We start from the raw sequence: 57,671 nt of genomic DNA, 5'->3' as shown, positions 1-57,671 counted from the left end.
CTTGGCCGACCGGCCCGGCGTGCTGACGGCCGCGCGCGGTCTGTCGCATTTCGGCGAGCACAGCATCGGCTGGCTGGCCATGGCGGCGGTGGGTGCGCTGCTGATGCCGAAGCGGAGCGTGGAGTGGCTGCTGGCCGGGGCCGGCGCATTCGCCGCGCACGCCGCCGCCGTGTTGGTCAAGCGGGTGGTGCGGCGTAAGCGGCCCAACGATCCGGCCGTCGTGGTGAACGTCGGCACGCCCAGCCAGCTGAGTTTCCCGTCAGCGCATGCCACCTCGACGACGGCCGCGGCCATCCTGATGGGCCGGATCACCGGTCTGCCGCTGCCCGCCGTCTTGGTTCCCCCGATGGCGTTGTCGCGGATGCTGCTGGGGGTGCACTATCCCAGCGACGTGGCGTGCGGCATCGCCCTGGGAGCCATCGTCGCCCGAATCACCGTCCGGCTCGAGGGCCGGGCGCGGAAGGTCTGGCCGAATGAGTGAGGACGTGGTGACCGGGCCCCCGGGCAACGTGGTGATCGGGGTGGTCAAGGCGATTCGCCCGCGCCAGTGGGTGAAGAACGTCCTGGTGCTGGCCGCGCCGCTGGCCGCATTGGGCGGTCCGGTCCGCTACCACTTGCACGACGTGCTGGACAAGGCCTACCCGGCCCTGGGCGCGTTCGCGGCGTTCTGCCTGGCCGCGTCGTCGATCTACCTGATCAACGACGCGCGCGACGTCGAGGCCGACCGCGAGCACCCCACCAAGAGGTTCCGCCCGATCGCCGCGGGCGTCGTGCCGGAGTGGCTGGCCTACGCCCTGGCGGTGGTGCTGGGAATCGCCGCACTGGTTATCGGCTGGTGGATCACACCCAATCTGGCGCTGGTGCTGGCCGTCTACCTCGCAATGCAACTGGGCTACTGCTATGGCCTGAAACATCAAGCGGTGATGGACATCTGCATCGTGTCGTCGGCCTATCTGCTGCGGGCCATCGCCGGGGGTGCGGCCACCGACATCCGTCTGACCCAGTGGTTCTTGCTGGTGATGGCGTTCGGGTCGCTGTTCATGGTGGCCGGCAAGCGGTACGCCGAGCTACAACTGGCCGAGCGCACCGGGGCCAAGATCCGCAAGGCGCTGGAGAACTACACCAGCACCTATCTGCGGTTCGTCTGGACGTTGTCGGCCACGGCGCTGGTGGTCTGCTACGGGCTGTGGGCGTTCGACCGGGAGCACGGCGCGGCGGGCTGGTTCGTGGTGTCCATGGTCCCGTTCACCATCGCCATCCTGCGGTACGCGGTGGACGTGGACGGCGGGCTGGCGGGCGAGCCCGAGGACATCGCGCTGCGGGACCGGGTGCTGCAGCTGCTGGCGGTGACGTGGATCGCGACAGTTGGAGCCGCCGTTGCCTTCGGCTAGCTCCGAACTGCAGGCCCTCAAGGCGCGCATGATGCGCGGCCGGCCGGTCATCAGACGGTTGGGCTGGCCGGTATTCCCCTACACCGCCATGGTCAGGGTCAGCCTGTGGATCAGCGTGGTGGTGGTCGCCGTCCTGTTCGCCTGGGGTGCCTGGCAGCGGCGCTGGATCGCCGACGACGGGCTGATCGTGCTGCGCACGGTCCGCAACCTGCTGGCCGGCAACGGCCCGGTCTTCAATCAGGGCGAGCGCGTGGAGGCCAACACCTCCACGGCCTGGACCTACCTGATGTACGTCGGCAGCTGGGTGGGCGGGCCGATGCGCATGGAATACGTGGCGCTGGCGCTGGCCCTGACGCTCTCGGTGCTGGGCGTGGTGCTCCTGATGCTGGGGGCCGCCCGGTTGTATGCGCCCAGCCTGCGGGGCCGCAGGGCGGTCATGCTGCCCGCCGGGGCGTTGGTCTACGTCGCGCTGCCGCCCGCGCGTGACTTCGCCACCTCGGGGCTGGAGAGCGGGCTGACGCTGGCCTACCTCGGTCTGCTCTGGTGGATGATGGTGTGCTGGGCCCAGCCGGTGCGCAACCGCCCGGATCGCAGGCTCTTCATCGGGGTGTTGGCGTTCGTGGCCGGTTTCAGCGTCTTGGTTCGGCCCGACCTGGCGCTGATGGGCGGGCTGGCGCTGATCATGATGCTGATCGCGGCGCGGACGTGGCGGCGCCGGGTGCTGGTCGTGGTCGCCGGTGGCCTGCTGCCGGTGGGCTACGAGATCTTCCGGATGGGCTACTACGGCCTGCTGGTGCCCGGCACCGCCCTGGCCAAGGATGCGGCCGGCGACAAGTGGTCCCAGGGCATGATCTACCTCTCGAATTTCGACGCGCCCTACGTGGTCTGGGTGCCGGTGGTGCTCCTCGTGCCGCTGGGGGTGCTGCTGCTCGCGGCCCGCCGACGGCCGTCGTTCCTGCGCCCCGCGCTCTCGCCCGACTACGGTCGGCTGGCCCGGGCGGTCCAAAGCCCCCCGGCCGTCGTGGCCTTCGTTCTGGTGAGCGGCCTGCTGCAGGCGCTCTACTGGATCCGGCAGGGCGGCGACTTCATGCATGGGCGGGTGCTGCTGGCGCCGCTGTTCTGCCTGCTGGCCCCGGTGGCCGTGATCCCGGTGGCGATACCGGACGGCCAGGACTACTCGCGGGAGACGGGCTATTGGGTGGCCGGTGCGGCGGGCGCGCTCTGGCTGGGTGTGGCGGGTTGGTCACTGTGGGCGGCCAATTCGCCGGGGATGGGTGACGACGCCACCCACGTGACCTACTCCGGCATCGTCGACGAGCGGCGCTTCTACGCGCAGGCCACCGGGCACGCGCATCCACTGACCGCCGCCGACTACCTGGGTTATCCGCGGATGGCGGCCATCCTGACGGCCCTCGAGAACACCCCCGACGGCGCGTTACTGCTGCCGTCGGGCAATTACATCCAGTGGGACCTGGTGCCGCAGGCGCAGCCTGGCCCCGGCAAGCCCCCCGAAAAGCCGCAGCACACAGTGTTTTTCACCAACCTCGGCATGGTGGGAATGAACGTCGGGCTGGACGTCAGGGTGATCGACCAGATCGGATTGGCCAATCCGCTTGCGCAACACACGGAACGGTTGAAGCACGGCCGCATCGGCCACGACAAGAACCTCTTCCCGGATTGGGTGATCGCCGACGGACCATGGGTGAAGGTGTATCCCGGTATCCCGGGTTATCTGGACATGCAATGGGTCGCGGAGGCGGTAACCGCCTTGCAATGCCCCGAGACCAAGGCGGTGCTGAGTTCGGTGCGCGCACCGATGACCCCGCACCGATTCCTCTCCAACCTGGTGCATTCCTATGAATTCACCAAGTACCGGATCGACCGGGTTCCGCGCTACGAGCTCGCCAGATGCGGACTGCCGGTGCCCGAAGAGGTCCCGCCGCCGTCTCGCGAGTAAGCCGCGCGCAGAAGAATTTTCGGCCAATCTCAAAACGATCACGATCCACGCCCGCGAAAGATTGCCAGCAACTTCACATTTGGGCCTTCACCAGCTGGCACAAGTGCCCAAGCACATGCGAAAACGCCGCCAACGGCGCCGGCGTTTGGCCTGGAAAACATCGGGTAACGATCGCCGACTGACGCTTTGCGGTGCGGTCTCGATGCGACTCGACGGCTACAGGTGTGGTTGACTACACGAGCACTGCTGCGCCTGATCGCATGCAGTACGACCCAAATCAAGGACGCGTCCGGATGCTGGGCGCGCCGAGAAGGATGAGGAAGCAAGGATGACGCTTGTCGACAGGTTTCGCGGCGCCGTGGCAGGTATGCCGCGCCGGCTCGTGGTGGCGGCCGCTGGTGCGGCCCTGCTCTCGGGCCTGATTGGCGCCGTGGGGGGCTCGGCGACCGCCGGCGCGTTCTCGCGCCCCGGTCTGCCGGTGGAGTACCTGCAGGTTCCTTCCGCAGGGATGGGCCGCGATATCAAGGTTCAGTTCCAAAGCGGTGGGGCCAACGCGCCCGCGCTCTACCTGCTCGACGGTATGCGCGCCCAGGACGACTTCAACGGCTGGGACATCAACACCCCGGCGTTCGAGTGGTACAACCAGTCGGGCATCGCCGTGGTCATGCCGGTCGGCGGCCAGTCCAGCTTCTACTCCGACTGGTACAAGCCCGCCTGCGGTAAGGCCGGCTGCACCACCTACAAGTGGGAGACCTTCCTGACCAGCGAGCTGCCCGCGTACCTCGCGGCGCAAAAGCAGGTCAAGTCGACCAACAACGCCGCCGTGGGTCTGTCGATGGCCGGTTCGTCGGCCCTGATCCTCGCCGCATACCACCCGAACCAGTTCGTTTACGCCGGCTCGCTGTCGGCCCTGCTGGACCCGTCGCAGGGCATGGGTCCGTCGCTGATCGGCCTCGCCATGGGTGACGCCGGTGGCTACAAGAAGGACGACATGTGGGGGCCGTCGAGCGACCCGGCGTGGGCGCGCAACGACCCGTCGCTGCAGGTCAGCAAGCTGGTCGCGAACAACACCCGCATCTGGGTGTACTGCGGTAACGGCAAGCCGTCCGACCTCGGTGGCGACAACCTGCCCGCGAAGTTCCTGGAGGGCTTCGTGCGTACCAGCAACCTGAAGTTCCAGGACGCGTACAAGGCCGCCGGCGGCAACAACGCGGTGTGGAACTTCGACGCCAACGGCACGCACGACTGGCCGTACTGGGGCGCGCAGCTGCAGGCGATGAAGCCTGACCTGCAGGCGACCCTGGGTGCAACCCCGGGCGCCGGTCCGGCCACGGCCGCGACTCCTGCCGGGAACGGTCAGACCGGCCAGGGCACCTAAGTCCAAGAACGACGCGACTGGCGGCGGAAACCCCCAGGGGTTTCCGCCGCTGGTTGTTTTGGTGTGTGATTTGTTTCACTACCCCGCGGGCGGGGGAACTACGGCGCTGGCTAATGTGCTCCACAGCGACTAGACGATGGAGGGTGGACATGAGGGTCGTGCGGGGTATGCCAGCGCTTCTTCGGATGATCTCGGTGGCCGCGCTGGCGGTCGGCTTGATCGGCGTGACGGTGACGGGCGGGCCCGCCGGCCGGGCTCGGGCGGCCGGTTACGAGAGCCTGATGGTGCCGTCGGCGGCGATGGGCCGCGACATCCCGGTCGCCTTCCTGGCCGGCGGTCCGCACGCGGTCTATCTGCTGGACGCCTTCAATGCGGCGCCGGACGTCAGCAATTGGGTCACCGCGGGCAACGCGATGAACACGCTGGGCGGTAAGGGCATCTCGGTGGTGGCGCCCGCCGGCGGTGCGTGGAGCATGTACACCAACTGGGAGCAGGACGGCAGCAAGCAGTGGGACACCTTCCTGTCCAGCGAGCTGCCCAACTGGCTGTCCGCCAACAAGGGCCTGGCGCCCGGTGGCCACGCCGCCGTCGGCGCCTCGCAGGGCGGCTACGGCGCGATGGCGCTGGCCGCGTTCCACCCCGACCGCTTCGGCTTCGCCGGTTCGCTGTCCGGATTCCTGTACCCATCGAGCACCAACTACAACGGGGCGATCCTGGCCGGCCTGCAACAATTCGGCGGTGTGGACGGCAACGGGATGTGGGGCGCCCCGCAGCTCGGTCGGTGGAAGTGGCACGACCCCTACGTGCACGCGTCGTTGCTGGCGCAGAACAACACTCGCGTCTGGGTCTACAGCCCGACGAATATGGGCGGCGACGACGCCGCCATGATTGGCCAGGCGGGCGCGGCGATGGGCAGCTCGCGGGAGTTCTATCAGCAGTACCGCAGCAACGGCGGGCACAACGGTCACTTCGACTTCCCGGGCGGCGGCGACAACGGCTGGGGCTCGTGGTCGGGGCAACTGGGGGCCATGTCGGGCGACATCGTCGGCGCCATTCGGTAGCGGGGCGCTGCGGGTCGCTGCCCGGCGGATCCAGTCGGGGGAGCCGGTACCGTGTAGTGGTGTGCGGCAGGGGTCGGGAGGACCGCGTCGCGATCCACCCACTCTGCTAGCAGGAGAACATGGCTACCAACGCCCGGCGTAAGCGCCACCGAGTCCTCGCCTGGGCCGCCGCGTGTGCGATGGCGGTCGTGGTGTTGTTGGTGATCGTGGCCGTGGTGGTCTTGCTGCGCAACCGCGAGTCGCCGCCCAGCGCGGTGCCGCCCGGCGTCCTGCCTTCGCCGTCGACGACCACCCACCCGCACAAGCCCCGCCCCGCTTCGCAGGACGCGTCGTGCCCCGACGTCCAGCTGGTCAACATCCCCGGCACCTGGGAGTCCGCCCCGCAGGACGATCCGATCAACCCGATGCAATTCCCCAACGCGTTGCTGCACAAGGTGACCACGGCGGTCAGCCAGCAGTTCCCCGCGTCCCGGGTGCAGGAGTACACCACCCCCTACACCGCGCAGTTCCATAACCCCCTCGGCGGTGACACGCAGATGTCGTACAACGAAAGCCGCGCCGAGGGCACCCGCGCGACGGTCCAGGCAATGACGGACATGAACGCCAAGTGCCCGCTCACCAGTTACGTGCTGACGGGTTTCTCCCAGGGCGCGGTGATCGCCGGTGACATCGCCAGCGACATCGGCAACGGTCGGGGACCCGTCGACGACGACCTGGTGCTCGGTGTGACGTTGATCGCCGACGGTCGCCGTCAGCCCGGGGTGGGCAACGACATCGGGCCCAATCCGCCGGGGCAGGGCGCCGAGGTCACGCTGCACGAGGTGCCGGTGCTGTCCGGGCTGGGGTTGACCATGACCGGAGCCCGGCCCGGTGGTTTCGGCGCGCTCAACGACAAGACCAACGAGATCTGCGCGCCCGGCGACCTCATCTGCGCCGCGCCGCAAGAGGCGTTCAGCGTGGCCAACCTGCCCAACACGCTCAACACCCTGGCGGGGAATGGCGGGCAGCCCATCCACGCCTTGTACGCGACGACGCAGTTCTGGAACGCCGACGGGCAGGCTGCGACGGATTGGACCTTGAATTGGGTTCAAGGACTGATCAACAATGCGCCGCACCCCAAACATGGATGACCGGCCGCGGGACACAGCAGCCAGGAGCCCGTTGCGGGTGCAGATCAGCGGTACCTTGTGATTTGGTGTGCTGCGGGCAGCCCCTTAACATTAAGAGGAATTTAAGAGCTATAAGACTTTGTTGCGGACCCGGTCCTGGTAGACGCCGGCCTGTGATCAGCAGGAGGCTGGCGCCCGAGGCGCCTCGCGAGGGCTGGCCCGCGTAGAGATGGAAACCGTCGGCGTGGCCGACCAGAGGACAACAACGTCGGCGTCGCCGACCTAAAACAGGTGTGACAGGAGCGCGGCATGGTTTACCACAACCCGTTCATCGTGAATGGAAAGATCAGGTTCCCGGACAACACCAACCTGGTCAAGCACGTTGAGAAGTGGGCGAGGGTTCGTGGCGACAAGCTGGCCTACCGTTTCATCGACTATTCCACCGAGCGCGACGGGGTGTACCGCGACATCGTCTGGCGCGACTTCAGCGCCCGCAACAGGGCGGTGGGCGCCCGGCTGCAGCAGGTCACCCAGCCCGGTGACCGCATCGCCATCCTGTGCCCGCAGAACCTGGACTACCTGATCGCCTTCTTCGGCGCGCTGTACGCCGGCCGGATCGCGGTGCCGCTGTTCGACCCGGGCGAACCGGGCCACGTGGGCCGGCTGCACGCCGTGCTCGACGACTGCACGCCGTCGACCATCCTGACCACCACCGAGGCCGCCGAAGGCGTCCGCAAGTTCATCCGCGCCCGTTCGGCCAAGGAACGGCCCCGGGTGATCGCCGTCGACGCGGTGCCCACCGAGGTGGCCTCTACCTGGGTGGAGCCCGAGGCCGACGAGAACACCATCGCCTACCTGCAGTACACGTCCGGTTCCACCCGGACCCCGACCGGCGTGATGATCAGCCATCTGAACCTGCCCACCAACGTGTTGCAGGTGCTCAACGGGCTGGAAGGCAAGGAGGGTGACCGCGGCCTGTCCTGGCTGCCTTTCTTCCACGACATGGGCCTGATCACGGCACTGCTGTCCCCGGTTCTGGGCCACAACTTCACCTTCATGACGCCGGCCGCGTTCGTGCGCCGCCCCGGCCGCTGGATCCGCGAGATGGCGCGCAAGCCCGACGACGAGCCGGGCTCCGAACTGTTCACCGTCGCCCCCAACTTCGCGTTCGAGCACGCCGCGGTGCGCGGCGTGCCCAAGGAGGGCGAGCCGCCGCTGGACCTGAGCAACGTCAAGGGGATCCTCAACGGCAGTGAGCCGGTGTCCCCCGCGTCGATGCGCAAGTTCTTCGAGGCGTTCGCGCCGTACGGCCTGCGGGAGACGGCGATCAAGCCGTCCTACGGCCTGGCCGAGGCGACGTTGTTCGTGTCCACCACGCCGATGGACGAAGCGCCCACCGTCATCCATGTCGACCGCGACGAGCTCAACAGGCAACGCTTCGTCGAGGTGGCCCCCGACGCGCCGAAAGCCGTCGCGCAGGTCTCGGCGGGCGTCATCGGTGTCGACGAGTGGGCCGTCATCGTCGACCCCGATACGGCCAGCGAGCTGCCCGACGACCAGATCGGCGAGATCTGGCTGCACGGCAAGAACCTCGGCCTCGGCTACTGGGGCAGGGAGGCGGAGACCCAGGAGACTTTCCGCAATATCCTCAAGTCGCGCATCAGCAAGTCGCACGCCGAGGGAGCCGAGGACGATGGGCTGTGGGTTCGCACCGGCGACTACGGCACCTACCACAACGGACACCTCTACATAGCGGGCCGGATCAAGGACCTGGTCATCATCGACGGCCGCAACCACTACCCGCAGGACCTGGAGTACTCGGCGCAGGAAGCCAGCCGGGCCCTGCGCACCGGATATGTGGCCGCGTTCTCCGTCCCGGCCAACGAGCTGCCGCAGGTGGTGTTCGACAACCCGCACACGGGCCTGAAGCACGACCGCGATGACAGCTCCGAGCAGCTGGTGATCGTGGCCGAGCGTGCCCCCGGCACGCACAAGCTCGACTACCAGCCGATCGCGGACGAGATCCGGGCGGCCATCGCCGTCCGTCACGGGGTGACCGTCCGCGACCTGCTGCTGGTGCAGGCCGGAACGATTCCGCGCACCTCCAGCGGCAAGATCGGGCGCCGCGCGTGCCGCGCCGCCTACCTCGACGGCAGCCTGCGTAGCGGCGTCGGTTCCCCGACCGCCTTCGCCGGCGCTAACGACTGAACCCAGGAACCATGGCTGAACTAGACGACCCCCAAGACCAGCAGGAGAATCTGCCCAACACGAAGACCGACTTGGGCGCCGGCGATGATGCAGTGGGGGCACCTCCCGCTTGCGGGGGACGAAGCGATGCTGAGAAGCGGCGCACAATGACGGTCCCCGAGTTGCGCGAGTGGCTGCGCAACTGGGTGGGCCGGGCCGTCGGGAAGTCACCGGACGACATCGACGAGTCGGTACCGATGGTCGAGCTGGGCCTGTCGTCGCGCGACGCCGTGGCGATGGCCGCCGACATCGAGGACATGACCGGTGTCACGCTGTCGGTCGCGGTGGCGTTCCAGCATCCGACCATCGAGTCGCTCGCCACGCGGATCATCGAGGGCGAGCCCGAGATCGACACCTCGGGCGACGACGTTTCGGACTGGACGCGCAACGGCCCGGCCGACCGTGTCGACATCGCGATCGTGGGCTTGTCGACCCGGTTGCCCGGCGACATGAACACCCCCGACGAGACGTGGCGGGCGCTGATGGAGGGCCGCGACGCCATCACCGACTTGCCGGAGGGGCGCTGGGAAGAGTTCCTGGAGGAGCCGCGGCTGGCCGAGCGGCTGGCGAAGGCCCGCACCCGCGGCGGCTACCTGACGGACATCAAGGGTTTCGACTCCGAGTTCTTCGCGGTGGCCAAGACCGAAGCCGACAACATCGACCCGCAGCAGCGGATGGCGCTGGAGCTGACCTGGGAGGCGCTCGAGCAGGCGCACATCCCGGCGTCGAGCTTGCGCGGACAGTCCGTCGGCGTTTACGTCGGAGTCTCCAACAACGACTACAGCTTCCTGGCGGTGTCCGACCCGACCGTCGCGCACCCCTACGCCATCACCGGCACCGCGACGTCGATCATCGCCAACCGGGTCTCCTACTTCTACGACTTCCGCGGTCCGTCGGTCGCCGTCGACACCGCGTGCTCGAGCTCGCTGGTGGCCATCCACCAGGCCGTGCAGGGCCTGCGCAACGGCGAGGCCGACGTCGCGGTCGCCGGTGGCGTCAACGCGCTGATCACGCCCGTGGTGACGCTCGGTTTCGACGAGATCGGCCAAGTCTTGTCCCCCGACGGCCGGATCAAGTCGTTCTCCTCGGACGCCGACGGCTACACCCGCTCCGAGGGTGGCGGGATGCTGGTGCTCAAGCGGGTCGACGACGCCCGCCGCGACGGCGACCAGATTCTGGCCGTGATCGCGGGCAGCGCGGTCAACCACGACGGCCGGTCCAACGGCCTGATCGCGCCGAACCAGGATGCGCAGGCCGACGTGCTGCGCCGGGCTTACAAGGACGCCGGCATCGACCCGCGCACCGTCGACTACATCGAGGCGCACGGCACCGGGACCGTCCTGGGCGACCCGATCGAGGCCGAGGCCCTGGGCCGCGTCGTCGGCCGGGGACGTCCGGCCGATCGCCCGGCTCTGCTGGGTGCGGTGAAAACCAATGTGGGTCACCTGGAGTCGGCGGCCGGCGCGGCCAGCATGGCCAAGGTGGTGCTGGCCCTGCAGCACGACAAGCTGCCGCCGTCGATCAACTTCGCCGGGCCCAGCCCCTACATCGACTTCGACGCGATGCGCCTGAAGGTGATCGACCAGCCCACCGATTGGCCGCGGTACGGCGGCTACGCGCTGGCCGGGGTGTCGAGCTTCGGCTTCGGCGGTGCCAACGCGCACCTGGTGGTGCGCGAGGTGCTGCCGCGCGACGTGATCGAACGCGAACCCGAGCCCGCGCCCGAACCGCAGGCCGCGGCCGAAACCGCCGATGCCCCCACCATGGAGAGTCACGCGCTGCGCTTCGACGACTTCGGCAACATCATCCCGGACGCCGAGGCGGCCGAGGAGGACGAAGACTACGAGCTGCCCGGCGTCACCGACGAGGCGCTGCGGCTGAAAGAGATCGCACTGGAGGAGCTCGCCGCGCAGGAGGCGGAGGAGCCGACCAAACCCCTGATCCCGCTGGCCGTTTCGGCCTTCTTGACCTCGCGCAAGAAGGCGGCGGCCGCCGAGCTGGCCGACTGGATGGAAAGCCCGGAGGGTCAGGCGTCGTCGCTGGAATCGATCGGGCGGGCGCTGTCGCGGCGCAACCACGGCCGCTCCCGGGCGGTGGTGCTGGCGCACGACCACGAAGAGGCCATCAAGGGCCTGCGCGCGGTGGCCGAGGGCAAGCAGCGGCCGGGCGTGTTCAGCGTCGACGGGCCGGTGACCAACGGCCCGGTGTGGGTGCTGGCCGGGTTCGGCGCGCAGCACCGCAAGATGGGCAAGAGCCTGTACCTGCGCAACGAGGTCTTCGCCGAGTGGATCGAGAAGGTCGACGCGCTGGTCCAGGACGAGCTGGGTTACTCGGTGCTCGAGCTGATCCTCGACGACTCGCAGGATTACGGCATCGAGACCACCCAGGTCACCATCTTCGCGATCCAGATCGCGCTGGGCGAGCTGCTCAAACATCACGGCGCCAAGCCCGCCGCGGTGGTCGGTCAGTCGCTGGGTGAGGCGGCGTCGGCGTACTTCGCCGGCGGTTTGTCGCTGCGCGACGCCACCCGGACCATCTGCTCGCGCTCGCACCTGATGGGTGAGGGCGAGGCGATGCTGTTCGGCGAATACATCCGGCTGATGGCGCTGGTGGAGTACTCCGCCGACGAGATCAAGACGGTGTTCTCCGACTTCCCGGACCTGGAGGTGTGCGTCTACGCCGCCCCCACGCAGACCGTCATCGGCGGTCCGCCCGAGCAGGTGGACGCGATCATCGCCCGCGCGGAGTCCGAGGGCAAGTTCGCCCGCAAGTTCCAGACCAAGGGCGCCAGCCACACCCAGCAGATGGACCCGCTGCTCGGGGAGCTCGCCGCGGAGCTGCAAGGCATCAAGCCGACGAGCCCGACCGTCGGGATTTACTCGACCGTGCACGAGGGCACCTACATCAAGCCCGGCGGCGAGCCGATCCACGACGTCGACTACTGGAAGAAGGGGCTGCGCCACAGCGTCTACTTCACCCACGGCGTCCGTAACGCCGTCGACAGCGGGCACACCACCTTCTTGGAGCTTGCGCCCAATCCGGTCGCGCTCATGCAGGTCGGACTGACCACGGCCGCGGCCGGGCTGCACGACGCCCAGCTGATCCCGACGCTGGCCCGCAAGCAGGACGAGGTCGAGTCGATGGTCTCGACCATGGCGCAGCTCTACGTCTACGGCCACGACCTCAACATCTGGACGCTGTTCACCCGTGCCGCCGGACCGGCAGACTACGCGAACATCCCGCCGACCCGGTTCAAGCGCAAGGAGCACTGGCTGGACGTGCACTTCGCGCACGGCGGCAGCTCGGCGCTCATGCCGGGCAACCATGTCGCGCTGCCCGACGGCCGCCACGTCTGGGAGTTCCACCCCCGCGGTGCGACGGACCTCGCCGCCCTGGTGAAAACCGCTGCGGCCGAGGTGCTTCCGGACGCGCAACTCGCGGCGGCCGAACAGCGTGCGGTTCCCGGCGAGGGCGCCCGGCTGGTGACGACGCTGACCCGGCACCCCGGCGGCGCGTCGGTGCAGGTGCATGCCCGCATCGACGAGTCCTTCACGCTGGTCTACGACGCGCTGGTGGCCCGGGCCGGGGAAGCCGGCGTCGCCCTGCCGGCCGCGGTCGGTGCCGCAGCGGCGATCACCGCCCCGTCCAACGGGGCGGCGGCCGCGCCGGAGACGCCCGTCGAGGAGGCCGACGCCGAAACCCTGACGGACAGCCTGACCAACCGGTACTTCTCGGCCAGCATGGGCAAATGGTCGCCGGAGTCGGGCGAGACCGTCGCGGAGCGCCTGGGCCTGATCGTCGGCTCGGCCATGGGTTATGAACCAGAGGACCTGCCGTGGGAGGTGCCGCTGATCGAGCTCGGCCTGGACTCGCTGATGGCGGTGCGGATCAAGAACCGCGTCGAGTACGACTTCGACCTGCCGCCGATCCAATTGACGGCGGTCCGCGACGCCAACCTCTACAACATCGAGGAGCTGATCAAGTACGCGGTCGAGCACCGCGACGAGGTCGAGCAGCTGCACGAATACCAGAAGACGCAGTCACCCGAAGAGATCGCCCGGATGCAGGCGGAGATGGTGAGCGGCGCGACGCCGGCCACGGTGACGGCGCCGGCACCCGATCCGCAGGCCGAGCCGCAGACGCAAGAGGCGCCGCCGCCGGCCTCCGACGCGCCCCTCCCGCCACCGCCCACGGACCCGTCGGGACCCAAGGGAAATGGCGCCGGGCAGGCAAAGCCCAACCTCGCGGGCGCCGCACAAGCGCTCAACCAGGAGGCGGTCACCAAGGCGCTCAACTCCGACGTGCCGCCGCGCGACGCCTCCGAACGGGTCACGTTCGCGACGTGGGCGATCGTCACCGGCAAGTCCCCGGGCGGCATCTTCAACCCGCTGCCCAAGCTGGATGACGAGCAGGCCGCGAAGATGGCGCAGCGCCTCTCCGAGCGGGCCGAGGGCCCGATCACCGTCGAGGACGTGCTGACGTCGCAGAACATCGAGGCGCTGGCCGAGAAGGTGCGCAGCTACCTCGAGGCCGGCGAGCTCGACGGATTCGTGCGCACCATCCGGGCGCCGCAAGACGATTCGCAGATACCGGTTTTCGTCTTCCACCCGGCCGGCGGTTCGACGGTGGTCTACGAGCCACTGCTCAAGCGGTTGCCGCCGGACACCCCGATGTACGGGCTCGAGCGCGTCGAGGGCACCGTGCAGGAACGGGCCGCCCAATACGTGCCCAAACTGCTCGAGATCAACGGCGACAAGCCGTTCATCCTGGTGGGCTGGTCACTGGGTGGCGCCCTGGCCTATGCCTGCGCGATCGGGCTCAAGCGGATGGGCGCCAACGTCGCGTTCGTCGGCATGATCGACACGGTCCGGGCCGGCGAGGAGATCCCGCAGACCAGGGAGGAGACCCGCAAGCGGTGGGACCGGTACGCGAGGTTCGCCGAGCGCACCTTCAACGTGGAGATTCCCGCGATCCCCTACGAGCAGCTCGAGGAGCTCGACGACGAGGGCCAGGTCAAGTTCGTGTTGGAGATCGTCCAGCAGAGCGGCGTGCAGGTCCCGGGCGGGATCATCGAGCACCAGCGCACGTCATACCTGGACAACCGCGCCTTGGAAACGGTCCAGATCGAGCCGTACGACGGTCACGTCACGCTCTACATGGCGGATCGCTACCATGACGACGTCATCGAGTTCGAGCCGCGGTATGCGGTTCGTCAGCCGGACGGCGGCTGGGGTGAGTACGTGGCCGACCTCGAGGTCGTGCCGATCGGTGGGGAACACATCCAGGCCATCGACGAGCCGATCATCGCGAAGGTGGGGGCGCACATGACCGAGGCGCTGGACAACATCGAGGCGGGGCGCCGCCGGACGAGTGAGGTGGGCAAGTAGTGACCGGTGCGGAGCCTTCTCGCGCTCACACGACAGCTGAAAAGCTGGCCGAGCTGCACGTTCGCCTGGAATTGGCCAAGGAGCCGGGAGGTGAGAAGGCGGTCGCCAAGCGCGACCAGAAGGGCATTCCCAGTGCCCGCGCCCGCATCCACGCACTGGTCGATCCGGGCACCTTCCTCGAGGTCGGGGCGCTGGCCAAAACGCCGAACGACCCGAACGCGCTCTACGGTGACGGCTGCGTCACCGGGCACGCCATGATCGACGGCCGGCCGGTCGGGGTGTTCTCCCACGACCAGACGGTGTTCCAGGGCACGGTCGGCGAGATGTTCGGCCGCAAGGTCGCGCGGCTGATGGAGTGGTGCGCGATGGTTGGGTGCCCGATCATCGGCATCCAGGACTCGGGTGGTGCCCGGATTCAGGACGCGGTCACCTCGCTGGCGTGGTACGCCGAGCTGGGCCGTCGCCACGAGGCGCTGTCCGGTCTGGTCCCGCAGATCTCCCTCATCTTCGGCAAATGCGCTGGGGGAGCGGTGTATTCGCCGATCCAAGACGATCTGCTCGTGTCGGTGCGCGATCAGGGTTACTTCTTCGTCACCGGTCCCGACGTCATCAGGGAGGTCACCGGCGAGGACGTCACCCTCGACGAGCTCGGCGGCTCCGACGCGCAGGCCCGCTACGGCAACATCCACCAGGTGGTGGATTCCGAGGCCGAAGCGTTCCAGTACGTGCGTGACTTCCTGTCATTCCTGCCGTCCAATTGCTTCGACAATCCGCCGATCGTCAACCCCGGGCTGGAGCTAGAGGTCACGCCGACCGACCTGGAGCTCGACACGATCGTGCCGGACTCCGACAACGCGGCCTACGACATGCACGAAATCCTGCTGCGCATCTTCGACGACGGCGACTTCCTCGAGGTCGCCGCGCAGCACGGGCCGGCCATCATCACCGGGTACGCCCGCGTCGACGGGCGCCCGGTCGGCGTCATCGCCAACCAGCCCATGCACCTGGCCGGGTCGATCGACAACGAGGCCTCCGACAAGGCCGCGCGGTTCATCCGGTTCTGTGACGCGTTCAACGTCCCGCTGGTGTTCGTGGTGGACACCCCGGGCTTCCTGCCGGGCGCCGAGGAGGAGAAGAGGGGCATCATCAAGCGCGGCGGCCGGTTCCTCTACTCGGTGGTCGAGGCCGACGTGCCGAAGGTGACGATCACCGTGCGCAAGTCCTACGGTGGCGCCTACGCCGTGATGGGATCCCGGCAGCTGACCTCCGACTTCAACTTCGCCTGGCCCACCGCGCGTATCGCGGTGATCGGCGCGGAGGGCGCCGCGCAGCTGCTGATGAAGCGGTTCCCCGACCCGACGACGCCCGAGGCGCAGCAGATCAAGAAGGACTTCATCGAGGGCTACAACCTCAACATGGCGATCCCGTGGACCGCCGCCGAACGCGGCTTCATCGACGCGGTCATCGACCCGCACCAGACCCGGTTGTTGCTGCGCAAGTCGTTGAAGCTGTTGCGGGACAAGCAGTTGTGGTTCCGCACGGCCCGTAAGCACGGGCTGATCCCGGTCTAAGGGGCAGCTAGGCGGCCGGACCCGCCGGCGGCGTGGCCGGCTCTGTGCGCTGCCCGGTCTCAGTGCCCCGGCGCGGGACCCAATCCGGCCCCTCCAGCGCGTCGGGGATGAGCCAGTACAGGACAGCAAAATTTGCCACCGCCAGCACGCCGTGCAACACGATGTCGCGCGGTTCGAAGCCGAGCGGTCCAGGCGTGTGATGCGTCGCGAAGATCGCGCCGATGATCACCAGAGCCACGAAAACCAACGAGCTGAGCGCAGTTACGGCGACCGCCGCGCGGCGCTGGACCGCGCCGAAGACGGCCAACACCCCAAACCCGAACAGTAGTGCGCTGTGCCAGGGTGTCAACGCGAGTCCCAGCAGCGGGGCGCCGACGGGCGGGGCGTGGGGATGGACGCCGGCGGAGACGAACCCGGCTGTGCCCAGAGCAATCAGCAGCAAGCCATCGGCCAGTAGGTACCACCGGCCACTTCGGAAGTGGCTCGGGTTGCGGCTGATCAGGCGTAGCTCGGATGTCAAACGCCCCATGGGGCCTTGGGTGACAGGCGACATTGCTCAACCTTCCCGCCGCGGCGGAGGCGTGCTCGCAGTCGGCGTAACGGGCCTTCGGGTCTCGTCGACTACCACGCCCGGCGTGGTCGTCGGCACATGCAAGACGGTGTCAGACAGATGGATCATCTCCGTTCGGCAGTGGCGCTGAGATCGCCGATGGGTAGCCATCGGCGACCACATGGTGCTCGTTTTGCGTCTCCGCACCCGGTCTTACCCACTCCGTACCCGGACACGCGCTGCCCGCGAAACTCTCAGCGATGTCCCAGGTGGCAGGCAGCCGTTCGAGTGGCGTGGCGGCAGTGTGGGCAGTGACCGAGCGCGAGTTGAGTTCCACACGAGTTGCGCGCGCAAGCCCCATGGCAGCATTGGCAATGTGTGTTTCTCGATGACGGCTGACCTGGTGGCAGGGACCGCGTTGCTGCCCGTGGCCGCGGTGTCACTGCGAGAGGTGAAACACCCGCGGGAGCTGCCGTTCGCGCTGCTGCCGACTATCTTCTCCCTGCACCAGTTCATCGAAGCTGTCGTATGGGCGGCCAAGGACGGTGACCGGTCCGTCGGCGTCGCACATCTGGCGGTTCTGGCGTATGTACTGATCGCCTTCGCGTTGTTGCCGACGTACGTTCCGCTGGCGGTGCTACTTCTCGAACCGAAGGGGGCCCGGTTACGAGTGGCGCCGTTCGTGTTGCTCGGTGTCGTCGTGTCGTCGTACCTCGCCTTCGCCGTCCTGGCCAATCCGGTCAGCGTGCGCAGGCTTCCACATGCGTTGAGTTACCACACCGGCGTCGAGAACGGCGCTGTGTGGGCGGTGCTCTACATCGTGGCTGTCATCGGGGGGGCGGTGATGTCGGGCTATCGATCGATCGTCGCTTTCGGATTGCTCAACCTGGTCGGGCTGATCGTGGTCGCCGTCCTCTACACCCGGGGGTTCGCATCACTGTGGTGCGTCTACGCTGCGGCGGCGTCGGTTCTGGTTCTGCTACACATGGTGCGCCGCAGGCGCTTACCCGACCCGCATCGCTACCACGGTGTGCCGACGCGTCCGCTGATACCCCACTGAGGCCCGACGAATCACTGTCAGGGGTCGACCGTCAGCGCGCCGTCGATCAGTTCGTCGAACCGCTCCAACGCCTCGTCGCAGTCGGCGTCGATGCCGCGCAGCGCGCCGCGGTCGGCGAGATACCGCTGCGCGTAGAGCCGGGCGACCAGCGCCTTGCGCTCCCCGCCGCGGATGGCACGCTCCCAGGCGGCCTGCTCGGTGAGCAGCGCCGCGGCGTACACGTCACCCATGAATTGGGCCAGCGGGAACAGCCGCGCCTCGGCGACGTCGCGGTCCAGTTTGGACCATGCCGTAATCGCCGCATCCAAGTCCTCGATGCGCCCCGCGACCAGCCTGGTGGTGTCGTCGTCATCGGAAACCGACACCGCGTCACGCAGCCGCGCCAACAACGGCTCATGGGCGCGGGTCTGCTCGATGCCGCGCCGCACATCCAGGCAGAGGATGTTGTCGGGCCCCTCCCAGATGGTGTTCACCTGCGCGTCGCGCAGCAGCCGGGCCACCGGCCAGGTCTCGATATAGCCGTTGCCGCCGTGGATTTCGATCGCATCGGACGCGGCGGTGATCCCGAGCCGGCAGACCTTGAGCTTGGTGACCGGCACGGCGATGCGCTGCCGCATGCTGCGGGGCTGGCGATGGTTGGTGGCACCGGTGCCGTCGAAAACCATCGCCTGCGCGGCTTCGACGTCGACGACCAGCTCGGCGAGCTTGCGCCGCATCAGCGGCTTGTCGATGAGCGCGCCGCCGAACGCCTGCCGCCGCCGGGCGTAACACAGCGACTCGACCAGGGCGCGGCGCGCGTTGCCGAGCCCGAACAGGGCGATGCCGAGGCGCGCGGCGTTGGTCAGCTCCATCATGCGGCCCAGCCCCTTGCCGTCCGACGGTCCCGCTTGCCCTGCTGAGCCGCTCGCCTTCTCGGACAGCAGAAACGCCTCGGCGTCAACGAATTCCACCTCGCCGGAGGCCACCGATCGGGTGCCGAGCTTGTCCTTGAGACGGCGCACCCGCACCCCGTTGCGCGACCCGTCGCGGCGGGTGCGCAGCACCAGGAAGTTGGCGATGCCCCGCGACGAGTCGGGTGCGCCCTCCGGCTTGGCCATCACAACGAACGCCTCGCCGCCGCAGTTGGACGCAAACCACTTGAAGCCGTTGAGAATCCACGCGTCCCCAGCGCGTGTCGCCGTCGTCTCGAGCGCACCCAGGTCCGAGCCGCCGGTGCGTTCGGTCAGCAGTTGCGCCGTCTCGCCCGCCCACTCGCCCGAGGCGAACTTGGCCAGCACGTGCTCTCGCACGTCGGCCGGCGCGTACCCGGCCACCAGCGACTGGACCATGCCGCCGCCGGTGCCCAGCGCGCAGCCCATCCCGATATCGGCCTGGTTGAGCAGATAGTTGGACGCGAACAGGCCCAGGCCCGAGCTCACCTTGGCGGCGCGCGCGTCGTCGCGCAGGGCCTGCTGGGCATCCAGGACCGCGCGCTTGGACTGGGTGAAGGAGACCGGCATGACGACCTGGCTGACGTCGTGTCCCCAGCGGTCGTAACGCTCCAGCCGGGGTGGGTTGCGGTCGGTCTCCTCCGCCCATCGCGCGACCGGACCGCCCATCAGCTCGCCCATGCGCACCAGATGCGGCTCTAGGACCGCCAGTTCATCCGGCTGCAGGTAGTACGCCATGGTGAACTGCAGGGTGGGATCGGTGCGATACCAGTTGAGACTGACGGCCCCGCGGTAGTTTTCGGTTTGGTAGCGCTGCGATTTCTCCTCCGTGGAGAAGGGCAGCCTGTCCACCGCCTCGACGGCGTAGTCGCTCATGGGAGTGACGCTACGCGCCCGTGAGGAAAACCAGACGTACCCTGCCGATCTGGATTTCATCACCGTTGGCCAGCACCGCCGAGTCGACGGGCTCCCGGTTCAGATAGGTGCGGTTCATGCTGCCCACGTCGACGACGCGGAATTGGCCACCCTCGCTACGTATTTCGGCGTGCCGACGGCTGACGGTGATGTCGTCGAGGTAGATGTCGCTTTCGGGATGCCGGCCCGCCGCCATGACGGGTTGGGTCAAGGTGAACCGTGCGCCGGCGTTGGGCCCGCGCGTGACGACGAGCAGCGCCGAGCCCGGGCTCAGCGTCGGTGTGTCCTCGAGCGCCGCGGCGGCGGCGGTTGCCGGCGCGTCGAACTCGGGCGGCACCGCGGTGCCGATGTCGCCGGTGAGTTCCTCCGAACCTTCGCGCTGCGTCGGCCGGTTCGGCGTAGACCCGGTGTCGCTCACGCGGCTCGCGGCAGATCCGGGCTGGCCGCGGCGCCCTGCGACGTCGGCCGCGTCGGTGCCGGTGCCCAGCCGACGTAGGTCAGGTACACACCGACAACGGCGAAGACGACGCACGCCGCTATCCACCAGGCTTGCGCGCCGATCATGTCGTTGGCCAGCGAGGCGAAGAACTTGGGGAAGGCCACCAGCAGCAGGCCCCGCAACACGATCAGCCAGCCGAGCAGGGAAACGATGGCCGCCGCGGCGCCGCGCCAGTTCTGGTGAGCGGCGACAATGGTCAGGCCGAGCAACAAGATGAAGGCGCCGGTGACGAAGGTCCACATCGAGTTCGCCTCGAACTGCGACAGCAGCGATTGCATGTCGGACGCGCGCGCCACCGCCGTCACATCGACAATCACGAGGAAGGGACCGAGCACGCGGGAGAAGAAGCGTGTCGTCTGCGACTGTTGTGGAACGTTCATTGCCGTACCTCTCATGCGGCGCCGGTCATTCGGCGATCTCCTTTATCGGAGCACTTGACCGCGGCGTCGAGATAGGGACTTATGGCACTCCCTGGCAGGGAGGGGGGCTTATACCGGTGCCACGAACTCGGACGTGTAAAACTCCGCCGGATTCTGCGAGTTCGGGTTGGACCGCTCGATAATCACCCACACGCCAGTGGTGCCGGGCCGAATGGTGTCTTGGACGGTCGCCGTTCCGTTGCCCGCCGGGTCGATGTCCATGCCGGAGAAGGCGGTGCCCGGATCACCCGGCCCGCAGGGACTCGACGACGGCCGCGGCATCTGGATGAGCCCGACGTCGAAGTGGGTGCCCGGCTCGGGCTCGTCGTACAGGTGCACCTCGGCGACCGCTTTTGACCCGGAGGTATGGATCTGGGCCGAACCGGTGCCCAGCCCGGGCCGGGGCACTTTGGGGGCTACGCCGACGCGGCTGAAATCGCAGCGCCGATAGTAGTTGTCCAGGGCTACCGTGGTGCCGCCCTCGGCGGCCGCCTTGGTGTTTTCGAGCGCCGCCGCCGGGGTGATCACCACGGTGATCACCGCCGCACATGTTCCGAGTCGTGTCAGCGCGTGCATGGGGGGCCACCTATTGGGTCCGTGTGAAGTGGATCACAGCGGACTGAGTATTAACCCGAAATCGGCGGAATTAAACCCAATGCGGACAATTACTCGACCGTTAATTTAGGCAGCTATTTGGCGGCTGACTAATTAAAGGCGATGCATTTATAAAGCAGCTAAGGCTTAATGCGGATCGGCCCGGGGGACCACCACCCGCTGCGGGTCGCGGTGCCGAGGTCGAGCCGCGCGGGTTGCGCATCGGCGATGGTGTCGAACTTGCGCAGCGATCCCCAGTCGCGGCCCCAGTCGTGGGACAGGTAGGTCGACATCACATGGGCGCGCAGGAGCAGATCGGTGATCCCAAGCAGACCGCCGTTGACCCCGTCCTGCCAGGTGTCCGTGTCCTGCTTTTTGGCGTTGTAGTCCGGAGTGATCCGGAACTTGGGGATCTCGGTGACGCCGTTGACGTGCAGCATCGGCTGCTGGCAAGGGAAGGCCAGTCCGACCGCCCAGTCCATCAGCACCGGCTGCGTCGAGCCGACGTACTCCTGCAACGAGCGCAGCTCCGGAACGCGCGGCGGGGTCAGGGCGATCCAGTCGTCCGGCGTGAGGGACAGGTCCTCGGCGACCACCCGCACCGCGACGGCGTCGGTCGGCATCTGGGAGCGCGCGAAGCGCAGATTCCGCCATACCTTGGGTTGCTCGCCGTACAGGTCATAAGGCACCAGGCGCCCGGCCGGAAGCACGGCGCCGCCGGGGCCGGGCTTGCCGAATTCCAATTCCACGGTCTGCCCGTTGGTGTGGTGGTGCAGGATGCTGTTGCCGGCGATCGTGCCGGCGGCGGTCACCACCACCAACGGGTGTCCGGCGTCGGCCTTCGGCAGTTGGTACCACGCCGAGGTCAGCTTGCTCTGTTGTTGCGCGCCGCTGGTGTAGCTGCCCGCCAGCGGCACCTGATCGGGGTTGAGGCCGTACGGCAGCGGCACCGTCGACCCGTTGACACCCGGCGTGCTCAGCTTGGTCGGCGCATCCCAGTCGTAGTCGGTTCCGGGCTGCGGCACCGACGTCTCCTTGACCGACTCCGCGAGCGTGCGATCCGGTACCCCGTTGGGGGTGAACCCGGTCGGGTTGACACCCCCCAGCGGGCCCAGCGGGCCGTAATTGTCGGGCAGGGCCGCCATGAAGCCGGCGTTGCTGTCCGGCTCGACGAGCACGTCGTCGGCCAGCCCGCAACCGCCGCTGAATTCCCGCAGGTTGTCCCAGGCGTTGGAGTAGGTGGGGTACTGGCGCACGATGCCGGCCGTCATCGACGCGATGAACACCACCGCCATCAATCCCGCTGCGACGGGGATGGGCGCCGCCGTCACCAGCCGCGCCAACCGTCCCTCGCCGCGGCTCCTGGACGCGAAGTGCAGGTACATCGCCCACAGGGCGGCGATCGCGAATAATGCGAAAAAGATTGTGCTGATCGTGATTCCACCGATTTTCGGCATGCTGCTGTTAAACGGCACGCCATAGCTGGAGACGTACCACCAGCCGTTGGTGGTGGCGAAGCACAGCGCCAAGATGAAAAGCACCGCCGCCAAAAACGCCATCCGGTTGCGCGACCAGCGCAGCACCTCATGTGACACCAGCACCGTCGTCAGCGCGGCCATCGCGGCCCCCACCGCCGCGAACAGCCCGAAGTGGTGCACCCACTTGGTGGGCGTGAACATCAGGAAGAACATGGTGCCGAAGATGACGCCCATCAGTCGCCACGCCGGTCCACGGGCCACACCGGGAACTCGCTTGCGCCGCAACATGATGAACACGGCCGTGAACAGGCACAGCGCGGTGATCAGGAAGCCGAAGCGGCGCGAAAGCGATCCGTCGACGGTGGGCAGAATCAGGTAGTAGTAGCGCAGGTTCTCGGTGTACCAGGCCTGGCTGGGCCCGATGTCGGTGCGAATCCTGGTGGCTTCCAACACCGTTGACAGCGTCTGGTCGGCGAACACCACGGTCAGGATGACCGTTCCGGCGGCCAGCATGGGTGCCACCAGCGGCCAGGTGCCGACCAGGCGATGGCGGCGGACCAGAATGCGCAGGATCGGACGGCCACCCGCGATCAGCGCGGCCACCGCGATCAGTCCGGTGGGCTGGACGCCGAGCGTGAAGGCCGCGGTGATGACCGCCAGCGCCGCGGGCGTCAGCCGGCTGTAGCGCATCGAGCGCTCGATCAGCACATAGGTGATCAGCGATCCGACGGCGATGATGGGTTCGGGCCGCAGGCCGTTGTCGAACGGCATCCAGGCGGTCAACAGGACCATGCCCGCCGCCCAGTTCGCCGCCTTGCTGCGGGCGACCGCGGGCCCCAGCCGGGGCAGCACCTCGCGCGAGAGCAGCAGCCAGCACACGATCCCTGCGATCAAGTCCGGCAACCGCATCCACAGGCTGGCGTCGCTGACATGGGTCATTAGCGCCAGCAGGTTGTAGTACCAGCCGAAGGGGTCCTCGGGGCTACCGAACCAACGGAAGTAGTTCGACATGTAGCCGGCGCGGTCGGCGACCCGGGCCATGCCCAGGATGTAGCCGTCGTCCGACGAGTTCGCCCCGATCACGTGCCACAGCACGAATCCGGAGATCACGGTGACGTCGGCCAGGGTGAACGTGCGCCAGTTCGCCGGGATCAGCCGGCGCATCCGGTGACCGTCCAACTGGTCGAGCCGCCACAGCGCGACCAGCGAGACGATGGTGGACACGATCGCCAGCACCATCGCGACAAGTTTCAAAGTCGTTGGGGTGGTGGAGAACCGGGTGTCGATGGTGGCCGACAGCTGCAAATCCGGCGGGGCGGGGCCGGTCAGGTCGGTGAACACCCCCACGATTTGCGGCCGCAGGTTCGGATCGGGGAAACCGCCGCCGAGCGGTCTGCCCGCCGGATCGTTCAGTCCGACAAACGTGGCGTAGGCGCCCGCCTTCGTAGAGGTGATCTCGATGCGCTGACATTGGGGGGATGCCACCTGGTCACGCGCCGCGCTGGCGATCACCACGTTGCGGTCGGTGACGTCCACGCGCTTGCCGTTGACGACCACGAACAACGCGTTCAGCGCGGCGTCCTTGCCCTTCTTGGGCGCGGTGCTGAGCACGACGCCGCCCTCCGGTGGCAGGTCGCGCGCCACCGAGCACGGCACGGTGACGTGCACGTCGACGGGGGTCAGCGAAATCAGCGGCGCGGTAACGCTGTTCAACTGGCCGTTCTGCGGCCAATTCAGCGTCGCGGTGGTCTGCACGACGGGCAGCAGCGGGGTGGCCACCGACAGGATGAAGCCGATCAGCCCGGCGATCGTCGCGACCCACCGCGTCACCCTCACGTTCTTGACGGTCGTGACGGTCATGGGAGCGCCCGAATCGGTCCCTGCCGGCTCCAGCCGTGCACTGTCATCACACCCTGTTCGATTACGGCGTCCGGCGCCTGATCAGCCGGCACCAACCGGAAGTACTGCTCCACGGATCCCCAGTCCCGATACCAGTCGCCACGCAGATACGTCGCGACCGTCGAGGTGCGCAGCATCGTCTGCAGGAACAGGAACGGCCCGCCGGCCTCACCGGACTGCCACCCGTTCGACGACGACGCCGTTTGTTTGTGGTCCGGCAGGATGCGGTACTGCGGAAGTTCGGCAACGCCAAGGTGTTCGGAGAACGGCCGCTGGCACGGGAAGTTCGCGGCGGTCGCGATGTCCATCAGCACCGGCGTCTGCGATCCCATCAATTGCTGCAGGGTCCGCAGCACCGGAACCCGCGGCGGCGTGAACGCGAACCACTGGTCCGAACTCAGGTTCGGGTCGTAGGCGACGATCCGCGCCACGTTCGCCTCGGGCGGCGCCCAGGTCAGCGGGAATCGCAGATTGCGCCACGCCGGCTCGGGCCCGATGTCGATCGGCTGCACCTCCGCGAGCGGCTGGGTGCTGCCGTCGGGGCGGGCCACGCCCCACTGCAACTTCAGCGACTGCCCATAGGTGAAGGTGCCGTCCTCCTTGTACGACCAGATGGCGCCGGACGCCGAAACCACGACGATCGGACGGTCGCCGGTGCGCGGCGGCAGCTGGTACCAGGCCGAGGTAGCGGTGGCGGCCAGCGAGTTCTCGCCGTAGCTGCCCATCACCGGGGTGCGGGCCGGGTCGAGGCCGAACGGCAGCGCCGCGTGCGAGCCGTTGACACCGGCGGGGCCTTTCCCGCCGGCGGTCCCCGCGGAGTCACTCATCGCGGCGTTCGGCTTGTTCGGTGACGCGTCGGAATTCACCACTCCCGGCTTGGTGACCACCGGATAAGACCTCAGGTCGTCGCCGACGCCATCGGGTTTGAAGCCGACCGGATTGGCGCCGCCGAGCGGGCCGTCCGGGCCGAAGGTCTGCCCGGGCGCCGGCTCGAGCATGCCGGCGTTGGGGTCGGGCTCGGTCAGCACGTCGTCGGCCATCGCGCAGCTGGCGGGCGACAGCCCCGAACTGATGGCGGCCAGATTGGCCTTGCCGGTGGTGTAGAGCGGGTAGCGGAACACCGCGCCCTTGGTCAACGAGGCGACTTCGCCGACCACCATGATGGTCGCGACCACCAGCAGCGGGGTCGACGCCAGCACCCGGTTGCGCCGGCTGTCCTTGACCTCGGTGTGCCCGGCGTAGTCCATGCGGAAGTGCTGCCAGGCGGCCAGCAGGCCGGTGAGGATGGACAGCGTCAAGAACATCGACGTCACGGGGTGGCTGGCGACGACCGGCTGGATGTCGTACCACGGCACCCCGTAGTTGCCCACGTAGAACCAGCCGTTGACGCCGGAGGTCGCGACCGCCAGCACGAACAGCAGGGCCGTGACGTACAGCGTCAGGTTGCGGCGGTTGTGCAGTCCGATCCGCGCCAAGGCGAACGCGGTGACCGCGCCCAGCGCCCCGGCCAGTCCGGCGAAGGCGCCGAACTGGACCGCCCACTTCGTCGGGGTGAACGTCAACAGCAACAGGCCGACCGCCGTGGTGCCGATCAACCGCCAGGCCGGACCGCTGGCCACCCCGGGCACCCCGCCCCGGCGCAGCAGGATGACCAGCATCCCGAACAGGCACAGCAATAGCACCAGGACCGCGAATCGCCTCGCCATCGACCCGTCGGGGTTGGACTCCACCGTCAGGAAGTAGTAGCGAAGCCAGTCCTGGTACCACGCGATCGTCGGCCCGACCTTGTATTTGATCCGCGCCGACTCGGCGACGGTCGCCAGCGTCTGACTGCGGAACACCACGACGGTGATCAGCGACAGCGACGCCCCCAGCACCGCCAGCGGAGCGAGCAGCCCGTCGGTCGCCCGGCGCCGCCGGATCGTCTGGGCGACGGCCCGCGAGCCGGTCAGCAGCGCCGCGACGGCGATCAGGCCCTGCGGCGCCAGCGTCGCGGTGAGCATTGCGACGAAGATGGCGACGGCGGCCGGGGCCAGGCGCTGCAGCGCGATCGCGCGTTCGACCAGGATCCAGGTGATCAGCACCCCGAGCGCGATCAGCGGCTCGGGCCGCAGACCGTTGTTGAACGGCAGCCAGGCGGCCAGGAACACCGCGCCCGCGGTGAAGACGGCCACCCGGTTGGCCGCCAGGCCGCCCCTGCCGGGCCCCAGCCTGCGCAGGATCAAGTGGCTGATCACCAGCCAGCAGGCGATGCCGGCCAGCGTGGCCGGCAGCCGCATCCACACGCCGGCGGTGCTCACCGACGCCAGCCTGGACAGCACCCCCAGGTACCAGTCGAACGGTGCGTCCGTCGTGCCGAAGTAGCGGTAGTAGTCGGCGATGTAGCCGCCCTTCGGGGCGACCCGGGCGATGGTCAGGTTGTAGCCGTCATCGGACGAGGTGGCGCCGATGACGTGCCAGACCAGCAGCGTCGCGATCACGCCGGCGTCGGCGATCCAGGTGGCGATGCCGACGCGCCGCCACGAATTCCAGCGCGCACGGGGACGGTACCGGGAAAGCCAGGCGATCGGGGACTGCCAATTGACCAGCGTGCCGCCGCCCCGACTGCGGCGGTCGAGCGCGGCCAGCGCGATGACGGCCGTCAGGACGGCCAGCGCGCCCACGCCCATGGCGAGCTGTTTGAGGGCGGTTGGGGCCGTAATGAACCGGGTGTCGATGTCGACGCGGGCCGACAGCCCGGGCTGGGCGGGCACCTTCAGGTCCGTGAAGATGCCGCCGACCTGGGGCTTCTTTTCCGAGGGCAGTATCCCGGAGGCGCCGGGCATGCCGACGAACTCCGCACCCGCCGCGCCCGCGTCGGCCCAGGCGTGCAGCACGCTGCAGGCCCCGCCGGCGACCGCCGGGCGCGGCGCGGCCGCGGCGACGGTGTCGCGGAAGGCCACGACCACCAGGTCCTTGTCCGCCCGCACGAACAGCCCGTTCTTGCCGGCGTCCATCCCGCCGGCGGGCAGGGTGGAGACCACCAGGCCGCCGCCGGCGGGCAGGGTGGCGATCGCCGCGCACGGGATGGAGATGTCCAGCGCGCGCGGCGCCCCGGACACCAGGGGCGCGGTGATCTGGGTGACGTGCCCGTCCGCGGTGCCCTGCGGCCACAGCACCGTCGCCGTGGTCTGTTTCACCGGGAGCAACGGAACCAGAACGCACAACAGCAGACCCACGAGGCCCGCGACGACTGCCACCAAGCGAGGGATCCGCTGCGAACGCTGATCATCGTCGTGGGGCACGAGGCTCGATCGTAAGCGAAGCTCCTTTGTCCGCTGAGGACGCGGGGCCGCGCGGGGCCGCGCGGCCTCAGCCGGGGAGCCGGGCGGCCAGTGTGTCCAGGCCCGGGCCGGCGAGGTCGGCGAGCGCCGCGGGGCGGCCGGACATCGCCATCAGCAGCGCCTCACCGGGGCCGGTGACTTCCGGCCCGCGGCCGTGTTCCCAGTCGACGTCGGTGGCGCGCAATCGCAGGCCCCTGATCCGGCGGCCGGCACCGAGCCTGGGGTTGCCCGGCACCAGCCCGAGGACCCGCTCGAGCCGATCGGCCGGCACGCTGCGCGGCCGGCCCAGCGCGCGGCGGATGTCTTGGTGATGGATGGTGCCGTCGACGAGCGCGATCATTCCGCCGAAACCCGCTGTCAGCCCGCGTGGTTGGAGATGAGCACGCAGAAAGTCGAGCAGCTGTCGCGCGCTCAGGCCGGCGAACTCGTCGACACCCACCTGGTTGGCCCGGACGACCCAGCCCTTGGCGAAGCGCTTCAGTAGCGCCAGCGGACCCAGCTCTTCGTAGCTGACCACATGCGCGACAACCTCTTTCACGGTCCACTTCGAGCACAGGCTGGGGGCGTTCCACTGCTGCGGCGTCAGGGTGGCCAGGAAATCCGCCAGGTCGGCCCGCTCGTCGTGGGCCATGCTCATCAGGGTGGCCGTCATTGCCGGGCCCCGGCGAGCAGGCGCGCATAGCGGTCCAGGTACAGCGGCCAGCCCGCGTCACCGTCGACGCCCTCGGCGACGGATTCCCATCCGGGTCCGTGGCGGTCCAGGTGGCGATGTTCGAGATCGACCCGGGTGCGGTCGTCGGACTCGGCGGTGAAGCGCACCTCGACTTCACTGGTTTTCGACTGGTCGGGTTCCAGTTGCCACGTGGGGCCGATATCCCAGGTGAACACGAGGCGGCGGGGCGGCTCGTAGGCCAAGATCCGCGCCCAGCGGCAAACGCTGCCGTCGACGCCGCGGTCGTAGATGTGCCCGCCCACCCGGGGCTCGAAGACCGTTTCGGCGATCGGGACCGAGAGCAGGTTGTGCTCCCGGGGTTTGAAGTCACCGAACTGCTCGGTGAAGACGGCGAATGCCCGCTCGATCGGGGCGTTGACCAAAACGTGGTGCATAACGTTCGGGATCCGTTGCGTCACAGGTCTTCTCCTTTACTCTCGTCGATCTTTCGGGCGTAGCCGGCCAGAGCCTGCGCCCAGAACCGGTCGAGGTCGGCGCGCAATGCCTCGAGGCCCGTCGGGTCGAGTTGATATACGCGCCGGGTGCCTGCGGCGCGGTCGCGCACCAGCCCCGCGCATTTGAGCACCTTGAGGTGTTGGGAGACGGCCGGTCTGCTGACGGGCAGATGCCGCGCCAGTTCGCCGACCGCGGCCGGCCCGTGCGCAAGCCGCTCCAAGATGGCCCGCCGCGTCCGGTCCGCCAGGGCGTCCCAGACATCTCCGTCGGTTTGGTAAGCCGCCACGAACCGTAAGCTTACACTTACCAATGGTGGGCGCCAACCCTGCGATCGGCCGCGACCTTGGGATCGGTAGCGGCCCCGACCGCCTGCACTGGCGGCATGAACATCGGTCACAACGCCAAGCGGATGCTCGCTGGTGCATTGCTTTCGGGCGGCTTCGCTGCACCTATCAATGGTGCCCGGGCTCACCAGAGCTCAAGAACATGCCGAACTGGGACAGAAACGTCTGCCACCCTTGGTATTTCGATCAGAACAGCCCGGTGACCAATTCGACCATCATCGAAGGTTTTCCACCACCGCGGCCGCCCTCGCCTCCGTGCATCCCGTTCATCAACTGCCTGCCCGGGTTGTGACGGCTAAGTCTTGCGCAGGGGCGCGGGATTCCACAGGCCGCTGCGCGTTGCCGTACCGAGCTGCAGGCGGGCGGGCTGCGCATCGGGGTAATACGGCGTCAGCCGTTGCAGCGAGCCCCAGTCGCGCGACCAGTCGTCCTTCAGATAGGTGGCCATGGTGGTCGCCTTTGCCAGCAGCTCGGTGACGCCCAGCGGTCCGCCGCCGTTGTTGTCCATCACCGGCGAGTTGGCCTCGGCGCCGAAACGGTCCGGCAGGATGCGCCATTTCGGCGCCTCGTCGACGCCGTTCTGGTGGCCGAACGGCCGCTGGCAGGGAAACGCCAGCCCGACCAACCAGTCCAGAAACACCGGGTCCCGCGACCCAACCACGTCCTGCAGCGTGCGCAGCTGCGGAATCCGGGGCGGTGTGAGTGCGATCCAGTGCTGCGGCGCCAGGTCCTCGTCGTCGGCGACCAACCGGATCTGGGTGGCGCCGCTGGGGATGGCCGACAACGGCAAGCGCAAGTTGCGCCAGGCCGGTGAGGCCCCCACATCCGCGAGCTGGAACGACCCACCGGGATGCCCGTGCGCCGCTTCGTCATCGGTGGCCCACTGGACCTGGACCTCGCGGGGGTCGAAGCGGCCGGCCGCGCTGACCACCAACAGCGGCCGCGCCTGGTCGCGATCGGGCAGTCGGTACCAGCCCGATCGCAGGTGGGCGGGCACCTGGATGCCGGGCCGCCAGCTGCCCAGGACGGGGGTGCGCGACGGATCGAGGTTGTAGGGCAGCTGGGCAACCGAACCGTTGATTCCCGGCGCCGGAGTGGTACCGCCCTCGGTGCCGGCCTCGGCGCCGGTGACCAGCTTGTCGTCGTTGATGAAGCTGCGGTCACCTGGACGCTCCATCACGGGGTCGGCGCGGACGTCGGCGGGAATTCCGTTGGGCGTGAAGGCTTCCGAGAGGCCCGCACCGAGGGCGTCACCCGCGGTGGCGCTCACCGGCGACAGGGTGCCGGCGTTGGGGTCCTGTTCCACCAGCACGTCCTCGGCCAGCCCGCACGATTTGCCGGTCAGCGCCTCGAGGTTGGAGCGACCCACCGTCCATGCGGGGTACTGGTCGGTCATCGCCAGGGTCAGCGATGCCACCTCGAACACCACCAGCAGCCACGTCGCAATTGCCAACGGGGACTGGACGATTCCGGCCACGCGTGACCCGTACCGGGTCTTGGGCGGCCCGTCGTTCAGCGAAACGAAGTGGAACCAGGCCGCCAGCAGCAACACCACGACGGTCAGCCCGAGCAGCGCGGTGGCGAAGGCATAGTGCCACGCCGGGAACGAATTCGACCATGGCACACCGAAATTAGACACATACCACCAGCCGTTGACGCTGGCGAACGACAAGGCCACCAGGAACAGCACGACGGCGGCGAACATGGTGCGGTTGCGCCGGGATCGCATCGCCACGGACGTCACGGCGATCGCGGCCAGCGCGCCCAGCGGCCCGGCCAGCCCGGCGAACACCCCGAAGTGGTGGGTCCACTTGGTGGGAGTGAACATCATCGCGATGAACGAGATGATGGTGATCCCGACGATGCGGCGGCTCGGCCCGGCGGCCGTGCCCGGAATCCGGCCCTTGCGCAACGACATTGCGACCGTGATCCCGAGCGCCAGGACCAGCGCCAGCACGGCGAAGCGGCGGGCGACCGACCCGTCGGGGCTGGCCATGAACAAGCGCTCGTAGCGGATGTGTTCGTCGAACCAACTCAGGCTGGGGCCGACGGCGCGCTTGAGCATGCTGGCCTGAACCTCGCCCGCCAGGGTCTGGTCGCGGAAGATGAGGATGGCGGTGACGGTGACCGCGGCGAACAGAGGCGCCACCAGCGGCAGCGCGCCGAACCGCTTGGACCGCCGATGCAGGATGGTCCGCAGCGGCCCGATCGCGACGAGCAGCGCACCGATCGAGGCGATGCCCGTCGGTCCGGAAAACAGCGTCAGCGCACCGATGATGCAGGCGACCGCCACCGGCAGCAACCGGCTGGTGGCCACCGCGCGTTCCACCGAGCACCAGGTCAGCAGGATGCCCAACGCGATGATCGGCTCGGGCCGCAGGCCGTTGTTGAGCGGCAGCCACACGGCCAGGAACATGCCGGCCGCCGTCCACGCCGCGCCGCGGTTCAGCTTCACGGCGTGACCCAGGCGCGGCATGACTTCCCGGCTGATCACCCACCAGCACGTCAGGGCCATGGCCAGGGTGGGCAACCGCATCCAGATGCTGGCGGTGCTGACGTGGGCCCACAACGCCAGCAGGTCGTAGTACCAGCCGAAGGGTGCCTCCGGCGTGCCGAACCAGCGGTAGTAGTTGGCCATGTAGCCGGCGTGCTCGGAAACCCGGGCCATGGTCAGGATGTAGCCGTCGTCGGACGTGTTGGCCCCGACGAACTGCCACCACACCAGCACGGCGATCACCAGCGCGTCCAGGCCGCCGATCGACCACCAGCGGGACGGCAGGAAGCGGCGATGCCGGCTGCCGTCCGCGGTGTCGAGCAGGTGCAGCGCGACCAGGGCGGCGGCGGTCAGGACCACCCCGAGGATCATTGCCGCCATCTTCAGCTGGGTGGGGCTGCTGCTGTAGCGGGTGTCGACGGTCGCCGAGAAGCTCAGGCCCGGCGGCGCCGGCCCCGCCAGATCGGTGAAGACGCCGACGATTTGCGGCCGGAAGTCATAGCCGCACTTCTCCCCGCGCAGCGGCGAGCCGGGATGCTCGGCGTTGGGTCCCTGGGTCAGCCCGACGAACTCGGCGGTGACGCGATCGGCGTGCGCGGTGAAGGTCAACCGCTGGCAGGCCGGGCTCAGCACCTGGTTCAGCGGGGCGGTCACCACCGCGACGTTGCGCACCACCACCACCAGGTAGTCGTTGGCGCGTTGGATGAGCAGCCCGCGGTCGACGGCCTTGGGGGCCTGCTTGGGCACCGTCGACAACAGCACCGTCTTCGCCGTGTTCGCCGGGCCGGCCAGCCCGGCGGCGGCCTGGCACGGCACGGTGATGTTGAGGTCGGTGGCGACGTACCCGATCAGCGGCGCGTCGACGCTCTCGAAGTTGCCGTTCTGGGGCCAGTTGAGCTGTGCGGTGGTCTGGTTGACCGGCAGCAGCGGGGTGGCGATGGCCAGCAGGGCCCCGAGCAGCCCGGCGACGGTGGCAACCAACCGAGTGATCCGGTGGTTCGCTCCCGTGTCGGTCACGGTGGTAGATGCTAGTTCTTCGACGCCGGGCGGCGAGGTGTCGGTGCTCATGAGCGGCTTGTCGGGGGCTTGCGGATGGCCACCACGAACGGGCCGGCGCTGTGCACGACGAACTGTGGGCTGTCGAAGAGGGCGGCCCGCAGGTCGACGGTGTAGCGACGGACGTTGGGCTGGTTGGGATACACGTCCTCAGCGAGCCGCAGCGTGTAGTTGCCGTTCGCGCCGCGGCGCATGAGAAACACCGTGGGTGGTGGCCATGGACAGGTGTCGAGCGCGTGGATGAGGTCGTCGGCCGACTTGAGCTTGGACCACTTGTTGATCTGGGCGCCCCGCAGGTCGAATTGCGCGAGCGGGTTGGCGTAGTGCGACGTCAACCCCTGGAATCCCCAGTAGGGATAGAAGGACAGGAAGCTGTAGTCGGCGGTCATCACAACGGTCTGGTCGCGGGGCCTGCCGGTCGCGGTCGTGATGGCGTGGTCGATGTCGGGGTAGAACTTCTCCGAACTCGGCGGCCGGCGGTCACCGCGCTGGCCGTTGCCGTCGGTGTCGGTGTAGGCGATGGTGAGATCCGGGCGCAGCACGTCGGGAATGTCCTGGCTGAATGCGATCGCGGCGGCCAGGCCGACGGCGCCGGCGACGGGCAGGACGGCCCGCCCGCGCGCGGACAGCGCCCCGACGGCCTCGACGAAGCCGAAGGCCCCGGCGGCCACCAACAACACGGTCAACGTCGGCTGCAGCCGGAAGGACAGCAGCGTGGTGCGCGCCAGCGTCGTCAGCATCGAAAGCAGCGACCACAAGTAGACCGCCAGCACCCCGATGCCGATGGCCCCCGCCCGCACGGAGGAACCCGCCCGCACCACCAACCACAGGGCGCCCAGCAGGCAGACCGCGCCCAGCAGAGAGAACTGCAGCATGGGGAAGGTCAGCACGGCGCCGTCGGCCGGTAGGTAGTGAAAGGCGCTGCCGGAGTTGCTGACCGGGCTGCGGAGCGCCCGCAACAGGAACGGCAGCCAGGTGGTGCTCGCGATCGCCGCGGCGATGACCGCGATGAGGGCCAGCCGGCGCACCGGGTCGAGCGCGGCCCCGAAGCCGCCGCGCCGCCAGCGCGCACCGGCCAGCAATAGCGCCATGAGCAACACCGTGAATGCGCTGAAGGCCAGCAGCAGCGAGTACCAGGTCGCCGTCCAGCCGAGGAATAGGCCCGCACCAACCACGGCGGCCCACCCGCCGTTGCGTTCGCCGCCGCGCAGACCCGACCAGGTCAGCACCAGCACCGGCGGCAGCAGCACTGTGATCATGGCCGCGTAGGGCTCGGGCGAGCCGTAGGCGAGCGTCGCGGCCGCCGTCGCGGTGGTGACGATCAGCGCGTACTCGAAGCGGACCATCCGCCACCACAGCACCAGGGCGATGGCCACCGCGATCGTGATCGAGGTGACGGCCCACGGCTTGTAGACCTCCCAGGCCGGTGCTCCGCTCAGCGCCGCGGCGCGCCCGCCGATCCAGAACCAGCCGGGTGGGTAGAACGGCGGCAGCCCGATGTAGGTCATGTCGCGCAGGGCGGGGCTGTCGGCGAGCCGGGTCAGGTACTCGGTGCGGAACTGCTGGTCGACGGAGATGCCGAACAGGTACAGCTTGGTCGCGCCCAGCGGCATGCCCAGCGTCACGACGGTGAACGCGGACACGAACACCAGCCCGCCCAGCTGCGCGAGCCACCGGAACCGGCCGGAGCGCCCCCATGCCCAGCCCACGGCGACCAGACCGGCCAGGCAGCCGACCTGCCCCACGGTGGTCAGCGCGTGCAGCTGGTTGGACGACGGGAAGGCCGGCCACTGCACGCGGGCGATGGCGACCAGCGAGACCACCGCGACCACGACGGCCACCGCCACCGCGACCGCCATCTGGCCGAGACTGGCCAGCGCGTTGCGCATGATCAGATTGGCAGCTTGCGGAAGACGCTGCGCGGGATGTGTCGCAACACCATCATCACGTACCGGAATGCTGCTGGCGCCCAAACCAATTCCTTACCTTTTGCGGCGGCGGTCACGGCGAGGTTGGCGACGTACTCCTTGTCCACGGTCAGCGGCGCTTCCTTGACGTGCGCGCTCATCCGGGTACGAACCTGACCCGGGCGGATGACCAGGACGCGAACGCCATACTCGCGCAACGCTTCTCCGAGCCCCAGATAGAAGCCGTCCAGCCCCGCCTTGGTGGAGCCGTAGACGAAGTTGGATCGCCGCACCCGCTCCCCGGCGGCCGAGCTCATCGCGATGATCTGGCCGAAGCCCTGGGCGCGCATCTTCTCGCCGAGCAGTACACCCACCGAAACGGCGGCGGTGTAATTGATTTCGGCGGCCAAGACGGCCTTGCGCTGGTCCTGCCACAACTCCTCGGCGTCGCCGAGGATCCCGAAGGCGACGATCGCCACGTCGACATCACCGTGGGCGAAGGCCGCCTCGATCGTCTTCGGATGACTGTCGGCGTCGGTGGCTTCGAAGTCGATCAGCTCCACCGACCGCGCACCCGCCGCCTTCATCTGGGCGACGGCGGCATCACGGCCCGGGTCATCGGGCATGGCGGCCAGCACGATGCGGGCATGCGCGTTCTGCAGGTAGCGCTTACAGATTGCCAGCCCGATCTCGGAGGTCCCGCCGAGCAGCAGGATGGTCTGCGGATTTCCCACGGCATCTAAAACCATTGGCGCACCATTTACAACAGCTCCAAACGTCGGGCCATGTCCGAGGCGAACACCCCGGCGGGATCCACCTTGCGGCGCACCGCGATCCACTCGTCGATGCGGGGGTACATGGCGTGGAAGGTCTCGGCGCTCGCGCGGGAATCCTTGGCCGTGTACACCCGGCCGCCGAATTCCAGTACGCGCCGGTCGAGTTCGTTGAGGAACTCGTTGATTCCCGGCTTGTTGGGGAAGTCCATCGCGACGTTCCAGCCGGCCATCGGGAAACTCAGCGGTGCGCGGTTGCCCGGCCCGAACAGTTTGAACACGTTCAGTGCCGAGTAGTGGCCGCGGGTCTGGATCCAGCGGATGATGGCCTTGAACTCGTCCATCGCGTCCGGCGGGACGAGGAACTGGTGCTGCGCGAAACCCATTGGGCCGTAAGCGTTGTTCCAACCACTGACCAGGTCGAGCATGTGGTAGAACTGCGACAGGTTCATGATCTTGCCGGTGTAGCTGCCGCCCAGCCGGTAGTACACCTCGCCGATCGCCATGAAGGACAGCTTGTTCATCGCGCTGACCGGAAAAACGTTCGGCACCGTCAACAGTTGTGGCGCATCGAATTTCAGCGGATTCCTGGCAAGCTTCTTGGGCAGTTGGTCCAGCTTCGCCAGACTGCCGCGGCTGACGGCGGCGCGGCCGAGCTTGGGGGGCGGACTGATCAGGTCGAACCAGGCACTGGAGTAGGTGTAGTTGGCCTCGCTGCCGTCGAGGTGCACGGCGACCGTTTCGTCGAGGTCCTTGGTGGCCACCCCGTCGGCGACGAAATAGGCCGTCTCGGTGGGCGTCATCTCGATGGTCGCGCGCAGGACGATCCCGGTCAGGCCGTTGCCACCCACGGTGACCCAGAACAGCTCGGCGTCGTCACCGTCGGGGGTGAGGGTGCGGACGCTGCCGTCGGCCATGAGCAGGTCCATCGAGCGCACGTGGTTGCCGAAGCTGCCCGCGCTGTGATGGTTCTTGCCGTGGATGTCGCAGGCGATCGCGCCGCCTACGGTGACCTGGCGCGTGCCCGGCAGCACCGGAACCCACAGCCCGAACGGGAGCGCCGCCTTCATCAGCTGGTCCAGGCTGACGCCCGCGTCGACGTCGACCAGCCGGGTGTCGGCGCTGATCGAGTGGATCCGGTTGAGGCCCGTCATGTCGATCACCAGGCCGCCGCCGTTTTGGGCGTTGTCGCCGTAGGACCGGCCCAGCCCGCGCGCGATGACGCCGCGGCCGTTGGGGCCGCCCGATTCGGCCACCCGGGCGACGGCCTTGGCGACCACCTCGGGGTCCCGGGTCGAAAGCACCTCGGCCACCGACGGCGCGGTGCGGCCAAAGCCGGTCAGCCGGGTGGCGGTGGTCAAAACATCGGTGCTCAACATCGTCACAGAGGGTACCGCTTGCGAACGTCGGCTCAGCGAATGCGGAAGATTACCGCCCGCTGCACGACGAAGTTGATCACCGTCGCCGTGCCCTGCGCGATCACGAACGCGACGGGTATCGCCCACCCGCGGTAGTGCAAAAGCGCCAGGCACAGATGGTTGAGCCCGACCTGCACGGCGAAGGTGATGCCGTACAGAACCATGACCGCGACGAACCGCGCGGTGCTCGGGGCGGCCCGGAACGTCCACCGGCGGTTGATCAGATAGGCGGTGATGGTGCCGACGACGAAGCTGCTGGCCTTGGCCAGGTCAACCTGGACGCCGACGGCTTTGTACAGCGCCAGGTACAGGCCGAAGTCCACGATCCCCGCCAGGCCGCCGGTGACGACGAACCGCGTCATCTGGGTCGTCAGACTCAACTGCGGGCTCGGCGGCGCGGCGTCGGGCAGCGGGGCAACCATTGGGGGGAGTTTAACGGGAACGCCGCGGCATCCCGGGACCCGGCGGAGAGGCGCTAACGGGGCAGCTTGACCGATATCAGCTCGACCTGATCCTCGCCCTGCGGGGTCGAGTAGGTCACCGTGTCGCCCGCCTTGTGTCCGGCCAGGGCCTGGGCCAACGGGCTGCGCGCCGTCAACGTTTCACCTTCCCGGCCGACCGGCGTCTCTTCGACGATGGAGATCACGTGCATGGTGACCACTTCACCGTCGGAGAACCGCAGGGTCACCTCGGTGCCCCCCGGCAGCGTTTCCGATGCATCGGGCCGCGACGGCCCGGTCCGCATGCGCCGATCCAGCTCGTTGATCCGATCGCTGAGCCCAACCAGCTCCTCGGCGCGCTGAATCGCCTCGGCCGCGTCGCCGTGATCGCCCACCATGCCGCGGTCGTTCCTGACCTCGACCTCCAGGCGGTCCCGCCGCTGCCGTAGCCGCTCCAGCTCGGCGGCCAGGTTCGCCCGCGCCGCATCCGCTGCTGATTGGACCTTTTTGCTCACGTCGGTGGACCTTTCGCCCAGTTGCTCAAGTGGCGTTCCAGTGTCGCACCACGACGAGGCGGCCGCCACCATTATCGGGTATGCGGCGGGTCCCACTCAGCGGCTGGTCGAGCCGGATTCGGAGTTAGTGGCGAGCGGCGGTGCGCCGTCCTCGTCGTCGTAGTAGTCGACGGTGCCGCGCAGGGCGTCGAAGATCGCCCTGCCCTGCGCGACCAGGCCGCTGGCCACCTCGGTCAGCCCTTCGGCGCCGTTGAGCACGGTCACGTTGGCGTTGGCGAGCCCCCGGGCCGCCTTCTCCACGATCTCGGGCAGCTGGTCGATGAGCGCCTTGTCGAGCGCCACCCGGTTGTGCGACGCCGCCGCCTCCGCCTGGATCTTCATCTTCTCCGCGTCGGCGACGGCCAGGATCCGGACGCGTTCGGCCTCGGCCTCGGCGGGCTTGACCACCTCGGCGACCAGCTCCTGCTGGCGCAGCTCGGCGGCGCGCTGGGCCAGCTCGGTGCGCATCTGCAGCACCTCGCGCTGGGCCTCGGCCTCGGCCAACGGGCCCGCCTGGGCCGCCTCCGCCTGCGCCTTGTCGACCTCGGCCTTGTACTGCGCCTTGACGATCGCGGTCTCGCGGGCGAATTCCGCCTGCTTGCGCTGCGACTCCTGCTCGGCTTCGGCGGCCAGCTGATTGGCCTGCGCCTGTGCGATCTGGGCCTGCTGCTGGATGGCCGCGTTGTGCGGCGCCGACATCGCGTTGATGTAGCCGAGCCCGTCGTCGTCGATGGACTGGATCTGCAGCGCGTCGACGGTGAGCCCGATCCGGGCCATCTCCTCCTTGGAGCCGTCGAGGACCTCGGTCGCCAGTTTCTGGCGTTCCCGGATGATCTGCTCGACGGTCATCGAGCCGATGATCGAGCGCAGGTGACCGGCGAAGATGCGCCCGGTCAGCACGGACATCTGGTCCTGTTCGGACAGGAAGCGTTGTCCGGCGCTGATGATGCTCTCGGCGTCGTTGCCGACCTTGAAGGCGATCACCGCCCGGACATTGAGCGTGATGCCCTGTTGGGTCACGCATTTCTCGGAGACCTCGGCCTCACACATCGCCAGCGTGAGGAAGCGGGCCTTGCGGAAGAACGGCATGATGAACGCGCCGTGGCCGGTCACGACGCGGAAGGGGGCGTTGCTCTTGCTTCGGCCGCCCGAGACGAGCATCGCCTCGTCGGGGGCGGGCACCTTGTAACCGAGCATGGGGTCTCCTTTTTCGGGTTTCGCTGTTGTATCTCGGGCGATCCGCGCGGTCAATTCGGATCAGGCGAGGCCCTGCCAGGGTTCGACGACCACCGTCCGGGCTCCCCTGACGTCGACCACCAGCACCTCGGCGCCCTTGGGCAGGGGGTCGTCGGACCACGCCAGGAAGGCCTCCTTGGCGCCCCGCACGGTGACCAGCACCTCGCCGGCGCCACGGTCCCCGCGGGTTGCCACGGTCAACGTCCCAACACAGCCGATTGCCGCGGCGTCGCTCACGAACGCATACTCTCGCATCGGCAATGCGGGCGTCGTGTTTCGTCTAAACGGGGCCCGCCGTGAGGGTGACGACGTTGTTACGGTTCTCCCGGGCCTTTATCCGGGACACCCAGACCCGGCCGCCGGTCGCCAGCCCGACGATGTCTTCGACCGTTTCGAACGTCCAGGCGGCCGTGCCCGCCATCCCGGTGTCGTCCATGATCCGTAGATCGATGACGCCGCGGTCGGCCAGCAGCTCGAACAGATCGCGCTGCGGGTCGTCGACCGCGATCAGCGTGGTGTGGTCGAACTGGTCGCGCAGTGCCGTCCTGACCTCGTCGAGGGTGCCCTCGCCGATCACCGCGTCGGTGCCGGGTTCGGTTTCGGCGCAGGCGAACTCGATGTCGAAGGCCCGCTCGTAGCCGTGCAGGAAGAAGCGTTTGCCTTGATTGGCCCATGAGCGATGGCAGCAGGGCAGGTTGTCGAACAACCTGCGCAGGTGGAACCTGGCCGTGCGGCCCAGTGGCGCGTCGGCGCGGTGCATCGTGGCCACGCGGTCGCCGTCGACGAAGATGGTGTTGCGCATGGGTCCCAGCCTCCGGGGCACGCCTTGCGGAATCCTCAAAGAATTCTTGGAGCCGTCCCCGATGGTGGCCGGTGCCTATCGTGGTAGCTATGTGCGTCGGTCGTAGGCAGTGGGCGCCACTGATGGCGGCTCTGCTGTTTGTTGCCGCGCTGTTCTCCGCGGCCCCGGCGTCGGCGGACCCACCCGACGACGCCTTCTTGGCGGCCCTTGCGGATAACGGGATCGTGCTGAACGACCCGGGCACCGCGATCGCGATGGCGCGGAGCGTGTGCGCCGGACTCGACAAGAACCAACGATCGAGCGTCCTGGCGATGAAGGTGATGAAAGAGGCCAACCTGTCGGCGCGACAAGCCGGGTTCTTCGTCGGCGCTTCCGTGTCCGCCTATTGCCCGCAATACAAGGGGCAGACCGACGGTTCGTTGGACTGGCTGAATCCGCTGCCCCCGCTGATGTGAGCTACATCGATTGCCCGGCTCCTCACGCCGCGTGCGCGGCGCATCGTCGCAGGGCTAAACCCAGTACGGCACCCGGGCGCGGTACTGGCGCATCGCGAACGCCGCCAGCACCCAGCCGACGACCGTCAGCACCCCCACCACGGCCCAGTGCCGCAGCTCCTGGTGGGCGCCCAGCAGCGGCGCGCGAACGATGTCGAGGTAGTGCAGCAGCGGATTGAGCTCGACGATCTTCGACCAGTGCCCCGCGCCCTGCTGCCGCAACGTGTCGTCGTTCCAGATGATCGGCGTCATGAAGAACAGCAACTGCACGACGGAGAACAGCAGCGGGCCGATGTCGCGGTAGCGGGTCGCCAGGATGCCGAAACACAGTGACACCCAAATGCAATTGAGGACGATCAGACCCAGCGCCGGGATCACCGAAAGATCCGCCCACGACCACGCCTTGGGATAGATGACCGCGATGACGGCGTAGATGACGATGTTGTGCGCGAACAAGATCATCTGCCGCCACACCAGCCGATAGACGTGCACCGACAGCGGCGTCGGTAGCTGCTTGATCAGTCCCTCGTTGGCGACGAAGACGTCGGCACCCTCGAGGATGGCCGCGTTGATGAGGTTCCAGATGATCAGCCCGAGCGTGACGTACGGCAGGTGCACGGAGAGCTCGAGGTGAAACAGCTTGGAGTACAGGCCACCCATGGCGACGGCGGTGGTGCCGGTCGCGATGGTGATCCAGAACGGCCCCAGCACCGAGCGGCGGTAGCGCTGCTTGATGTCCTGCCAGCCCAGGTGCAGCCACAACTCGTGCCGACGGAAGCCCGCGACCAGATCGCCCCGGGCGCGGGTGAAGGTCCGCGACTGGGCGGCGGCGTCGATGAATGTCAAGTGGAGCCTCCCGGTTTGCCGAACTGCTCCCGACGCCCCAAGCGGCGCAACCGAATCCACTCGGCCAGCCCCTTGGGGTCGCGGCGGGTGATCAGGAAGTACCAGCCGAACCGGACCCACTCCTGGACCAGCAGCTTGCGCAGGCCCGGCTGTGACAGCAGGTAGCCGCGGTTGCGGTAGGTGTAGAACCGCTTCGTCGGATTGTCGGGGTACTGGGTGTGCATGCGGCCGCCCAGGATCGGGCGGAACTCGTCGGATCCGCAGGGATGCAAGTAGATCGCGTCCAGGCAGGTGCCGAATGGCAGGCCGGACCGAACCAGCCTGCGGTGCAACTCCACCTCGTCGCCGCGGATGAACAGCCGCATGTCCGGGACGCCGACTGCATCCAGGGTGGCCGCCCGGAACAGCGCGCCGTTGAACAGCGACGCGATCCCGGGCAACAGGTCTTGTCCCGCTTCGGTGCGCAATTCGTCAGCGCGCCTGCGCCATACCAGGCCACGGCGCAACGGGAACGCCAGCCGTTCCGGGTCGTCGGAGTTGCACACCATCGGCGATACTTCGGCCAGGCCATGCTTCTCGGCGCAGGCCAGGAGCGTGGCCAGCACCCGGGAGTCTTGCGGGCGACCGTCGTCGTCGGCCAGCCATACCCAGTCGGCGCCCTGCGCCAGCGCGTGCAGCATGCCGAGCGCGAAACCACCCGCACCGCCGAGATTTCGGCGGGAGGGCAGGTAGGTCGTCGAGATCGGTTGGGCGGCAACCAATTCGCGGATGCGGGCATCCGCGCCACCGTCGTTGTCGACGACGATCAGCTGATCTGGCGGCCGGGTCTGCGCGCTGAGCGCGTCCAGCGACTTGGCGAGTTCGTCGGCGCGCCGGTGCGTGACCACCACGGCGATGATGGATTCACTCATCCCCGGATGCGCTCTGCGCCAGCGGTTCGTCGGTACGGCCCTGCGGCCGGGTCTCCTCCAGTACTTCGCGCACGTGGCGGGCCGCGTCCTCGCCCTCGTAGGCGCGCACCACGTCTTCGATGTCGCCGGCCTGGCGGATGACTCCGTGGTCGATCCACATCGCGGTCTTGCACAACCGGGCCAGGAACTCGTTGGAATGGCTGGCGAACACCAGGATTCCGGACCGCTCCACCAAGCCCTGCAGCCGCGACTGCGCCTTCTTCAGGAAGTCGGCGTCCACCGCGCCGATGCCCTCGTCGAGCAGCAGTATCTCCGGGTCGATGCTGGTGACGACGCCCATCGCGAGCCGTACCCGCATGCCGGTGGAGTAGGTGCGCAGCGGCATCGACAGGTAGTCACCCAGCTCGGTGAACTCGGCGATCTCGTCCACCTTGGCCAGCATCTGCTTGCGGGTCTGCCCGAGGAACAGCCCGCGGATGATGATGTTCTCGTAACCGGAGATCTCCGGGTCCATGCCGACGCCCAGATCGAAGACCGGTGCGACCCGGCCGGTGACCTTCGCCCAGCCCCTGGTGGGTTCGTAGATGCCCGAAAGCAGGCGCAGCAGAGTGGATTTCCCGGCCCCGTTGTGACCGACCAGGCCGACCCGATCGCCCAACTCAAGCGACATGGTGATGTCGCGCAACGCCTCGACGACCACCACGTTGGAGCTGTTGCGGCCGATCGTGCCGCCCGCCTTGCCCAGGAAGGCTTTCTTCAGGGAGCGCGACTTCGCGTCGAAAATGGGAAATTCCACCCACGCGTTGTGCGTCTCGATGTGAGGACCCGCCACGTGCTTCGCTTACAGGTACTGACCGTGCCCGGACGCGCCCGGCTTGCCGACGCCGGGGGGCAGCGCGCCCTGGCGCATGTTCTCCAGCTGGGCGCGGGCCGCCATCTGCTGGGCGAACAGGGCCGTCTGGATGCCGTGGAACAGCCCTTCCAGCCAGCCGACCAACTGGGCCTGGGCGATGCGCAACTCCGCGTCGGAGGGCGCCGCGTCCTCGTTGAACGGCAGGGTGAGGCGGTCGAGCTCTTCGCGGAGTTCCGGCGCCAGGCCCTCTTCCAGTTCGCGGATGCTCGTCGCGTGGATCTCGCGCAGTCGGTTGCGGCTGGCCTCGTCGAGCGGCGCGGCGCGCACCTCCTCGAGCAGTTGCTTGATCATCGTCCCGATGCGCATCACCTTGGCGGGCTGCTCAACCAGATCGGTCAGGGAGCGCTCGTCGGAGTCGTCCTCCGATACCGCCGTCATCCGCGGGTCGCCGCCGCCGATGATCTCGATGCCATCGTCGTCGTTGCGGGTAGTCAATCCATCACCATCCTTTTGCGCACTAAGAGTGCGGCGCCGCGCCGTTTCCGCGCCATTCGTAGATTCGGGCTCCACCATTGTCGTAGATCAGCGCCCACGACTTCGATTTATCCAGTGAGACTAGTCCGTCGGGCACGGCGAAGCCCCGGACCGTCGGTGTGCTGGTGTAGATGTACCGGATATTGAGCGCTTTGATCGCCTCGACCACCCGCGGATCGGACTCTCCCTTGCGGGCGCCGGCCCAGAAGATGTATCGGTTGGGTCCGGGGCCCATTTGCTGGGGGTAGTCGTAGTGGGTCCACAGCGGGTGCAGGTCGGCGACCGCGTACATCCACGCGGTGCCGTCGGTGTTGGCGTTGCCGATCACGGTGGTGTGCGCGCCCGGAAGCGTGGACAGGTAGGCCATCGCCATCAGGTCGCGTTGGTCGATCATCACCGAGTCGTACTTGTCGCCGAACAGGACCAGGTGTCGATAGAAATAGTGGCGGGCGGTGAATACCGTCGTCGCCAGCAGCAGGACGGCCGTGGCCGCGGTCCAGACCGGCGCGGGTAGCGGTTTGGACCGGTCGGCGACTCGCTTGGCCCCGGCGACCACTCCCGCGACGATCACGAACAATGCGACGCCGGCCATCGGTTGCAGCAGCAGAGTGATGGCCGCCGAGATCCGACGCGGGTCCTTGTAGAAGAACTCTCCGAACGCGCCGGCTACCGCGCCGAGCGGGCCGCCCAGCGGTGTGCCCGCGTCGACGTCCACCACCACCAACAGCAGCCAGACCGCCAGCGGCCACCAGATCCTCTTGTAAGCGAAGATGATCCCGCCGAGGATCGCCAGCGACATGAGCCCGTACTGGTACGGGAAGTCGTTGAGATGACGCGAGTGCTGGAAGACGGCGTCGAACAGGCCCCGCTTCTTGCTGAGGTGGGTCAGGAACGAGTGCCCGGCGATGATGTCTTCCTGCTGCCGCACGCTGATGAACTGTGGCAACAGGATCAGCCCGGTGGCCGCCGTCACGCCCGCGAGCGTCACGACATCGGCGACCCGGCCGCGCACCGGACGCCACAGCACGTCCAGCAGCCACCAGGCCACCACGAACAGCACGACGATGAATCCGCCGGTCAGGTGGACAGACATCACCCCCACGAAGGCCAGCACCGCCACCGGGATGCGGTCGCGGTGCCGCAGCGTCGAGGCGATCAGCACGAACGTCGGTACCACGACCCCGTAGGCGGCCAGATTGGGCATCGCGGCGACGCCGAACTCGACGTAGGGAAGGGCGGTGAACGACGCCGACAGCGCGGCGGTGGTCGCGGCCGCGGCGGCGGTGCGCCATTCACACCAGCTGCCGCGCAGCAGCCGCCAGGCCAGCATCGCCGCGCTGGTCGGGAACAGCCACACCGACGCCGCCACCGAGCTCAGCGTGTAGCCGGTGGTGGGCGCCGCCCCGGTGAGTTGGCAGAACACCGCCACCCACGCGTGGAACACCGACGGGTAGTACAGCGTCTGGTGCGTTTCGACGTTGCGTAACTCGCCCATGTGCGTCGACGACGCCTGCCCGGTGTCGAGGATGAACCGCACCTCGTTGGCGTGCCAGACCGCGTCCCAGGTGCTGGGGATGGTCTGCCAATGGGCGGCCAAACCGCGGTGCGCCGCCCACATGATCAGCAGCGACCCGAGCAGCACCCCGGCCGCCACCGTCACCGCCGGCCAGCGGCCGATCCCGCGGGCTTCGGCCTCGGTGTCGCGGTAGCGGCCGACCAGCAGCTGCAGGACCGTCATCACCAGACACACCGCGACCAGCGTCGCCAGCGCGGTCCAGCCGTTCCACGGGATTCCAACCGCACCGAACGGGATGATCGCCAGCGCGATCGCGCCGTAGGTCAGCGCCGGGCCCACCGCGACAGCGACAGGCCAACTCAGCTGACTGATTCGCGCGATGATCGCCCCGGGCGCTATCAGCAAAAACAATGCGATCAGCGTTCCGAACCAGAGGCCCACTGGACTAGTATGGCTGGCCGGGTGTCCCGCCTCTCCGAAGCCACCGGCCGGCTGGAACGGCTTGAGCGTTCGGGCACCCGCTACGTCACAGTTTCGCGGAAATGCGCAAGCTCTAAGGTGGCTGGCATGGCATACGACGTCGCCCGGGTGCGCGGACTGCATCCGTCGCTGGGTGACGGGTGGGTGCACTTCGACGCGCCGGCCGGGATGCTCATCCCCGATTCCGTCGCGACCACCGTTTCGACCGCCTTCCGAAGGTCTAGCGCCACGACGGCGGGCGCTCACCCGTCGGCGCAGCGCAGCGCCGCCATCCTGGAGGCGGCGCGGGCGGCGGTGGCCGACCTGTTCAACGTCGACCCGGCGGGCGTGGTGCTCGGGGCCGACCGCGCCATCCTGTTGTCGGCGCTGGCCGAGGCGTCCTCGTCGCGCGCCGGGCTGGGCTACGAGGTGGTCGTCAGCCGCCTCGACGACGAGGCCAACATCGCCCCCTGGCTGCGGGCGGCGCACCGCTACGGCGCCAAGGTGAAGTGGGCCGAGATCGACATCGAGACCGGCGAGCTGCCGACCTGGCAGTGGGAGGGTCTGATCGGGAAGTCGACCAGGCTGGTGGCCGTCGCGTCCGCGTCCGGGACGCTGGGCACGGTCACCGACCTGCGAGCCATGACCAAGCTGGTGCACGACGTGGGCGGACTGGTCGTGGTGGACCATTCCGCGGCGGCGCCGTACCGGTTGCTCGACGTGAAGGAGAGCGACGCCGACGTGGTGGCGGTGAACGCCCTGGCGTGGGGCGGCCCACCGATCGGCGCGGTGGTGTTCCGCGATCCGGCGCTGCTCAATTCGTTCAGCTCCATCTCGACGGACCCCAAGGCGACCGGCGCGGCGCGCCTGGAAATCGGCGCGCACCAGTTCGGTCTGCTCGCCGGTGTGGTCGCCAGCATCGAGTACCTGGCCGCACTCGACGAGTCCGCACGCGGCAGCCGCCGCGAACGCCTGTCGGTGTCGATGCAATCGGCCAGCCTCTACATGAACCGGATCTTCGATTACCTCATGGTGTCGTTGCGGTCGTTGCCGTTGGTCATGGTGATCGGCCGCCCGGAGGTGCGGATCCCCGTGGTCAGCTTCGCCCTGAACGGCGTGCCCGCCGAGCGGGTGGTGCAGCGGCTGGCCGACAACGGGATCCTGGCCGTCACGTGTGAGAACTCCCGCGCGCTCGACGTGTTGGGCGTCAACGACATCGGCGGCGCCGTCACCATCGGGTTGGCGCATTATTCGACGACGGCCGAGGTGGACCAGTTGGTCCGCGCGCTGGCGTCGCTGGGCTGAGGCTTTTCGTCGCCGCTAGATCGTCAGCACGATCTTCCCGGTCACCTTGCTTGCCGTCAGCTGTTGATGTGCCTCCCCGGCCTGCTGGATGGGCATGCGGGCGCCGATGATCGGCCGGACGCGCCCCTCGGCGATCATCGGCCACACGGAGCCGATCACCGCCTGCACGATCTCCGTCTTGCTGTTCGGGCCGGTCACCGGTCGGGCGCGCAGCGTGGTGCCGATGACCCGCGCGCGCTTGCCGAGCAGCTTGGCGATGTTGAGCTCGCCCTTGATGCCGCCCTGCATGCCGATGATGACCAGCTGCCCGTCCGTCGCCAGGGCGTCGACATTGCGGTCCAGGTAGGCGGCGCCCATGATGTCCAGGATCACGTCGGCGCCGCCGCTTTGCTGGAGCCGCTCGACGAAGTCCTCGTCGCGGTAGTTGATGGTGATCTCGGCGCCCAGCTCGCGGCAGAATTCCAGCTTCTCCGCCGACCCGGCCGTGACGGCCACCCGGGCGCCCAGCGCCCGCGCAACCTGGATCGCGTGGCTGCCGATCCCGCTGGCGCCGCCGTGCACCAGCAGTAGCTGCCCCGTGCCGAGGTGGGCGGTCAGCACCAGGTTGGACCACACCGTGCAGGCGACTTCCGGCAGCCCGGCCGCGTCGACGAGGTCGACACGGGCGGGAATCGGCATCACCTGACCGGCGGGAACGGCGACGTACTCGGCGTATCCGCCGCCGGCCAGCAGCGCGCAAACCTGTTGTCCCACCGGCCAATCCGCGACGTCCTCGCCGGTTTCGGCGACGACGCCCGACACCTCCATGCCGATGATGTCGCTGGCGCCCGGCGGCGGTGGGTATTTGCCGGCGGCCTGCAGCAGGTCGGCGCGGTTCACGCCGGCCGCGGTGACCTTGATCAGCACCTCGCCGGGCCCGGCGGAAACGTCCGGGACGTCTTGCCAGGACAGCTGATCGGGGGATTCGGCGACGATGGCGCGCATGGTGGCCACGCTACCGACCCCCGCTACCCTTACTCGTGGTGGCGTGGCAGAGCGGCCTAATGCACTCGCCTTGAAAGCGAGAGACGGCTAACACCGTCCGGGGGTTCAAATCCCTCCGCCACCGCAGGTCTCAGCCCGCCACCACGCCGCGCCCACTGCGGCCGATCGGCGGGCGCAAATGCTGTACGGCACGGCCGATTCCCTCGGCCACCGCCGCCGAGGCGCCCTGCCGTTCCCGGGTCTTCCCTCAGCGCCCGCCATTTGAGGTCGAGCTGAGCTTCGGCGTCGTGGGTGTCGTGCGAGTAGTCGAAGTAGACCGACGCGAATGGCGCGGGGGCCTCTAGCAGCTTGCGGAAGCGTTCAGAGTCCATGTCTTTGGGTGCTCGACGAGGCGGGCCGCAAACGCTAGTAGCTGCGATCGCCTTCGCTGCTGTCGAAGAAGCGCCATTCGCCGTCGGCTTCGACTTCCATGCGCCAGCCCAGTTCGTTGCCTTCGACCGCCTCATCGGCGAACCACGCGTGCGCCTTATCGGCGCTTTCGATGTCCTTCGTCGCGACGACGTCGCCCTTCGGGTTGAGCACTCGGTAGGTAGCCATGGCGGCAGTGTTCCCACCGGCGGGCGCCCTCAACCGGTGGGGATCTCGGCGGTGATCGTGTCCATCAGGGCGGTGTAGCGCTTGGCTTCCGGGTCGCGCCCGGGCTTGCCGCTGCTGACTACGCCGGCCGCCAGGCCGCGCGCCGGGTCGGCCCAGATCGCGATGTTGACCAGGCCGAGATTGCCGAACGCGTGCGGCGAGTTGAGCCCGAACGGCCCCCACCGGTTCGTTCCGAGAATGAAGCCGGTGCCCCACCGGGCCGGTTGCAGCCCTACCGCGAAATCCGGTCGCAATCGCCGGCATTCCTTGATCGCGCCGTACATCGTCTCCGGGCTCATCACCCGCACGCCGTCGAGATTTCCACCGCGACGCCAGATTTCGGCGAACCGCGACATCTCGTGTGCGGTAGACACCGTGTTGGACGACGGGATGATGGTCGTGAGAAACATGGGGGTGTTGGTGATCGGGATCATCTCGTGCACGGTCCCGCCGATCGCCTTGCGGAAGATCTGCGCGACGACCGGCGGCAACGGGCGGCCGGTCGCGTGGCTCGGCGCGACCAAGGGCAGGTCCTCCTCGGCGACACCGAAGTTGGTCCAGCGGAAGCCGAGCGGGTCGAGGATCTCCGTGGCGAGGATCTCGCGAATCTCCTTGCCGGTGGCCGCGTAAACGATCTCGCGCACGAGTGGGCCCCAGGTCAGCGCGTGGTAGATGTGCACCAGCCCCGGCCGGTAGAGGGGGCGCAGCTCGCCCAGCTTTTGCTGCGCGTACTCGTGGTCGTCCGCGCGTTTGACGTCCGGCTTGGGTCCGGTCGGGAAGGGAAGTCCGGCGCTGTGGGTCATGACGTGCCGGATGGTGATCCGATGCTTGCCGTGACTGGTGAAGGTGGGGATGTAGTCGCAGACGCGGTCGTCGAGTGAGAAGACGCCACGCTCGACGAGCATGTGCACCACGGTCGCCGCCATTCCCTTGGCCGCCGAGTAGACGCAGAACGGCGTGTCCGGAGTGACGGCGATCTTCTCGGCGTCGGGCGGGTCGCTCGGCGCGTTGCCCCACCCGTGGCCGATCGCGCGGTTGAGCACGACGCGCCCGTGCCGGCGGATGCACAGCTGGATGGCGGGGTGGAAGCCGCCCTGGTACCAGTGCCGGGCCGCCCCCCAGATCCGCTCGACGGCGGCGCTGTCGATTTCCGAGTGGTCTTCGTCGCCGATCGTCGTCACGGCGTCCAGGTCGGCCGGGACGCGGATTCTGCCGTCTGGTGTCACCTCAGCGAGGGTACGTGGCGCCGGATTACTCCCCGGTGAACCGCGGCGGGCGCTTCTCGAATGTCGCCGCGATGCCCTCGGTCAGGTCCTTGGAGGGCAGGAAGGCGGCGTTCCAGGCGGCGACGTAGCGCAGGCTCTCCGACACCGCGGCGATGCGCTGCTGGTCGAGGACGTCCTTGATGCCGTGCACGGCCAGCGGCGGGTTGGCGGCGATCTCGGCCGCGGTGGCGTGTGCGGCGGCCAGCGTGGCGTCGGCGTCGTCGTACACGTTGTTGACCAGGCCGATCTTCTCGGCCCGGGCCGCGTCGATGTCCTTGCCGGTCAGCGCGAGTTCGCGCAGGTGCCCGTCGTTCAGGATGTACGGCAGGCGGGCCAGGCTGCCGACGTCGGCGACGATGGCGAGCTTGACCTCGCGCACCGAGAACTTGGCGTCGGCGCTGGCGTAGCGGATGTCGACCGCGGAGATGAGGTCGACGCCGCCGCCGATGCACCAGCCGTGCACCGCGGCGATGGTCGGGGTCCGGCAGTCCGCGACGGCGGTGATGGCGCCCTGCATGCGTTTGACCTCGCGGTGGAACACCGCGCGCGGGCCGGCCAGCGCGTCACCGGACAGCAGCGGGGTGAACGAACCGCCCATCGCGGGCACGTCCAGGCCATAGCTGAAGTTCTTGCCCGACCCGGTCAGCACGATCGCGCGCACCTCGGGGTCGGCGTCCAGCGCCGCGAACAGCTCCGGCATCTCCGACCAGAAGGCCGGTCCCATCGCATTGCCCTTGCCCGGCCCGATCAGCGTCACCTGGGCGACGTGGTCTTTCGTCTCGACGGTGACCGATTCGTATGCTTGCGCCATATCGAGACCGTAGCGTGGCGAATATGGCTCCCGACTTGCGACCCGGACCGCATTCACCGCCCACCGACGAACTGCACAGCGCCGAGGACACGCTCGGGGTATTGCAGCGGGTGCTGCACACCATCGCGGCCGACGACCTGTCGCAGCAGACGCCGTGTGCGGAGTTCGACGTCGCGCAGCTGACCGATCACCTGATGAACTCGATCACGGCTCTGGGCGGCATGGTCGGCGCGGAGATCCCGGAGCGCGACCAAAGCGATTCGGTGGAACGCCAGGTGGTCGCCGCCGCTCGGCCCGCGCTGGACGCCTGGCACCGCCACGGCCTGGACGGGTCCGTGCCGTTCGGCAAGGGCGAGATGCCCGCCAAGAGTGCGTGCGCCGTCCTGTCGATCGAATTCCTGGTCCACGCTTGGGATTACGCCGCCGCCGTGGGACACGAGATCGACGCGCCCGAACCGCTGTCCGAGTATGTGTTGGGGCTGGCCCGCAAGGTCATCAGGCCGGAGCTGCGGGGCGGTGCCGGGTTTGACGATCCGGTGGACGTGCCCGAGGACGCCGGAGCGCTCGAGCAATTGGTCGCGTTCACCGGCCGCAACCTGGCCCGCTGACGCTCGCCCTTTTGTTGAGTGTGACGCCAGGGCGGCCGCGCCCGGCGTGAACGCACACTCAAAGCCGTGAGTTCAAACTGGTCGCGAGTGTGCGTCCAGCCGCACACGGGTCGCCGAATGTGCGGCCAGCCGCACACCCGAAGGCTTAGCCGCTAGACCCGTTCGAGGTAGAAGTAGTAGTACCGGCCGTTGTCCCGGACGCCCTTGCCGTTCATGATGCCCATCACGGCGTCGTCGTCGATCTTCTTGAAATGGTCGTGCACGGGCTGGCCGTCGTAGACCATCGTCGCGGTGACCTCCCCGCGGAACTCTTCGAGCCAGAGGCTGGCCTCGCCCTTGCCCATCTCCTTGTTCGAGAACTTGTTGCCGTCGGCGTCGAGGCAGACCAGCGGCTGCACGTCGCGGGCGGACTGGAAGGTCTTGCCGAACCAGCCCGCCTTCTCCAGCTGACCGTTCATCCTGTGGCCGGTGCGGAACTCGCCGCCCTTCCACTCGCCGAGCATCCCCTCGATCGTCGCGGGTTCGAGGCTGGCCCAGAAGTCGTCGAGTTCGCTGTCGGGAATGTCGCCGCCGCGTTCCTTGAACTCGGTGAACAGTTTGCGCGCCAAGTCCAACGGACCACTCCTTACGTTTCGGTGCGGGAAATCCACTCGCGGGCGAAGTGCAACAGAGCGTCATTCTCCTCCACCGCACCGATGGTGATGCGCACGCCCTCGCCGGCGAACGGTCGCACGATCAGCCGCGCGTCGGCGGCCTGCTCGGTGAAGTCCGCCGTACGGGCACCCAGCGGCAGCCAGACGAAGTTGGCCTGCGAGGGGGGCAGGGCGAACCCGGCGTCGCGTAACCCGGCGCTGACCCGGGTGCGCTCGGCCACCAGAGCATCGGTGCGGGCCGCCAGCTCGTGGGATGCCTCCAGCGACGCGATGGCGGCCGCCTGGGCGACGTTCGTCACGGCGAACGGCATGACCACCTTGTCCAGCGCGGTGATCAGGTCGGGGTGGCCGATCGCATAACCGACGCGCAAGCCCGCCAGGCCGTACGCCTTTGAAAAGGTCCGCAGCACAACGACGTTGCTGCGGGATAGCGCGAGCTCCAAGCTGTTGGGCAGCATGCCATCGCGGATGTATTCGACGTAGGCCTCGTCGATGGCGATCAGGATGTGCGGCGGCACGGCCTCGATGAATCGGGCCAGGGCGTCCGGATCGACCACCGTGGACGTCGGATTGTTCGGGTTGCAGACGAAGATCAGCCGGGTGCGGTCGGTGATCGCGGCGAGCATGGCGTCGAGGTCGTGCGTGTGGTCGGCCAGCGGCACTTTGACCGCGGTCGCGCCGGAAACCTGGACGATGGGCAGGTAGCACTCGAAGCTGCGCCAGCCCATCATCACCTCGTCGCCGGCGGATGCGGTGATCTGCACGAGCTGCTGGCACAAGGTGACCGAACCGCTGCCGACCGCGATGTGCTCCGGTGCGACGTTGGAGCCAAGGTGCATCGCCAACGCCGCCTTGAGGTCCACGCTGGCGTTGTCCGGATAGCGGTTCACGACGGCGACGGCGCGCTCGATCGCCGCCCGCACGCTGGGCAGCGGACCGTACACGGTCTCGTTGCTGGCCAGCTTGATCGAGCCCGGCACGTTCTTGCCGGGCACATAGACTGGCAATCCGGCCAGTTCGGGACGCAGGCGAGCGGTCACTTCGACAGTTTATGTCGCGGATGTGTACGCTATGGCCGGTTCCGCGAGACCGGAAAGGGGTCGGGTACCCTCAAACAGTCCAAGGGAGGCGTGCCAGAGCGGCCGAATGGGGCTCACTGCTAATGAGTTGTCCCCCTCAAAGGGGACCGGAGGTTCAAATCCTCTCGCCTCCGCTGGGTCTTTTCAAGGAACACGACGCAAGACAACTGAACACGGGCGCCCGTAGCTCAACGGATAGAGCATCTGACTACGGATCAGAAGGTTAGGGGTTCGAATCCCTTCGGGCGCGCTTTTGAAATCGTGGCCCAGCGTGTTAGCTGGGGACCTCTTCCGACCGGTCGCATTCGGGGCGTCTGCTTAAGTCGACCTGTGACCTCCTATGTGCGCTTCCTCCGCGACACCGTCGCGGTGCGGCTCTTCGTTGCCTTGATGGCCGGAACGGCGGTGGCAGTCGTCATCGCTGGGTCAGTCGGTTGGAGGTTCGCTCTGCTCGGCTGGGTTGTCGCCGCGGGGCTGTATGTCGCGTGGAGCTGGCTGATCATCGGCCCGATGGATGCAGAACGCACCGCCCGGCATGCGACACGCGAAGACGCCACCCGGTTGCTCGCCGACGTGGTCATCGTCTCAGCGAGCGTGGGCAGCCTCGGCGGGGTGGGATACGTCGTGGCGGCGGGCGCACATTCGGGCGGCGAAGCCGTCGCAGCCGCGGGCGTCGGCATTCTGGCCGTGGTGGCGTCCTGGTTTGCCGTGCATACGCTTTTCACCGCGCACTATGCACGCCTCTACTACTCCGACGAGGTCGGAGGCATCGATTTCCACGACCCACATCCGCCGCGTTACCTGGACTTCGCCTATGTGGCGTTCACCGTCGGTATGACCTTTCAGGTCTCCGACACGGAGATCAACGCCTCGCGGCTGCGCGCAACCGTTTTACGCCATGCGCTGCTGTCCTACCTTTTTGGCGCGGTAATCCTGGCGGTCACCATCAACATGGTCGCCGGGTTGAGCGCCAAGCTATGACGGCCCCTGGTCGCTAGCGTCCGCCGAACGGGCCCCCGAACGGTCCGCGACGGGGCGGCACGGTCACGGTTTGCGTGACGGTGCTGGTGTCGGTGCTCGGCGAGACCGTAACGGTGCTCGGCGGTTCCGTTGTGGTGGGGGTGTCGGAGCTCGGTGGCGGGGCCGTCTCGGTGACGGTCTCGGTCGGGACGCCGCCGCCACCGCCGCCACCACCGTGGTGCCGCGGCGCCTCCGTGGTCGTGGTGGTGGTCACCGTTGTGGTCGGCGCGGTGGTCGTAGTCGTCGCTGCCGGGCTGTGAGTGGGGGAGCCGGTCGCCAGCTTGACCACCGCGTACGCCACGAGCGCAAGCACGATCACCCCTACCGCGCCGGCCGCGACCAGCGCCGCCGGGCGGCGGTACCACGGAGTCGGCGGCTCGGGCTGGGGCGCCGGCTCGTCGTAATACCCGCCATACCCTGCGGCCTGGGTGGGATCGGAGTAGTAGTCGGGTTCCTCGGGGTAAGGCGGCACGAAGGGAGATGTTAGTGGATCAGGACGCGTTCTTGATGAGGCCAAGCGCGCGCTCGAACAGTTGCACCGTGGCCGCGTGCAGCTGGTCGCCGACCTCCTTTTCGGCCTTGCCCGCGCAGGCGCGGGCGAGCGTCCCCTCGATCACGATGCCCAGCTTGAAGCAGGCCAGCACCGTGTACCAGGTGATATGCGACAAGTCGCGGGTGGTATTGGCCGCATAGCGCTTCAACAGTTCGTCGGTGCCGGCCAGACCGTCCTGACCGCCCAGGGCGTGGCTGAACACGCTGGAACCGTCGGCCTGGCGCCACGTGGCCAGCAGCCAGCCCAGGTCCAGCAGTGGGTCGCCGATCGTGCACATCTCCCAGTCGACGATGGCAACCACGTCCGGCCCGGTCCGGGAGAACATCACGTTGGCGGCGTGGTAGTCGCCGTGCATGATGCCGGGCGTCCACGTCGCGGGCCGATGGTGCTCCAGCCACGCCGACACTTCCTCGATGCCCGGGATGTCCGGTCCCGGGTAGCCGTCGTAGGAGCTGTAGGAGTCCAGCTCCGAGAGCCAGCGCGGCACTTGGCGTTCGAGGAAGCCTTCCGGCTTGCCGAAGTCGGCGAGCCCCGCCGCGACGTGGTCGACGGCGCCGAGCTTGGCCAGCGCATCGGCCATCGAGAGGCCCATTCCGTGCCGCACGCCGGCATCGCCCGCATGCAGCGGCGGCAGTCCCTCGCCGGCGTTGAACCCGTCGATCGGGTCCATCAGGTAGAAGACGGCGTCACCCAGGACGGCGGGGTCTTCGCAGACGGCGATCAGGTGCGGGCGAGGTACGTCGGAATCTGCCAGGGCGGCAAGGACTTTCGTTTCCCGCAGGATGACGCTGTTGCTGCGCGGGCGCAGGTGCCGCGGCCCGCGTCGCAGCACATAAGGGCGGCCGGCGCGGCTGAACCGCAGCATGACGTTCTGGGTGCCGCCGGTGACGGGGGAGACGTCCTCTAACGGGCCTTCGCCGAGTCCCTGCTCGGACATCCACGCCGCGACGGCGTCCAGGTTCACGGCGTCCACGTGCGGCCCTTGCCGATCGGGGCAACCACTTCCGTCATGCCAGCGCTCCTCTGCAACCCTGTGGGCCGTCTGGGAAAAAGCGTAGGCCACCGCCGGGAAGCGGCCCCGGGCGGCGGAGGCTGGAACAATAGTGTGCGGAACTAACTGACTCGCGCGTGAAGGGGACTGGCGATGCCGCGTACCGACAACGATTCCTGGGACATCACCCAAAGCGTGGGAGCCACCGCACTGGGTGTCGCGGCGGCGCGGGCCGCCGAGACCGAGAGCCCCGCCCCGCTCATCAGCGACCCGTTTGCGCGCGTGTTCGTCGACGCGGCCGGCGAAGGCATGTGGAGCATCTACGCCGACCCCGCACTCCTGGCCAAGGCGGTGGAGCTGGAGCCCGAGGTGGGCACGCGCATCCAGCTGATGATCGACTTCATGGCCACGCGGACAGCGTTTTTCGACGAGTTCTTCCTAAACGCGGCCGACTCCGGCGTCCGGCAAGTGGTGATTTTGGCCGCCGGGTTGGACGCGCGCACCTGGCGCCTGCCATGGCCCGACGGCACGGTCGTCTACGAGCTGGATCAGCCCAAGGTGCTGGACTTCAAATCCAACACGCTGCGCGAGCACGGCGCCCAGCCGAAGGCACGACTGGTGAACGTGCCGATCGATCTCCGGCAGGATTGGCCGAAAGCCTTGCAGGAGGCTGGATTTGACGCGACCAAGCCCGCAGCCTGGTCGGCCGAGGGTCTGGTCCGTTACCTGCCCGCGCAGGCCCAGGACCTGTTGTTCGAGCGCATCCATTCGTTCAGCGCGGACGGCAGCTGGCTGGCTTCGAACGTGCCGGGCGCGGGCTTCACCGATCCGGAGCTCGTCCGGCGCCAGCGCGAGGACATGCAGCGCATGCGGGCCGCGGCCGCCAAGCTGGTCGACTCCGAGATCACCGACTACGACGACCTCTGGTATCCCGAAGAGCGCACCCCCGTCGACGGCTGGCTGCGGGACCGGGGGTGGGACGTCGCCACGGCGACGTTTTCGGAGTTGATGGCTCGTTACGGTCGCAACGTTGCGCAGGACGCGGAACACACGATGCCGCCCACGCTGTACGTGTCCGCGCGGCGGAGCGGGTAGGGCGTCAGCGCCGCTACCCTCGCGGTGTGGCCGATCGACCCGCGCGGCTAAGCGACGTACACGAGATCGCCGCGTCGATGCCGCACGTCCAGCGCCTCGAGGGTCCGAAGGGCAACGCCATCTATCAGGTGGGCGGTAAGTCGTTTGTGTTCTTTCGCACGCCGCAGCCCGACGCGACCGATCCGGACACCGGCGAGCGCTATGCCGACGTGATCATGTTCTGGGTGGAGTCGGAGAGCGACAAGCTGGCGCTCACCCAGGATCCCGATTCGCCGTTCTTCACCACCGACCACTTTGCCGGACATCCGTCGGTGCTTGTGCGGGCCGCCCGGCTGCCCGAAATCGGCAGGACGGAACTTACCGAGCTGATCCAGGACGCATGGCTTTCGCGGGCGTCGAAGAGGCGGGCCGCGGCGTGGCTCGCCGACCGCGCTTAGTCCCCCGGGCTTCGCTGGCACACTGCCGAATTCACCCGTCGCCAATGTTTAGACACAAGTCGAATGGGTAACTATCGTCCACGAGAAATTTTTCTCGAGCACATTGGAGGTCACCATGCGTGGCAGCGGAATCATCGGCACCATTGCCCTGGTATGGCTGCTCATCGGGGTGTTTGCGGCATGGCAACGCGATTACTTCAAAGGTGACTCAACCAGTTGTGTCACGGCGGGAAACATCGCGTTGACCGTCATCGCGGGCCCTTTGAATTACGGGGGCGTCAACCCGAAAGTCAAGGACTGCCATGTTCCGCAGCCCAGTTCAATGCCTGCTGTCCTAGTGCCCCTCATCTAAAGGAGTCCTCATGATCGTCCTAGGCGTAGTCCTACTTATTCTCGGGTTTGTATTCAGCGTCCCGTTGCTGTGGGAAATCGGCGTCGTCGTGCTCGTCATCGGCGCCGTCCTGTGGATTATGGGCTCCATCGGCCGCCCAGTCGCCGGCCGGCGCTACTGGTATTAGCCACTTCGCCGGGAAAACGGGATCGGGGGGGGGGGGGGGGGGGGGGGGGGGCGCGCGGCGGGCGGGGGGGGGCGGCGGGGGGGGGGTGGGCGGGGGGCGCGGGGGGCGCAGGGAGAGGATTGGTCACCCCCACGCCCCCCACGC

50 protein-coding genes, 3 tRNA genes and 2 pseudogenes (1 of these 55 running past the window's edge) are annotated in these 57,671 nt (G+C 68.2%); 22 read left to right on the top strand and 33 right to left on the bottom strand.

All coding sequences use genetic code 11. The features are described 5' to 3' along the window. The 9 genes from A5756_RS14675 to A5756_RS14635 form a co-directional block, all read left to right on the top strand. Positions 1 to 481, top strand: partial view of a phosphatase PAP2 family protein gene (locus A5756_RS14675; protein ID WP_066953455.1) — the 3' portion only. 59 nt of this gene lie to the left of the window's left edge; the window shows 481 of its 540 coding nt (coding positions 60–540); its start codon lies beyond the left edge, outside the window; its stop codon occupies positions 479 to 481. Then, positions 474 to 1,391, top strand: a complete 918-nt coding sequence (locus A5756_RS14670; RefSeq protein WP_066953453.1) for a decaprenyl-phosphate phosphoribosyltransferase — start codon at positions 474 to 476, stop codon at positions 1,389 to 1,391. The genes A5756_RS14675 and A5756_RS14670 overlap by 8 nt, the downstream gene beginning before the upstream one ends. Next, positions 1,378 to 3,348 carry a terminal beta-(1->2)-arabinofuranosyltransferase gene (gene aftB / locus A5756_RS14665; RefSeq protein WP_304441118.1) on the top strand — a complete coding sequence of 657 codons (1,971 nt, stop codon included), beginning with the start codon at positions 1,378 to 1,380 and terminating at the stop codon, positions 3,346 to 3,348. The genes A5756_RS14670 and aftB overlap by 14 nt, the downstream gene beginning before the upstream one ends. A 328-nt stretch (positions 3,349 to 3,676) precedes the next feature. Then, the gene (locus A5756_RS14660; RefSeq protein WP_066953449.1) at positions 3,677 to 4,726 is read left to right on the top strand and encodes an esterase family protein; all 1,050 of its coding nucleotides are present in this window, start codon (positions 3,677 to 3,679) and stop codon (positions 4,724 to 4,726) included. Between the two features lie 158 nt (positions 4,727 to 4,884). Continuing rightward, positions 4,885 to 5,787, top strand: coding sequence for an esterase family protein (locus tag A5756_RS14655; protein ID WP_066953609.1), 903 nt, complete (start codon positions 4,885 to 4,887; stop codon positions 5,785 to 5,787). Positions 5,788 to 5,906: 119 nt separating this feature from the next. After that, positions 5,907 to 6,917, top strand: a complete 1,011-nt coding sequence (locus tag A5756_RS14650) for a cutinase family protein (RefSeq protein WP_066953447.1) — start codon at positions 5,907 to 5,909, stop codon at positions 6,915 to 6,917. A 288-nt stretch (positions 6,918 to 7,205) separates the two neighbouring features. Beyond that, the gene (gene fadD32 / locus A5756_RS14645; protein WP_066953445.1) at positions 7,206 to 9,104 is read left to right on the top strand and encodes a long-chain-fatty-acid--AMP ligase FadD32; all 1,899 of its coding nucleotides are present in this window, start codon (positions 7,206 to 7,208) and stop codon (positions 9,102 to 9,104) included. Between the two features lie 146 nt (positions 9,105 to 9,250). Next, the gene (gene pks13 / locus A5756_RS14640) at positions 9,251 to 14,530 is read left to right on the top strand and encodes a polyketide synthase Pks13 (RefSeq protein WP_066953443.1); all 5,280 of its coding nucleotides are present in this window, start codon (positions 9,251 to 9,253) and stop codon (positions 14,528 to 14,530) included. Next, complete coding sequence (locus A5756_RS14635; RefSeq protein ID WP_066953441.1) at positions 14,530 to 16,101, top strand: acyl-CoA carboxylase subunit beta; 1,572 nt, start codon at positions 14,530 to 14,532, stop codon at positions 16,099 to 16,101. Before pks13 ends, A5756_RS14635 begins: the two co-directional genes overlap by 1 nt. 7 nt (positions 16,102 to 16,108) lie before the next feature. On the opposite strand, the gene A5756_RS14630 is transcribed toward A5756_RS14635, so the two are convergent. Beyond that, positions 16,109 to 16,654 carry a DUF4383 domain-containing protein gene (locus A5756_RS14630; RefSeq protein WP_066953439.1) on the bottom strand — a complete coding sequence of 182 codons (546 nt, stop codon included), beginning with the start codon at positions 16,652 to 16,654 and terminating at the stop codon, positions 16,109 to 16,111. 385 nt (positions 16,655 to 17,039) lie between these two features. On the opposite strand from A5756_RS14630, the gene A5756_RS14625 reads away from it, so the two are divergent. Further along, the gene (locus A5756_RS14625) at positions 17,040 to 17,711 is read left to right on the top strand and encodes a DUF6629 family protein (protein WP_082948311.1); all 672 of its coding nucleotides are present in this window, start codon (positions 17,040 to 17,042) and stop codon (positions 17,709 to 17,711) included. Positions 17,712 to 17,728: 17 nt separating this feature from the next. Here the strand turns inward: A5756_RS14625 and A5756_RS14620 are convergent, their stop codons facing one another. The 9 genes from A5756_RS14620 to A5756_RS14580 form a co-directional block, all read right to left on the bottom strand. Beyond that, positions 17,729 to 19,516, bottom strand: a complete 1,788-nt coding sequence (locus A5756_RS14620; protein WP_066953435.1) for an acyl-CoA dehydrogenase family protein — start codon at positions 19,514 to 19,516, stop codon at positions 17,729 to 17,731. A gap of 10 nt (positions 19,517 to 19,526) precedes the next feature. After that, positions 19,527 to 19,973, bottom strand: a complete 447-nt coding sequence (locus A5756_RS14615; RefSeq protein ID WP_066953433.1) for an FHA domain-containing protein — start codon at positions 19,971 to 19,973, stop codon at positions 19,527 to 19,529. Next, entirely contained in the window at positions 19,970 to 20,434 is a 465-nt protein-coding gene (locus A5756_RS14610) for a hypothetical protein (protein ID WP_066953431.1), read from the bottom strand. The genes A5756_RS14615 and A5756_RS14610 overlap by 4 nt, the downstream gene beginning before the upstream one ends. A gap of 108 nt (positions 20,435 to 20,542) precedes the next feature. After that, positions 20,543 to 21,049, bottom strand: coding sequence for a hypothetical protein (locus A5756_RS14605; RefSeq protein WP_066953429.1), 507 nt, complete (start codon positions 21,047 to 21,049; stop codon positions 20,543 to 20,545). Positions 21,050 to 21,207: 158 nt separating this feature from the next. After that, positions 21,208 to 24,405 (bottom strand): arabinosyltransferase domain-containing protein, encoded by a 3,198-nt coding sequence (locus tag A5756_RS14600; RefSeq protein ID WP_066953427.1) that lies wholly within the window; start codon positions 24,403 to 24,405, stop codon positions 21,208 to 21,210. Further along, entirely contained in the window at positions 24,402 to 27,728 is a 3,327-nt protein-coding gene (locus tag A5756_RS14595) for an arabinosyltransferase domain-containing protein (RefSeq protein ID WP_066953424.1), read from the bottom strand. The genes A5756_RS14600 and A5756_RS14595 overlap by 4 nt, the downstream gene beginning before the upstream one ends. Before the next feature lie 67 nt (positions 27,729 to 27,795). After that, positions 27,796 to 28,419: a maleylpyruvate isomerase family mycothiol-dependent enzyme gene (locus tag A5756_RS14590; RefSeq protein ID WP_066953421.1), complete on the bottom strand. Its 624-nt coding sequence runs from the start codon at positions 28,417 to 28,419 to the stop codon at positions 27,796 to 27,798. Further along, complete coding sequence (locus A5756_RS14585) at positions 28,416 to 28,874, bottom strand: SRPBCC family protein (protein WP_066953607.1); 459 nt, start codon at positions 28,872 to 28,874, stop codon at positions 28,416 to 28,418. Before A5756_RS14585 ends, A5756_RS14590 begins: the two co-directional genes overlap by 4 nt. A gap of 20 nt (positions 28,875 to 28,894) precedes the next feature. Then, the gene (locus A5756_RS14580) at positions 28,895 to 29,221 is read right to left on the bottom strand and encodes a helix-turn-helix transcriptional regulator (protein WP_066953419.1); all 327 of its coding nucleotides are present in this window, start codon (positions 29,219 to 29,221) and stop codon (positions 28,895 to 28,897) included. 26 nt (positions 29,222 to 29,247) lie between these two features. On the opposite strand from A5756_RS14580, the gene A5756_RS25925 reads away from it, so the two are divergent. Beyond that, the gene (locus tag A5756_RS25925; RefSeq protein WP_156659535.1) at positions 29,248 to 29,571 is read left to right on the top strand and encodes a hypothetical protein; all 324 of its coding nucleotides are present in this window, start codon (positions 29,248 to 29,250) and stop codon (positions 29,569 to 29,571) included. A 3-nt stretch (positions 29,572 to 29,574) separates the two neighbouring features. Here the strand turns inward: A5756_RS25925 and A5756_RS14575 are convergent, their stop codons facing one another. The 9 genes from A5756_RS14575 to A5756_RS14535 form a co-directional block, all read right to left on the bottom strand. Then, entirely contained in the window at positions 29,575 to 32,841 is a 3,267-nt protein-coding gene (locus tag A5756_RS14575; RefSeq protein WP_066953417.1) for an arabinosyltransferase domain-containing protein, read from the bottom strand. Further along, positions 32,838 to 34,718: a galactan 5-O-arabinofuranosyltransferase gene (locus A5756_RS14570; protein WP_066953415.1), complete on the bottom strand. Its 1,881-nt coding sequence runs from the start codon at positions 34,716 to 34,718 to the stop codon at positions 32,838 to 32,840. Before A5756_RS14570 ends, A5756_RS14575 begins: the two co-directional genes overlap by 4 nt. Positions 34,719 to 34,720: 2 nt before the next feature. Further along, positions 34,721 to 35,485, bottom strand: a complete 765-nt coding sequence (locus tag A5756_RS14565; RefSeq protein WP_066953413.1) for a decaprenylphospho-beta-D-erythro-pentofuranosid-2-ulose 2-reductase — start codon at positions 35,483 to 35,485, stop codon at positions 34,721 to 34,723. An 11-nt stretch (positions 35,486 to 35,496) separates the two neighbouring features. Beyond that, entirely contained in the window at positions 35,497 to 36,888 is a 1,392-nt protein-coding gene (locus tag A5756_RS14560; RefSeq protein WP_066953605.1) for an FAD-binding oxidoreductase, read from the bottom strand. A 32-nt stretch (positions 36,889 to 36,920) separates the two neighbouring features. Next, complete coding sequence (locus tag A5756_RS14555; RefSeq protein WP_156659544.1) at positions 36,921 to 37,289, bottom strand: GtrA family protein; 369 nt, start codon at positions 37,287 to 37,289, stop codon at positions 36,921 to 36,923. A 113-nt stretch (positions 37,290 to 37,402) separates the two neighbouring features. Next, a complete protein-coding gene (locus tag A5756_RS14550; protein ID WP_066953603.1) occupies positions 37,403 to 37,882 on the bottom strand; it encodes a GreA/GreB family elongation factor in 480 nt (159 codons plus the stop codon). Between the two features lie 96 nt (positions 37,883 to 37,978). Further along, a complete protein-coding gene (locus A5756_RS14545; RefSeq protein ID WP_066953409.1) occupies positions 37,979 to 39,118 on the bottom strand; it encodes a flotillin family protein in 1,140 nt (379 codons plus the stop codon). A gap of 60 nt (positions 39,119 to 39,178) precedes the next feature. Continuing rightward, entirely contained in the window at positions 39,179 to 39,394 is a 216-nt protein-coding gene (locus tag A5756_RS14540; RefSeq protein ID WP_082948317.1) for a hypothetical protein, read from the bottom strand. Between the two features lie 43 nt (positions 39,395 to 39,437). Beyond that, on the bottom strand, positions 39,438 to 39,959 hold the full coding sequence (locus A5756_RS14535) for a 6-carboxytetrahydropterin synthase (RefSeq protein WP_066953405.1): 522 nt from the start codon (positions 39,957 to 39,959) through the stop codon (positions 39,438 to 39,440). Positions 39,960 to 40,081: 122 nt separating this feature from the next. On the opposite strand from A5756_RS14535, the gene A5756_RS14530 reads away from it, so the two are divergent. Continuing rightward, positions 40,082 to 40,414 carry a DUF732 domain-containing protein gene (locus tag A5756_RS14530; protein ID WP_231989180.1) on the top strand — a complete coding sequence of 111 codons (333 nt, stop codon included), beginning with the start codon at positions 40,082 to 40,084 and terminating at the stop codon, positions 40,412 to 40,414. A gap of 54 nt (positions 40,415 to 40,468) precedes the next feature. Here the strand turns inward: A5756_RS14530 and A5756_RS14525 are convergent, their stop codons facing one another. From A5756_RS14525 to A5756_RS14505, 5 genes and pseudogenes are all read right to left on the bottom strand, one after another. Then, the gene (locus A5756_RS14525) at positions 40,469 to 41,299 is read right to left on the bottom strand and encodes an ABC transporter permease (RefSeq protein WP_066953401.1); all 831 of its coding nucleotides are present in this window, start codon (positions 41,297 to 41,299) and stop codon (positions 40,469 to 40,471) included. Next, positions 41,296 to 42,210 carry a glycosyltransferase gene (locus A5756_RS14520; RefSeq protein WP_066953399.1) on the bottom strand — a complete coding sequence of 305 codons (915 nt, stop codon included), beginning with the start codon at positions 42,208 to 42,210 and terminating at the stop codon, positions 41,296 to 41,298. The genes A5756_RS14525 and A5756_RS14520 overlap by 4 nt, the downstream gene beginning before the upstream one ends. Further along, positions 42,203 to 43,042, bottom strand: coding sequence for an ABC transporter ATP-binding protein (locus A5756_RS14515; protein ID WP_066953397.1), 840 nt, complete (start codon positions 43,040 to 43,042; stop codon positions 42,203 to 42,205). Before A5756_RS14515 ends, A5756_RS14520 begins: the two co-directional genes overlap by 8 nt. 9 nt (positions 43,043 to 43,051) lie before the next feature. Continuing rightward, positions 43,052 to 43,581, bottom strand: a pseudogene (locus A5756_RS14510) (bacterial proteasome activator family protein). Beyond that, positions 43,581 to 45,554, bottom strand: a complete 1,974-nt coding sequence (locus A5756_RS14505; RefSeq protein ID WP_066953394.1) for a DUF6541 family protein — start codon at positions 45,552 to 45,554, stop codon at positions 43,581 to 43,583. Before A5756_RS14505 ends, A5756_RS14510 begins: the two are co-directional and overlap by 1 nt. Positions 45,555 to 45,680: 126 nt before the next feature. On the opposite strand from A5756_RS14505, the gene A5756_RS14500 reads away from it, so the two are divergent. Beyond that, positions 45,681 to 46,877: a cysteine desulfurase-like protein gene (locus A5756_RS14500; protein ID WP_066953392.1), complete on the top strand. Its 1,197-nt coding sequence runs from the start codon at positions 45,681 to 45,683 to the stop codon at positions 46,875 to 46,877. A gap of 15 nt (positions 46,878 to 46,892) precedes the next feature. Here the strand turns inward: A5756_RS14500 and A5756_RS14495 are convergent, their stop codons facing one another. Further along, positions 46,893 to 47,861 (bottom strand): NAD(P)H-quinone oxidoreductase, encoded by a 969-nt coding sequence (locus A5756_RS14495; protein WP_066953602.1) that lies wholly within the window; start codon positions 47,859 to 47,861, stop codon positions 46,893 to 46,895. Between the two features lie 37 nt (positions 47,862 to 47,898). On the opposite strand from A5756_RS14495, the gene A5756_RS14490 reads away from it, so the two are divergent. After that, a tRNA-Ser gene (locus tag A5756_RS14490) sits at positions 47,899 to 47,985 on the top strand. A 12-nt stretch (positions 47,986 to 47,997) separates the two neighbouring features. Here the strand turns inward: A5756_RS14490 and A5756_RS26710 are convergent. From A5756_RS26710 to A5756_RS14475, 4 genes and pseudogenes are all read right to left on the bottom strand, one after another. Next, positions 47,998 to 48,232 (bottom strand): annotated as a pseudogene (locus tag A5756_RS26710) (hypothetical protein); the annotation flags it as partial. Between the two features lie 34 nt (positions 48,233 to 48,266). After that, positions 48,267 to 48,458 (bottom strand): hypothetical protein, encoded by a 192-nt coding sequence (locus A5756_RS14485; protein WP_066953390.1) that lies wholly within the window; start codon positions 48,456 to 48,458, stop codon positions 48,267 to 48,269. Between the two features lie 29 nt (positions 48,459 to 48,487). After that, entirely contained in the window at positions 48,488 to 49,723 is a 1,236-nt protein-coding gene (gene lipE / locus A5756_RS14480) for a lipase LipE (RefSeq protein ID WP_066953388.1), read from the bottom strand. A gap of 25 nt (positions 49,724 to 49,748) precedes the next feature. Beyond that, positions 49,749 to 50,573 (bottom strand): crotonase/enoyl-CoA hydratase family protein, encoded by an 825-nt coding sequence (locus A5756_RS14475; protein WP_066953386.1) that lies wholly within the window; start codon positions 50,571 to 50,573, stop codon positions 49,749 to 49,751. Positions 50,574 to 50,596: 23 nt separating this feature from the next. On the opposite strand from A5756_RS14475, the gene A5756_RS14470 reads away from it, so the two are divergent. Next, positions 50,597 to 51,181, top strand: coding sequence for a TIGR03086 family metal-binding protein (locus A5756_RS14470; RefSeq protein ID WP_197505418.1), 585 nt, complete (start codon positions 50,597 to 50,599; stop codon positions 51,179 to 51,181). A gap of 152 nt (positions 51,182 to 51,333) precedes the next feature. On the opposite strand, the gene A5756_RS14465 is transcribed toward A5756_RS14470, so the two are convergent. Both A5756_RS14465 and hisC read right to left on the bottom strand, forming a co-directional pair. Then, positions 51,334 to 51,795, bottom strand: a complete 462-nt coding sequence (locus tag A5756_RS14465) for a DUF4334 domain-containing protein (protein WP_066953381.1) — start codon at positions 51,793 to 51,795, stop codon at positions 51,334 to 51,336. A gap of 11 nt (positions 51,796 to 51,806) precedes the next feature. Next, the gene (gene hisC / locus A5756_RS14460) at positions 51,807 to 52,874 is read right to left on the bottom strand and encodes a histidinol-phosphate transaminase (RefSeq protein ID WP_066953379.1); all 1,068 of its coding nucleotides are present in this window, start codon (positions 52,872 to 52,874) and stop codon (positions 51,807 to 51,809) included. A gap of 84 nt (positions 52,875 to 52,958) precedes the next feature. Between hisC and A5756_RS14455 the strand changes: the two genes are divergently transcribed. From A5756_RS14455 to A5756_RS14445, 3 genes are all read left to right on the top strand, one after another. Continuing rightward, positions 52,959 to 53,047 (top strand) — tRNA-Ser (locus A5756_RS14455). A gap of 43 nt (positions 53,048 to 53,090) precedes the next feature. Further along, a tRNA-Arg gene (locus tag A5756_RS14450) sits at positions 53,091 to 53,163 on the top strand. Positions 53,164 to 53,243: 80 nt separating this feature from the next. Further along, positions 53,244 to 53,894, top strand: a complete 651-nt coding sequence (locus A5756_RS14445; protein ID WP_156659533.1) for a DUF1345 domain-containing protein — start codon at positions 53,244 to 53,246, stop codon at positions 53,892 to 53,894. Positions 53,895 to 53,907: 13 nt separating this feature from the next. On the opposite strand, the gene A5756_RS14440 is transcribed toward A5756_RS14445, so the two are convergent. Together A5756_RS14440 and A5756_RS14435 are read right to left on the bottom strand one after the other, a co-directional pair. After that, positions 53,908 to 54,405 (bottom strand): hypothetical protein, encoded by a 498-nt coding sequence (locus tag A5756_RS14440; protein WP_066953377.1) that lies wholly within the window; start codon positions 54,403 to 54,405, stop codon positions 53,908 to 53,910. Positions 54,406 to 54,424: 19 nt separating this feature from the next. After that, positions 54,425 to 55,423 carry a phosphotransferase family protein gene (locus A5756_RS14435; protein WP_232005352.1) on the bottom strand — a complete coding sequence of 333 codons (999 nt, stop codon included), beginning with the start codon at positions 55,421 to 55,423 and terminating at the stop codon, positions 54,425 to 54,427. Positions 55,424 to 55,630: 207 nt separating this feature from the next. Between A5756_RS14435 and A5756_RS14430 the strand changes: the two genes are divergently transcribed. The 4 genes from A5756_RS14430 to A5756_RS26260 all read left to right on the top strand — a co-directional run bounded on the left by A5756_RS14430 (position 55,631) and on the right by A5756_RS26260 (position 57,527). Then, a complete protein-coding gene (locus A5756_RS14430; RefSeq protein ID WP_066953374.1) occupies positions 55,631 to 56,572 on the top strand; it encodes a class I SAM-dependent methyltransferase in 942 nt (313 codons plus the stop codon). A 26-nt stretch (positions 56,573 to 56,598) separates the two neighbouring features. Then, positions 56,599 to 57,009 (top strand): MmcQ/YjbR family DNA-binding protein, encoded by a 411-nt coding sequence (locus tag A5756_RS14425; RefSeq protein WP_066953372.1) that lies wholly within the window; start codon positions 56,599 to 56,601, stop codon positions 57,007 to 57,009. 103 nt (positions 57,010 to 57,112) lie between these two features. Then, a complete protein-coding gene (locus A5756_RS14420) occupies positions 57,113 to 57,361 on the top strand; it encodes a hypothetical protein (protein WP_066953370.1) in 249 nt (82 codons plus the stop codon). Positions 57,362 to 57,371: 10 nt separating this feature from the next. Further along, positions 57,372 to 57,527 (top strand): DUF6131 family protein, encoded by a 156-nt coding sequence (locus A5756_RS26260; RefSeq protein ID WP_090419013.1) that lies wholly within the window; start codon positions 57,372 to 57,374, stop codon positions 57,525 to 57,527. Positions 57,528 to 57,671: the final 144 nt, after the last annotated feature.

Source organism: Mycobacterium sp. 852002-53434_SCH5985345 (assembly GCF_001667155.1).
GTDB lineage: Bacteria > Actinomycetota > Actinomycetes > Mycobacteriales > Mycobacteriaceae > Mycobacterium.
This window is presented reverse-complemented; position numbering and strand designations above follow the sequence as displayed.

Excerpts from the sequence above, each read along its gene's own strand:
- A5756_RS14670 (WP_066953453.1), top strand. The coding sequence starts at position 474 with ATGAGTGAGGACGTGGTGACCGGGCCCCCGGGCAACGTGGTGATCGGG.
- A5756_RS14660 (WP_066953449.1), top strand. The coding sequence starts at position 3,677 with ATGACGCTTGTCGACAGGTTTCGCGGCGCCGTGGCAGGTATGCCGCGC.
- A5756_RS14650 (WP_066953447.1), top strand. The coding sequence starts at position 5,907 with ATGGCTACCAACGCCCGGCGTAAGCGCCACCGAGTCCTCGCCTGGGCC.
- fadD32 (WP_066953445.1), top strand. The coding sequence starts at position 7,206 with ATGGTTTACCACAACCCGTTCATCGTGAATGGAAAGATCAGGTTCCCG.
- pks13 (WP_066953443.1), top strand. The coding sequence starts at position 9,251 with ATGACGGTCCCCGAGTTGCGCGAGTGGCTGCGCAACTGGGTGGGCCGG.
- A5756_RS14630 (WP_066953439.1), bottom strand. The coding sequence starts at position 16,654 with ATGTCGCCTGTCACCCAAGGCCCCATGGGGCGTTTGACATCCGAGCTA.
- A5756_RS14625 (WP_082948311.1), top strand. The coding sequence starts at position 17,040 with ATGACGGCTGACCTGGTGGCAGGGACCGCGTTGCTGCCCGTGGCCGCG.
- A5756_RS14620 (WP_066953435.1), bottom strand. The coding sequence starts at position 19,516 with ATGAGCGACTACGCCGTCGAGGCGGTGGACAGGCTGCCCTTCTCCACG.
- A5756_RS14610 (WP_066953431.1), bottom strand. The coding sequence starts at position 20,434 with ATGAACGTTCCACAACAGTCGCAGACGACACGCTTCTTCTCCCGCGTG.
- A5756_RS14605 (WP_066953429.1), bottom strand. The coding sequence starts at position 21,049 with ATGCACGCGCTGACACGACTCGGAACATGTGCGGCGGTGATCACCGTG.
- A5756_RS14600 (WP_066953427.1), bottom strand. The coding sequence starts at position 24,405 with ATGACCGTCACGACCGTCAAGAACGTGAGGGTGACGCGGTGGGTCGCG.
- A5756_RS14590 (WP_066953421.1), bottom strand. The coding sequence starts at position 28,419 with ATGACGGCCACCCTGATGAGCATGGCCCACGACGAGCGGGCCGACCTG.
- A5756_RS14585 (WP_066953607.1), bottom strand. The coding sequence starts at position 28,874 with ATGCACCACGTTTTGGTCAACGCCCCGATCGAGCGGGCATTCGCCGTC.
- A5756_RS14575 (WP_066953417.1), bottom strand. The coding sequence starts at position 32,841 with ATGAGCACCGACACCTCGCCGCCCGGCGTCGAAGAACTAGCATCTACC.
- A5756_RS14570 (WP_066953415.1), bottom strand. The coding sequence starts at position 34,718 with ATGCGCAACGCGCTGGCCAGTCTCGGCCAGATGGCGGTCGCGGTGGCG.
- A5756_RS14565 (WP_066953413.1), bottom strand. The coding sequence starts at position 35,485 with ATGGTTTTAGATGCCGTGGGAAATCCGCAGACCATCCTGCTGCTCGGC.
- A5756_RS14560 (WP_066953605.1), bottom strand. The coding sequence starts at position 36,888 with ATGTTGAGCACCGATGTTTTGACCACCGCCACCCGGCTGACCGGCTTT.
- A5756_RS14555 (WP_156659544.1), bottom strand. The coding sequence starts at position 37,289 with ATGACGCGGTTCGTCGTCACCGGCGGCCTGGCGGGGATCGTGGACTTC.
- A5756_RS14545 (WP_066953409.1), bottom strand. The coding sequence starts at position 39,118 with ATGCTCGGTTACAAGGTGCCCGCCCCCGACGAGGCGATGCTCGTCTCG.
- A5756_RS14535 (WP_066953405.1), bottom strand. The coding sequence starts at position 39,959 with ATGCGCAACACCATCTTCGTCGACGGCGACCGCGTGGCCACGATGCAC.
- A5756_RS14530 (WP_231989180.1), top strand. The coding sequence starts at position 40,082 with ATGGCGGCTCTGCTGTTTGTTGCCGCGCTGTTCTCCGCGGCCCCGGCG.
- A5756_RS14520 (WP_066953399.1), bottom strand. The coding sequence starts at position 42,210 with ATGAGTGAATCCATCATCGCCGTGGTGGTCACGCACCGGCGCGCCGAC.
- A5756_RS14500 (WP_066953392.1), top strand. The coding sequence starts at position 45,681 with ATGGCATACGACGTCGCCCGGGTGCGCGGACTGCATCCGTCGCTGGGT.
- A5756_RS14495 (WP_066953602.1), bottom strand. The coding sequence starts at position 47,861 with ATGCGCGCCATCGTCGCCGAATCCCCCGATCAGCTGTCCTGGCAAGAC.
- A5756_RS14485 (WP_066953390.1), bottom strand. The coding sequence starts at position 48,458 with ATGGCTACCTACCGAGTGCTCAACCCGAAGGGCGACGTCGTCGCGACG.
- A5756_RS14475 (WP_066953386.1), bottom strand. The coding sequence starts at position 50,573 with ATGGCGCAAGCATACGAATCGGTCACCGTCGAGACGAAAGACCACGTC.
- A5756_RS14470 (WP_197505418.1), top strand. The coding sequence starts at position 50,597 with ATGGCTCCCGACTTGCGACCCGGACCGCATTCACCGCCCACCGACGAA.
- A5756_RS14435 (WP_232005352.1), bottom strand. The coding sequence starts at position 55,423 with ATGTCCGAGCAGGGACTCGGCGAAGGCCCGTTAGAGGACGTCTCCCCC.
- A5756_RS14430 (WP_066953374.1), top strand. The coding sequence starts at position 55,631 with ATGCCGCGTACCGACAACGATTCCTGGGACATCACCCAAAGCGTGGGA.
- A5756_RS26260 (WP_090419013.1), top strand. The coding sequence starts at position 57,372 with ATGATCGTCCTAGGCGTAGTCCTACTTATTCTCGGGTTTGTATTCAGC.